At 47.4% G+C, this 57,671-nt stretch carries 53 protein-coding genes, 1 tRNA gene, 1 pseudogene, 1 riboswitch and 1 other annotated feature; of the genes and pseudogenes, 50 read left to right on the top strand and 5 right to left on the bottom strand.

Annotated features, from left to right (window positions below; genetic code table 11):
* The first annotated feature begins 347 nt into the window (after positions 1 to 347).
* Positions 348 to 575: a hypothetical protein gene (locus tag ACH97_RS07850; protein WP_020452508.1), complete on the top strand. Its 228-nt coding sequence runs from the start codon at positions 348 to 350 to the stop codon at positions 573 to 575.
* A gap of 537 nt (positions 576 to 1,112) precedes the next feature.
* On the opposite strand, the gene rnhC is transcribed toward ACH97_RS07850, so the two are convergent.
* On the bottom strand, positions 1,113 to 2,054 hold the full coding sequence (gene rnhC / locus ACH97_RS07845; RefSeq protein WP_020452507.1) for a ribonuclease HIII: 942 nt from the start codon (positions 2,052 to 2,054) through the stop codon (positions 1,113 to 1,115).
* A gap of 151 nt (positions 2,055 to 2,205) precedes the next feature.
* Here rnhC and zapA point away from each other — a divergent pair, with 151 nt between their 5' ends.
* From zapA to ACH97_RS07775, 13 genes are all read left to right on the top strand, one after another.
* Entirely contained in the window at positions 2,206 to 2,463 is a 258-nt protein-coding gene (zapA, locus tag ACH97_RS07840; RefSeq protein ID WP_020452506.1) for a cell division protein ZapA, read from the top strand.
* A gap of 8 nt (positions 2,464 to 2,471) precedes the next feature.
* On the top strand, positions 2,472 to 3,008 hold the full coding sequence (locus ACH97_RS07835; protein ID WP_023855455.1) for a CvpA family protein: 537 nt from the start codon (positions 2,472 to 2,474) through the stop codon (positions 3,006 to 3,008).
* 143 nt (positions 3,009 to 3,151) lie between these two features.
* Positions 3,152 to 4,867 carry a DNA polymerase/3'-5' exonuclease PolX gene (polX, locus tag ACH97_RS07830; protein ID WP_020452504.1) on the top strand — a complete coding sequence of 572 codons (1,716 nt, stop codon included), beginning with the start codon at positions 3,152 to 3,154 and terminating at the stop codon, positions 4,865 to 4,867.
* A gap of 16 nt (positions 4,868 to 4,883) precedes the next feature.
* Positions 4,884 to 7,241, top strand: a complete 2,358-nt coding sequence (locus tag ACH97_RS07825) for an endonuclease MutS2 (RefSeq protein WP_020452503.1) — start codon at positions 4,884 to 4,886, stop codon at positions 7,239 to 7,241.
* Between the two features lie 18 nt (positions 7,242 to 7,259).
* The gene (locus ACH97_RS07820) at positions 7,260 to 7,664 is read left to right on the top strand and encodes a DUF350 domain-containing protein (RefSeq protein ID WP_003184198.1); all 405 of its coding nucleotides are present in this window, start codon (positions 7,260 to 7,262) and stop codon (positions 7,662 to 7,664) included.
* Between the two features lie 208 nt (positions 7,665 to 7,872).
* Positions 7,873 to 9,552 carry a long-chain-fatty-acid--CoA ligase gene (locus ACH97_RS07815; RefSeq protein ID WP_020452502.1) on the top strand — a complete coding sequence of 560 codons (1,680 nt, stop codon included), beginning with the start codon at positions 7,873 to 7,875 and terminating at the stop codon, positions 9,550 to 9,552.
* A 141-nt stretch (positions 9,553 to 9,693) separates the two neighbouring features.
* Positions 9,694 to 10,296: a TetR/AcrR family transcriptional regulator gene (locus ACH97_RS07810; protein WP_020452501.1), complete on the top strand. Its 603-nt coding sequence runs from the start codon at positions 9,694 to 9,696 to the stop codon at positions 10,294 to 10,296.
* Between the two features lies 1 nt (position 10,297).
* A complete protein-coding gene (locus tag ACH97_RS07805) occupies positions 10,298 to 11,074 on the top strand; it encodes an enoyl-CoA hydratase (RefSeq protein ID WP_020452500.1) in 777 nt (258 codons plus the stop codon).
* A gap of 31 nt (positions 11,075 to 11,105) precedes the next feature.
* Positions 11,106 to 11,879: an electron transfer flavoprotein subunit beta/FixA family protein gene (locus ACH97_RS07800; protein WP_020452499.1), complete on the top strand. Its 774-nt coding sequence runs from the start codon at positions 11,106 to 11,108 to the stop codon at positions 11,877 to 11,879.
* Between the two features lie 49 nt (positions 11,880 to 11,928).
* Positions 11,929 to 12,906, top strand: coding sequence for an electron transfer flavoprotein subunit alpha/FixB family protein (locus tag ACH97_RS07795; protein ID WP_020452498.1), 978 nt, complete (start codon positions 11,929 to 11,931; stop codon positions 12,904 to 12,906).
* A 212-nt stretch (positions 12,907 to 13,118) separates the two neighbouring features.
* Positions 13,119 to 13,433: a thioredoxin gene (gene trxA / locus ACH97_RS07785; RefSeq protein ID WP_020452497.1), complete on the top strand. Its 315-nt coding sequence runs from the start codon at positions 13,119 to 13,121 to the stop codon at positions 13,431 to 13,433.
* A gap of 145 nt (positions 13,434 to 13,578) precedes the next feature.
* On the top strand, positions 13,579 to 15,351 hold the full coding sequence (uvrC, locus tag ACH97_RS07780) for an excinuclease ABC subunit UvrC (protein ID WP_023855450.1): 1,773 nt from the start codon (positions 13,579 to 13,581) through the stop codon (positions 15,349 to 15,351).
* A 64-nt stretch (positions 15,352 to 15,415) separates the two neighbouring features.
* Positions 15,416 to 15,595: riboswitch (Lysine riboswitch) on the top strand.
* A gap of 146 nt (positions 15,596 to 15,741) precedes the next feature.
* Positions 15,742 to 16,971, top strand: coding sequence for an aspartate kinase (locus ACH97_RS07775; protein ID WP_020452495.1), 1,230 nt, complete (start codon positions 15,742 to 15,744; stop codon positions 16,969 to 16,971).
* A 45-nt stretch (positions 16,972 to 17,016) separates the two neighbouring features.
* On the opposite strand, the gene ACH97_RS07770 is transcribed toward ACH97_RS07775, so the two are convergent.
* On the bottom strand, positions 17,017 to 17,460 hold the full coding sequence (locus tag ACH97_RS07770) for a YslB family protein (RefSeq protein WP_020452494.1): 444 nt from the start codon (positions 17,458 to 17,460) through the stop codon (positions 17,017 to 17,019).
* Between the two features lie 301 nt (positions 17,461 to 17,761).
* Here ACH97_RS07770 and ACH97_RS07765 point away from each other — a divergent pair, with 301 nt between their 5' ends.
* The 14 genes from ACH97_RS07765 (at position 17,762) to ACH97_RS07700 (ending at position 28,331) form a co-directional block, all read left to right on the top strand.
* The gene (locus tag ACH97_RS07765) at positions 17,762 to 18,370 is read left to right on the top strand and encodes a succinate dehydrogenase cytochrome b558 subunit (RefSeq protein ID WP_020452493.1); all 609 of its coding nucleotides are present in this window, start codon (positions 17,762 to 17,764) and stop codon (positions 18,368 to 18,370) included.
* A 33-nt stretch (positions 18,371 to 18,403) separates the two neighbouring features.
* Positions 18,404 to 20,167 carry a succinate dehydrogenase flavoprotein subunit gene (gene sdhA / locus ACH97_RS07760; protein ID WP_020452492.1) on the top strand — a complete coding sequence of 588 codons (1,764 nt, stop codon included), beginning with the start codon at positions 18,404 to 18,406 and terminating at the stop codon, positions 20,165 to 20,167.
* Positions 20,164 to 20,928 (top strand): succinate dehydrogenase iron-sulfur subunit, encoded by a 765-nt coding sequence (gene sdhB / locus ACH97_RS07755; RefSeq protein WP_020452491.1) that lies wholly within the window; start codon positions 20,164 to 20,166, stop codon positions 20,926 to 20,928. Before sdhA ends, sdhB begins: the two co-directional genes overlap by 4 nt.
* A 63-nt stretch (positions 20,929 to 20,991) precedes the next feature.
* The gene (locus ACH97_RS07750; RefSeq protein WP_020452490.1) at positions 20,992 to 21,462 is read left to right on the top strand and encodes an acyl-CoA thioesterase; all 471 of its coding nucleotides are present in this window, start codon (positions 20,992 to 20,994) and stop codon (positions 21,460 to 21,462) included.
* A gap of 17 nt (positions 21,463 to 21,479) precedes the next feature.
* Complete coding sequence (locus ACH97_RS07745; protein ID WP_020452489.1) at positions 21,480 to 22,178, top strand: SDR family NAD(P)-dependent oxidoreductase; 699 nt, start codon at positions 21,480 to 21,482, stop codon at positions 22,176 to 22,178.
* Positions 22,179 to 22,353: 175 nt separating this feature from the next.
* Complete coding sequence (gerE, locus tag ACH97_RS07740) at positions 22,354 to 22,578, top strand: spore germination transcription factor GerE (RefSeq protein ID WP_003184172.1); 225 nt, start codon at positions 22,354 to 22,356, stop codon at positions 22,576 to 22,578.
* 161 nt (positions 22,579 to 22,739) lie between these two features.
* Positions 22,740 to 23,183 (top strand): MarR family winged helix-turn-helix transcriptional regulator, encoded by a 444-nt coding sequence (locus ACH97_RS07735; protein WP_003184148.1) that lies wholly within the window; start codon positions 22,740 to 22,742, stop codon positions 23,181 to 23,183.
* A 7-nt stretch (positions 23,184 to 23,190) separates the two neighbouring features.
* On the top strand, positions 23,191 to 24,009 hold the full coding sequence (racE, locus tag ACH97_RS07730; RefSeq protein WP_155519889.1) for a glutamate racemase: 819 nt from the start codon (positions 23,191 to 23,193) through the stop codon (positions 24,007 to 24,009).
* Positions 24,010 to 24,161: 152 nt separating this feature from the next.
* Entirely contained in the window at positions 24,162 to 25,271 is a 1,110-nt protein-coding gene (locus ACH97_RS07725; protein ID WP_020452487.1) for a GerMN domain-containing protein, read from the top strand.
* Positions 25,272 to 25,396: 125 nt separating this feature from the next.
* Positions 25,397 to 26,137: a ribonuclease PH gene (gene rph / locus ACH97_RS07720; protein ID WP_020452486.1), complete on the top strand. Its 741-nt coding sequence runs from the start codon at positions 25,397 to 25,399 to the stop codon at positions 26,135 to 26,137.
* Positions 26,138 to 26,159: 22 nt separating this feature from the next.
* Positions 26,160 to 26,750, top strand: a complete 591-nt coding sequence (locus ACH97_RS07715) for an XTP/dITP diphosphatase (RefSeq protein WP_020452485.1) — start codon at positions 26,160 to 26,162, stop codon at positions 26,748 to 26,750.
* A 16-nt stretch (positions 26,751 to 26,766) separates the two neighbouring features.
* On the top strand, positions 26,767 to 27,288 hold the full coding sequence (locus ACH97_RS07710) for a YfcE family phosphodiesterase (protein ID WP_020452484.1): 522 nt from the start codon (positions 26,767 to 26,769) through the stop codon (positions 27,286 to 27,288).
* 119 nt (positions 27,289 to 27,407) lie between these two features.
* Positions 27,408 to 27,481: transfer RNA gene (locus ACH97_RS07705), tRNA-Arg, on the top strand.
* A 358-nt stretch (positions 27,482 to 27,839) separates the two neighbouring features.
* On the top strand, positions 27,840 to 28,331 hold the full coding sequence (locus tag ACH97_RS07700) for a hypothetical protein (protein ID WP_020452483.1): 492 nt from the start codon (positions 27,840 to 27,842) through the stop codon (positions 28,329 to 28,331).
* A gap of 44 nt (positions 28,332 to 28,375) precedes the next feature.
* Here ACH97_RS07700 and ACH97_RS07695 read toward each other — a convergent pair whose 3' ends face one another.
* Positions 28,376 to 28,630 carry a hypothetical protein gene (locus tag ACH97_RS07695; protein ID WP_020452482.1) on the bottom strand — a complete coding sequence of 85 codons (255 nt, stop codon included), beginning with the start codon at positions 28,628 to 28,630 and terminating at the stop codon, positions 28,376 to 28,378.
* A gap of 398 nt (positions 28,631 to 29,028) precedes the next feature.
* On the opposite strand from ACH97_RS07695, the gene gdhA reads away from it, so the two are divergent.
* The gene (gene gdhA, locus ACH97_RS07690) at positions 29,029 to 30,411 is read left to right on the top strand and encodes an NADP-specific glutamate dehydrogenase (RefSeq protein WP_020452481.1); all 1,383 of its coding nucleotides are present in this window, start codon (positions 29,029 to 29,031) and stop codon (positions 30,409 to 30,411) included.
* Positions 30,412 to 30,455: 44 nt separating this feature from the next.
* Here the strand turns inward: gdhA and ACH97_RS07685 are convergent, their stop codons facing one another.
* A complete protein-coding gene (locus tag ACH97_RS07685; RefSeq protein ID WP_228119622.1) occupies positions 30,456 to 30,683 on the bottom strand; it encodes a hypothetical protein in 228 nt (75 codons plus the stop codon).
* Positions 30,684 to 31,138: 455 nt separating this feature from the next.
* Between ACH97_RS07685 and ilvE the strand changes: the two genes are divergently transcribed.
* The 14 genes from ilvE to yihA all read left to right on the top strand — a co-directional run bounded on the left by ilvE (position 31,139) and on the right by yihA (position 49,649).
* Positions 31,139 to 32,053 carry a branched-chain-amino-acid transaminase gene (gene ilvE / locus ACH97_RS07680; protein ID WP_020452479.1) on the top strand — a complete coding sequence of 305 codons (915 nt, stop codon included), beginning with the start codon at positions 31,139 to 31,141 and terminating at the stop codon, positions 32,051 to 32,053.
* 4 nt (positions 32,054 to 32,057) lie between these two features.
* Positions 32,058 to 32,319: a binding site (T-box leader), on the top strand.
* A gap of 157 nt (positions 32,320 to 32,476) precedes the next feature.
* Positions 32,477 to 34,201: an acetolactate synthase large subunit gene (gene ilvB, locus ACH97_RS07675; RefSeq protein WP_020452478.1), complete on the top strand. Its 1,725-nt coding sequence runs from the start codon at positions 32,477 to 32,479 to the stop codon at positions 34,199 to 34,201.
* Positions 34,198 to 34,716, top strand: coding sequence for an acetolactate synthase small subunit (gene ilvN, locus ACH97_RS07670; protein WP_020452477.1), 519 nt, complete (start codon positions 34,198 to 34,200; stop codon positions 34,714 to 34,716). Before ilvB ends, ilvN begins: the two co-directional genes overlap by 4 nt.
* A 23-nt stretch (positions 34,717 to 34,739) precedes the next feature.
* Positions 34,740 to 35,768 carry a ketol-acid reductoisomerase gene (gene ilvC, locus ACH97_RS07665; RefSeq protein WP_020452476.1) on the top strand — a complete coding sequence of 343 codons (1,029 nt, stop codon included), beginning with the start codon at positions 34,740 to 34,742 and terminating at the stop codon, positions 35,766 to 35,768.
* Positions 35,755 to 37,311: a 2-isopropylmalate synthase gene (locus tag ACH97_RS07660; protein ID WP_020452475.1), complete on the top strand. Its 1,557-nt coding sequence runs from the start codon at positions 35,755 to 35,757 to the stop codon at positions 37,309 to 37,311. The genes ilvC and ACH97_RS07660 overlap by 14 nt, the downstream gene beginning before the upstream one ends.
* A gap of 27 nt (positions 37,312 to 37,338) precedes the next feature.
* Entirely contained in the window at positions 37,339 to 38,451 is a 1,113-nt protein-coding gene (gene leuB, locus ACH97_RS07655) for a 3-isopropylmalate dehydrogenase (RefSeq protein WP_023855435.1), read from the top strand.
* A 33-nt stretch (positions 38,452 to 38,484) separates the two neighbouring features.
* Entirely contained in the window at positions 38,485 to 39,903 is a 1,419-nt protein-coding gene (gene leuC, locus ACH97_RS07650; protein ID WP_020452473.1) for a 3-isopropylmalate dehydratase large subunit, read from the top strand.
* 12 nt (positions 39,904 to 39,915) lie between these two features.
* Positions 39,916 to 40,515, top strand: coding sequence for a 3-isopropylmalate dehydratase small subunit (gene leuD / locus ACH97_RS07645; RefSeq protein WP_020452472.1), 600 nt, complete (start codon positions 39,916 to 39,918; stop codon positions 40,513 to 40,515).
* Between the two features lie 129 nt (positions 40,516 to 40,644).
* Complete coding sequence (ddcA, locus tag ACH97_RS07640; RefSeq protein WP_020452471.1) at positions 40,645 to 41,652, top strand: DNA damage checkpoint antagonist DdcA; 1,008 nt, start codon at positions 40,645 to 40,647, stop codon at positions 41,650 to 41,652.
* A gap of 226 nt (positions 41,653 to 41,878) precedes the next feature.
* Positions 41,879 to 43,153 carry a trigger factor gene (tig, locus tag ACH97_RS07635; RefSeq protein WP_020452470.1) on the top strand — a complete coding sequence of 425 codons (1,275 nt, stop codon included), beginning with the start codon at positions 41,879 to 41,881 and terminating at the stop codon, positions 43,151 to 43,153.
* A gap of 268 nt (positions 43,154 to 43,421) precedes the next feature.
* Positions 43,422 to 44,687, top strand: coding sequence for an ATP-dependent protease ATP-binding subunit ClpX (clpX, locus tag ACH97_RS07630; RefSeq protein WP_003184083.1), 1,266 nt, complete (start codon positions 43,422 to 43,424; stop codon positions 44,685 to 44,687).
* Between the two features lie 181 nt (positions 44,688 to 44,868).
* The gene (lonB, locus tag ACH97_RS07625) at positions 44,869 to 46,524 is read left to right on the top strand and encodes an ATP-dependent protease LonB (RefSeq protein ID WP_020452469.1); all 1,656 of its coding nucleotides are present in this window, start codon (positions 44,869 to 44,871) and stop codon (positions 46,522 to 46,524) included.
* Between the two features lie 216 nt (positions 46,525 to 46,740).
* Positions 46,741 to 49,065, top strand: a complete 2,325-nt coding sequence (gene lon / locus ACH97_RS07620; protein WP_020452468.1) for an endopeptidase La — start codon at positions 46,741 to 46,743, stop codon at positions 49,063 to 49,065.
* Entirely contained in the window at positions 49,062 to 49,649 is a 588-nt protein-coding gene (gene yihA, locus ACH97_RS07615; RefSeq protein ID WP_020452467.1) for a ribosome biogenesis GTP-binding protein YihA/YsxC, read from the top strand. The genes lon and yihA overlap by 4 nt, the downstream gene beginning before the upstream one ends.
* A gap of 47 nt (positions 49,650 to 49,696) precedes the next feature.
* Here yihA and ACH97_RS07610 read toward each other — a convergent pair whose 3' ends face one another.
* Positions 49,697 to 50,182, bottom strand: a complete 486-nt coding sequence (locus ACH97_RS07610; protein WP_020452466.1) for a hypothetical protein — start codon at positions 50,180 to 50,182, stop codon at positions 49,697 to 49,699.
* Positions 50,183 to 50,370: 188 nt separating this feature from the next.
* Here ACH97_RS07610 and hemA point away from each other — a divergent pair, with 188 nt between their 5' ends.
* The 7 genes and pseudogenes from hemA to ACH97_RS07575 form a co-directional block, all read left to right on the top strand.
* Positions 50,371 to 51,732: a glutamyl-tRNA reductase gene (hemA, locus tag ACH97_RS07605; protein WP_020452465.1), complete on the top strand. Its 1,362-nt coding sequence runs from the start codon at positions 50,371 to 50,373 to the stop codon at positions 51,730 to 51,732.
* Between the two features lie 5 nt (positions 51,733 to 51,737).
* Positions 51,738 to 52,568: a cytochrome c biogenesis protein gene (locus ACH97_RS07600; protein ID WP_020452464.1), complete on the top strand. Its 831-nt coding sequence runs from the start codon at positions 51,738 to 51,740 to the stop codon at positions 52,566 to 52,568.
* A gap of 39 nt (positions 52,569 to 52,607) precedes the next feature.
* Positions 52,608 to 53,549, top strand: coding sequence for a hydroxymethylbilane synthase (gene hemC, locus ACH97_RS07595; protein ID WP_020452463.1), 942 nt, complete (start codon positions 52,608 to 52,610; stop codon positions 53,547 to 53,549).
* Positions 53,539 to 54,330 (top strand): uroporphyrinogen-III synthase, encoded by a 792-nt coding sequence (locus ACH97_RS07590; protein WP_020452462.1) that lies wholly within the window; start codon positions 53,539 to 53,541, stop codon positions 54,328 to 54,330. The genes hemC and ACH97_RS07590 overlap by 11 nt, the downstream gene beginning before the upstream one ends.
* A gap of 3 nt (positions 54,331 to 54,333) precedes the next feature.
* A complete protein-coding gene (gene hemB, locus ACH97_RS07585; protein WP_020452461.1) occupies positions 54,334 to 55,308 on the top strand; it encodes a porphobilinogen synthase in 975 nt (324 codons plus the stop codon).
* 25 nt (positions 55,309 to 55,333) lie between these two features.
* Positions 55,334 to 56,629: a glutamate-1-semialdehyde 2,1-aminomutase gene (hemL, locus tag ACH97_RS07580; RefSeq protein ID WP_020452460.1), complete on the top strand. Its 1,296-nt coding sequence runs from the start codon at positions 55,334 to 55,336 to the stop codon at positions 56,627 to 56,629.
* A gap of 148 nt (positions 56,630 to 56,777) precedes the next feature.
* A pseudogene (locus tag ACH97_RS07575) lies at positions 56,778 to 57,671 on the top strand (LysM peptidoglycan-binding domain-containing protein); the annotation flags it as partial.

Raw genomic sequence — 57,671 nt, 5'->3', positions numbered from 1 at the left:
ATCTGCCATTTGACAGTGATTTTTAAACAGAACTATAGGCCTTTTGTTTGCTAATATTCTGATAAATCGTAATATTCTCTAGCGAAAATGATCGAAATTCAGCTAAGATTGCTGAGTTTTGAATTGCCTGCGGGAATAGAAGCAAGAGAAAGGCACTGCTTGGCTGTTTCGCATAAATAGACAAGCCGTCCGCCTCTATAACCTTATTTTGTACCTAATTTCTTCTCTCAATAAATGTTAACCAAGTCACATTCCTCTGGCCCGCTGGAAAAAACTATTTCATATTTCTTTTTTTTAGTATAAAATCATTAATAGTTCAAAATAACCATTCAGAAAGGATTGGTACTATGACAAAAAACCCGAGCAACAGTACTCAAACATTTATCATTTTAGGCTGGATATGTACCGGTATATCACTACTGCTTTTTCCAATTTTATTTGGTGCAGGAGGAGTTATTTTTGGATATCTAGTAAGAAGTAATGGGAAAGTCCAACACGGGACAATCATGATGATCGCAGCTATCGCTTGTGGTTTATTTGGTGTTGTATTAGGAATGGCTTCTGCCGGATATTAAATTCATTCCAATCGATAATGAGAATCCGAGGCAGAACAGTATACATAAAAAAGCAGGCCGACGGGTCTGCTTTTTACTTGATTATAATGCCGGGATGCCAATAGGCCATAATCTCAGCACGCAATGTTTGCAGCCTCTTCATCTTCCTCCCTAATCTTGTCGGGCTCATAGGCCCTTTCCCGTAGGATAAGCGCATCCATATATATGTGGAAGATTTCCGTGATTCTAATATAACTAAGAACATATCATGATTAAGAAAAGCCTCATCTCATTATATTAATCAGGAGATAAAATGAATGATGGTAAGAGCATGAAGTTCATTACGTCCTGTCAAGACAATACACGATTCCGTTTCAAATATTTACTGTGAATGGATCGAAGAAAGAATTCGTAAGTTTCATTGCGAAGAGCCGGGATGAATGCGGGATATAGCCACAAGCGGAAATACTCCTTGGAACTCCGTGAATTGGTCTCTCGAGCTTCCTGCTAAAACAGCTGGGAACCCTGATAGTCAGGAGTTCCCGCTTTTTGGTGTATTCAGTTTTTCGACGCCAGGCGCACCGCTTTCTGTGTGTTCGCAAAATGGCGTTTCGTGAAATGACCGAGCGCTGCTTCGCCGTGTTTCTTGATCAGCTTTGCCGCCGCTTCATCGACGAGCGGACCCGCTCCTTTCGGGAGCGTCATCCCGGCTTCTTTCGAAAGCTTATCCATCTCCATTAAAAATGAATAGCGTGCGATGATCGAAGCCGCTGCAACTGAAAGATGGATGCCTTCCGCTTTTGTGCTGAAATATGTACGTTCTTTGATGGCGTTTTTGCCGGCCAGGTGTTTAAAATAGACGGCAGGTTCTGCGAACTGGTCAATTAAAATCGCTTCAGGCCGGGTTCCGTCCAATTTTTTGAGAAGGTTGCCGATCGCCTGGTTGTGGAGAAGGGCCTTCATTTTTCCCTGGCTCATCCCTTTTTCCTGCATTTCATTATACTTTTCATTTCTCAAGACGAGCAGGCTGTAAGGAACTGTCTTGATTAAGTCGCGCGCGATCTGAACGATTTGCGGATCTTTTAAGTTTTTTGAATCTTTAACACCGAGTTCCTTTAACAGCGGCAGCTTTACCTTGTCAGCGTATACGCACGCGACGGTGATCGGACCGAAATAATCGCCTGTCCCGACTTCATCGGAGCCGATCACAGACATGGAACCGATGCCTTCAGGCGGCTGATAGACGGACGGGATGCTTTTTTTGGATGCGGGCTTTTTGGCAGCCGGTGTTTCAGCATCCGCCGTCCAGCGCTCCGCTTCCTTTTCCGCGTTTTTTCCTTGGAACAGCACCTTCCCCGACCGGTATGCTGTAATGGTGCAGCCCTGTGGTTTGGCCTGGAAAACCGCGCCCTGTACGGAAAGGGAAGTCATGTGAGGCCCGTAGTGGCTTTGCATCCGTTCAATAACAGACGGGGGAACTTTTAAAACAGAATGTGACACGTTCTAATCTCCTTTATTAGCTGCTTAAACAGGCTAAATCATTGTTTTTATAAGTGTATCATAACAGCGGAGGGCTCGTCTTTCCATTCAATCTCTAAACATGTTATGATATAGACTAGGATTCTCGCATAATTGGAATGGAGGAGAAACGTTGTCTGATGGTCAAAAAACGAAAACAACAGTTGACATCTACGGTCAGCAATTCACAATTATCGGCGATGAGAGCAAGAGCCATATGAGGCACGTTGCCTCGATTGTGGATGATAAAATGAGAGAAATCAACGAAAAAAATCCGTATCTTGATATAAATAAACTGGCCGTTTTGACGGCTGTAAATGTGGTTCACGATTATTTGAAGCTGAAGGAAGAGCTTGAGAGATTAAAAGGACAAATTAAAGAAAAGGATTGAACATCACGATGCTAGATATCATCATTATCATTTTGCTTTTGTCCGGTTTGTTTATTGGACTCAAAAGAGGGTTTATCCGCCAGTTTATCCGTTTGGTTACGTTTATCGCAGCGATCGCTGTGGCCGCAACCTATTACGGCGACCTTGCACCTAAGCTCGGCTGGATTCCGTCTCCCGACTTTACGGGCGGCCAGTCTGCGCTGGCGTTTGTAAACGGAAGCCTTGAAGGCGCTTATTACAATATGATTGCGTTTTTGATTCTCTTTTTCCTGACGATTATCCTTTTGAGAATTGCCGCATCGTTTCTGGATGCCGTTGCAAGCATACCGGTTCTCAAACAGATCAACCAAGTACTTGGAGCCGTGCTCGGTTTTGCGGAAATCTATCTGTTCGTGTTTGTCGTTCTGTTCATCGGAACGCTTCTGCCGATCGATGTTCTGCAAAACATGATGGCCGGTTCGGTGATGGCTGACTTGATCATTCATAAAACACCGTTTTTATCAAACATGTTAAACAATCTGCTGCATCAGTACGGATCTTTGTAAAAACTTCTCTGTTTGTAGGGAAGTTTTTTTTCGGGGCTCTTGAGAACCCCGAAAACTGTCGAATAGGCCTGTTTGTTGTAGGATCAGCCAAAAATTTGTATGATTGAAGCAGGATGAACGAGGGGAAACAAGAGGTGAACAGCATGCATAAAAAAGATATCATCAAATTGCTTGAAACGATTGCGATATATATGGAACTAAAAGGGGATAACCCATTTAAGATCTCCGCTTTCAGAAAGGCTGCGGCAGCTCTTGAACAAGACGACCGGAGCCTCTCGGAAATCGATGATATGATGTCCCTGTCCGGGATCGGCAAAGGCACGTATGCCGTCATCAAGGAATATATGGACACGGGAGCGTCCGGTACGCTGGAACGATTAAAGGAAGAGGTTCCGGAAGGACTTGTCCCGCTTTTGAAGCTGCCGGGCCTCGGCGGCAAAAAAATCGCCAAGCTGTATCAGGAGCTCGGTGTCTGTGATGCGGCGTCTTTAAAAGAGGCATGCGAACAGCAAAAGGTTCAGGGGCTTGCCGGATTCGGCAAAAAAACGGAAGAAAAAATCCTGCAGGCTTTAGGTGAAGCGGGGAAACGCCCTGAACGGTACCCGATCGCGGTCGCTTTGGCTGTCGCTGACATCATCGAAGAACAACTTGAAGGGCTCCAGGGCCTCATCAAGTTTTCGCGGGCCGGAAGCCTGCGCCGTGCCAAAGAAACGGTGAAAGACCTCGATTACATTATGGCTGTCACTGATCCGGAACTTGTCCGGGAAGGACTCCTGAAGCTTTCGAACATCAAGGAGGTCATTGCCGCAGGAGATACGAAAGTGTCTCTCACATTTGCCTTTGAATACGAAATCAGTGCGGATTTCCGGCTGGTGACGGAGGAACAGTTCCCAACGACGCTCCATCATTTTACCGGATCAAAAGACCACAATATCAAAATGCGCCAGCTTGCCAAAGAAAAAGGCGAAAGAATCAGTGAATACGGCGTCGAAACCGTTGAAACTGGAGAAATTAAAACCTTCTCAAGCGAACAAGAGTTTTTCGCCCATTTCGGGCTTCCGTTTATTCCGCCCGAACTGCGGGAGACAGGAAGAGAAGTTGAGGACTACCGCGATGACATCGGACTCGTTTCCGCCGAGGATATTCAAGGAGACCTTCATATGCACTCGGCTTGGAGCGACGGTGCTTTTTCGATCAGGGAAATGGCGGAAGCCTGCATGGCAAAAGGGTACCGCTATATGGCGATCACAGACCATTCCCAGTATTTAAAAGTGGCAGGCGGTTTGACGCCTGAGCGCCTGCGCATGCAGGCGAAGGAAATTGATGAACTGAATAAGGAATTGACCGATTTTCATATTTTTAAAGGCGTGGAAATGGACATCCTGCCTGACGGAACGCTAGATTATGACGATGAGCTGCTGGCGGAAATGGACCTTGTCATTGCTTCGATCCATTCAAGCTTTTCACAGCCGCAGCATGTCATCATGAAGCGGCTTGAAACCGCACTGATGAATCAGCACGTTGACATTATCGCTCATCCGACCGGCCGTCTGATCGGAAGAAGGGCGGGTTATGAAGTCGATATTGACCAGCTGATCGAGCTTGCGAAGAAAACGAATACAGCCTTGGAACTGAACGCAAATCCAGCGCGGCTCGATCTCAGGATGGAACACTTGATGAAAGCGAATGCTGCCGGAGTGACACTCGTTATTAATACGGATGCCCACAACACAGCGATGCTTGACGATATGAAAACGGGCGTTACGGCAGCGAGAAAAGGATGGACGCCAAAGGCCAATGTATTAAATACCCGCTCCTTTGAAGAAGTCCAGGCATTTTTGTCGCGCCATCGATCTTAAGGAGGTTTAATGGACGTTGCAGCAAAAAGCGCTATCAGCACTTGAATTTCATAAAGTAAAAGAACAGCTCACAGAGCATGCGGCATCTTCTTTAGGGAAGGAAATGCTTTTGGAACTCAAACCTTCCCGTTCGCTCGAAGAAGTCAAAAAGCTGCAGGAAGAAGTCGATGAAGCAGGAACCGTCCTGCGTTTAAAAGGAAACGCCCCTTTCGGAGGCCTTACCGACATTAGAAAAGCGTTAAGAAGGGCGGAAATCGGCAGCATTTTAAGCCCGGCGGAATTGACCGAAATATCGGGTCTGCTATACGCAGCAAAACAGATGAAGCATTTTCTCGAAGGCCTGTTCGAAGACGGGGTTGAGATTCCTTGTCTTCACCAATATGCAGAAAAGCTCATTCCGCTTTCCGAATTGGAAAGAGACATCAATTCGTGCATCGATGATCATGGAGAAGTGCTAGACCATGCATCTGAGACGTTAAGGGGAATCAGGACGCAACTGCGGGCGCTTGAATCAAGAATCAGGGACCGGCTGGAATCAATGTTGCGTTCTTCATCTGCGCAAAAAATGCTGTCGGATACGATCATCACAATTCGTAACGACCGCTTCGTTATCCCTGTCAAACAGGAGTACAGATCAAGCTACGGAGGAATCGTGCACGATCAGTCGTCTTCCGGCGCGACATTGTTTATCGAGCCTCAGGCGATTGTCGATATGAACAATGCGCTTCGCCAGGCGAAAGTAAACGAAAAACAGGAGATTGAACGGATTTTGCGCGTCCTGACAGAAAAGACGGCAGAGCACACAAATGAACTCTTTCACGATGTCAAAGTGCTTCAGACGCTGGACTTTATTTTTGCAAAAGCAAAATACGCCAAAGCGACAAAAGCGGTTAAACCGGCTGTCAATGCTGACGGCTATGTCCGCCTGATTCAAGCCCGCCACCCGCTTTTGCCCCTGGATGAAGTCGTTCCGAATGATATTGAGCTCGGCGGAGAGTATACGACAATTGTCATCACGGGCCCGAACACGGGCGGTAAAACGGTGACGCTTAAAACGCTCGGGCTTTTGACCATTATGGCGCAGTCGGGATTGCACGTACCGGCGGAAGAAGGATCAGAAACCGCCATATTTGATCAAGTATTTGCCGATATCGGCGATGAACAGTCAATCGAACAAAGCTTAAGTACGTTCTCGTCACATATGGTCAACATCGTCGATATTTTGAAAGACATGACGGAAAACAGCCTTGTGCTTTTTGACGAGCTCGGCGCCGGGACAGACCCGCAGGAAGGCGCGGCCCTTGCGATCAGCATCCTTGACGAGGTGTGCCAGACTGGCGCGCGCGTCATTGCCACGACTCATTACCCTGAGCTGAAGGCATACGGCTACAATCGCGAAAATGTCATTAATGCAAGCGTCGAATTTGATATCGATACACTGTCGCCGACCTACAAGCTGTTAATCGGAGTGCCCGGCCGAAGCAATGCGTTCGAAATTTCGAAGCGACTCGGGCTCCCTGATTACCTGATCGGCCGCGCAAAAGCGGAGATGACGGCCGAGCATAATGAAGTTGATACGATGATCGCATCGCTGGAAGACAGCAAAAAGCGCGCCGAGGCGGAACTGAACGAGACAGAAGCCATCCGCGCCGAGGCTGAAGCCCTTCACCGCGACCTCCAGCAGCAGATCAGCGAATGGCAGGAGAAAAAAGAAAGGCTCTATGAAGAAGCGGAGCAAAAAGCCGCTGAAAAAGTCAAAGAAGCGATGAAAGAAGCAGACGAGATCATCCAGTCGCTCCGCATGATCAAGGAAGACCATAAAGCATTTAAAGACCATGAGCTGATCGAGGCGAAAAAACGCCTTGAAGAAGCGGTGCCTTCGTTTGAAAAAGCGAAAAAGCCGGCTCAGAAAAAAACGGACAAGCGCGAATTAAAACCGGGCGATGAAGTCAAGGTTTTAACCTTTGGTCAAAAAGGGACGCTGCTCGAAAAAACGGGTGCGGCCGAATGGAATGTTCAAATCGGCATTCTGAAAATGAAGGTTAAGGAAAAGGATCTGCAATTCCTGAAATCGGCACCTGAACCCGAAAAACAAAAAACGATCGCCGCCGTCAAAGGAAAAGATTATCACGTCTCGCTCGAACTCGACCTTAGAGGGGAGCGGTATGAAAATGCGCTTCACCGGGTTGAAAAATACTTGGATGATGCGGTGCTTGCGGGCTATCCAAGAGTCTCGATCATCCACGGAAAAGGAACCGGCGCCCTCCGAAAAGGCGTTCAGGACCTCTTGAAATCCCACCGCAATGTGAAAAACTCCCGGTTCGGCGAAGCGGGAGAGGGAGGATCAGGCGTCACCATTGTCGAATTAAAATAAAAAAGGGAGTCTAGAAGGATGAAAGAGTTTTGGGAGAACAACCTTGTGGAAATTGCCGCGTACTACAGCGTTTCCGTTTTGTGTCTTGTGATATTTTTATCTGTGTTTGAACTCGTCACCACCTATAAAAATTGGGAGGAGATTCAAAAAGGAAACATGGCGGTCGCGATGGCAACAGGCGGAAAAATTTTAGGCATCGCCAACGTGCTGCAAAAATCGATCAGCCAGCATAATTCCCTGCTGCAAATGATGGGGTGGGGGCTGTTCGGTTTTATCCTGCTTTTGATCGGCTACTTCATTTTTGAATTTCTGACGCCGCGCTTTAAAATTGACAAGGAGATTGAAAACGACAACCGCGCAGTCGGCTTCATTTCATTCGTCATTTCAGTCGGCCTGTCATTTGTCGTGGCTTCGGGTATCTAAAGGGGATCAACATGGAGAAATTAGCGAAAGTCCTGTTTTTCACAGCTGGGGTATTTGTGGTTATCGGCCTGATTTATATGATCTTTTATGCTTGAAAAAGGTGTCCTTTAAAAGGGCGCCTTTTTTAAAAAGAAAAAATATCATTACTTTCTGAATATTGTTTTGATATACTGAAATCAAGAATATATTGTTTAAAAGGGGGGAGCTTATGCCGACTGAAAAACCGTGGCTGCGTCATTATCCCGAACAAATTCCTCACGAGCTGCAATTTGAAGATCAAACACTCCATTCCATCCTGCAACAATCCGCCCAACAGTTTTCTGAAAAAACAGCGATTCATTTTCTCGGAAAAAAATGTTCGTACCGGCAAGTTTATGAGGACGCTTTAAAAATGGCAGATTACCTGCTGTCACTCGGCATTCAAAAAGGAGACAGAGTCTCGATCATGCTGCCGAACTGCCCGCAGGCGGTTATCGCGTATTACGGCGTTCTTTTCTCCGGCGGCATCGTCGTCCAGACAAATCCGCTGTATACGGAAAGGGAGCTTGAACATCTGCTTCATGACAGCGGGGCAACCATCATCATTACGCTTGACATGCTGTACCCGGCGGCATATAAAATGAAAGCGCTGTCAAATATCCGGCACATCATTGCGACAAGCATAAAAGATTACCTGCCTTTCCCTAAAAATCTGCTGTACCCAATCGTGCAAAAAAAAGAGAATCAAATGTCGGTTGAGATCAATGAAAATGAGACGACACACCTCTTCCGAACCATCATGAAACGCCCCGTTCCAAGCGGTCCGCCGGGGATTGAAATCGATCCGGCCCACGACATTGCCGTCCTGCAGTATACCGGAGGCACGACAGGCACGCCAAAAGGCGTCATGCTCAGCCACCGCAACATACTAGCCAATATGGAGATGTGCGATGCCTGGTTTTATCAATTGAATAAAGGGGAGGAGAAGGTGCTGGGGATCGTCCCGTTTTTTCACGTCTACGGAATGACGGCCGTCTTGAATTTCACGATCAGGCAGGGATATGAAATGATTCTGCTGCCGAGATTTGACGCGCGCGCAGCGCTGAAAACGATCGATAAAGAAAAGCCGACGATATTTCCGGGGGCACCGACGATATATATCGCCCTGTTGAACCATCCTGATCTTCACCAATTTGATCTGTCGTCAATTAAGAGCTGTTTGAGCGGATCTGCAGCGCTTCCTGTTGAAGTCAAACAGCAGTTTGAAAAGGTAACGGGCGGAAGGCTTGTCGAAGGTTACGGAATGTCTGAAACCTCGCCCGTCACTCACGCCAATTTTATTTGGGATTTGAATAAAGCGGGCAGTATCGGCTGTCCTTGGCCTGGTACAGACGCGGCTATCTATTCGGAAGAAACCGGCGGTTTTCTCGGACCTTATGAGCATGGAGAAATCGCCGTCAAAGGACCGCAGGTGATGAAGGGCTACTGGAACAATGATGAAGAAACCGCTCAAAGTCTAAGGGACGGCTGGTTTTTTACAGGGGACATCGGCTACATGGATAAAGACGGCTTCTTTTATATTGTCGACCGCAAAAAAGACGTGATCATTGCCGGGGGATACAACATTTACCCGCGTGAAATCGAAGAGGTGCTCTATGAGCACGAAGCCGTTCAGGAGGCGGTTGTTGCCGGCATCCCTGATGAATACAGAGGAGAAACGGTTAAGGCTTTTATAGTGCTGAAAGATCATGTTACAATAACGGAGAAGGAATTGGACGAATATGCCAGATCGCGTCTGGCTCCTTATAAAGTGCCGAAAGTATACGAGTTCAGGGACGAACTGCCGAAAACGGCAGTCGGGAAGATTTTAAGAAGAGCGCTCGTTCAAGAAGAAAAAACCGGCGTCTGAAAAAGCGAAGTCTGCCGTCGATTTTGACGGCATGCTTTTGTGGTGCGATTTGAGTTTAGCTTCTTGACAAAGCGTCCATTTTTATTTACGATAAACTCATGAATGAGTATTCATTCATTAATTTGAAAGGAACGAAGCCAATTGAAACAAAAGAGACCAAAGTATATGCAGATTATCGACGCAGCTGTCATTGTGATTGCAGAAAACGGATACCATCAGGCGCAGGTTTCGAAAATCGCCAAGCAGGCCGGAGTGGCGGACGGCACCATTTATCTTTATTTTAAAAACAAAGAAGATATTCTCATCTCGCTATTCAAAGAGAAAATGGGACAGTTTATCGAGCAGATGAACGAAGAAATGGAAGTGACAAATTCGGCGACAGAAAAGCTCACGCTGTTCATCAAAAAGCACTTTGAACTGCTCAGCAGCGATCGCCACCTCGCGATTGTCACCCAGCTTGAGCTGAGGCAGTCGAATCTTGAGCTGAGGCTGAAAATCAATGAGATTCTCAAAGGGTACTTGACGATCCTGGAAGACATCATCACCGAAGGAAAAGAAGCGGGAGAATTTAAGAGTACGCTTGATGTCCGCCTGGCGAAGCAGATGATTTTCGGTACGGTGGATGAGACGGTTACAACCTGGGTGATGAATGATCAAAAATACGATCTGCCAAAGCTGGCAGACAGCATTCATGAATTGCTGATCCATGGGTTCGGCAGCCAAAAGACGAAGGAGGAGAAATAAAATGGCAGCATTAACATACGCCGTAGACGACTATATCGCAACCATTACGATTCAGCACCCGCCGGCAAATGCGCTATCGACGCAAGTGCTTGAAGACCTTTCCGCATGTCTTGAGGAGCTTTCAGAACGTCAGGATGTCAGAAGCGTCGTGATTCACGGGGAAGGAAGATTTTTCTCGGCAGGCGCTGACATTAAAGAGTTTACATCATTGATGGACGGGTCTGATTATGCAAATTTGGCTGATAAAGGCCAGCAGATTTTCGAAAAAGTAGAATCTTTTCCAAAGCCCGTGATCGCCGCGATTCACGGAGCTGCTCTTGGAGGAGGTCTGGAGCTTGCAATGGCATGCCACATCCGGATTGCCGAGGAGAGCGCTAAGCTCGGCCTTCCCGAACTGAATCTCGGAATCATTCCCGGCTTTGCGGGAACGCAGCGCCTTCCGAAGTATGTGGGCACCGCCAAAGCGCTTGAAATGATCGGGACATCAGAGCCGATATCCGGCAAGGAAGCTTTTGAATACGGCCTTGTCACGATTTTGGCGGCGAATGAAGAAGAAGTGCTGCAAAAGGCACAAGAGCTCGCGCGAAAATTCGCTGAAAAAAGTCCGCAGACGATGGCTTATGTCATTGAACTCCTGAATTCGAGCAAAGTGTATTCGTATGAAGGCGGCCTCAAGCTGGAAGGAAAATACTTCGGCGAAGTGTTCCAATCGGAGGATGCGAAGGAAGGGATTCAGGCATTTCTTGAAAAGCGGAAGCCGCATTTTAAAGGGAAATAACAAACGTGAAAACAAAGGGGATGAATAGAACATGAACATTTATGTCTTAATGAAGCGCACGTTTGATACAGAGGAGAAAATTCAGATTGAACAAGGGGAAATCAGCACGGATGGAGCGGAATTCATCATCAACCCGTACGATGAGTACGCCATTGAAGAAGCGCTTCAGCTGAAGGAGAAGCACGGCGGTGAGATTACGGTTGTCACAGTCGGCGAGGAAGAAGCTGAAAAAGAACTCAGGACGGCTCTGGCGATGGGGTGCGACAAAGCCGTTTTGATCAACATTGAAGACGATCTGGAAGAAGCGGACCAATATACGGCGTCAGCCATCCTATACAACTATTTGAAAGACCGCGAGTATGACATGATACTCGGCGGGAATGTGGCGATCGACGGGGGATCGGGACAGGTGGCGCCTCGTTTGGCCGAGCTGCTCGGCATCCCTTGTATCACGACGATTACAAAGCTGACGGTAAACGGCGGAGATGTTGAAGCGGAACGCGACGCCGAGGGTGACCTTGAAGTGATCCAAACGTCGCTTCCAATCGTAGCGACTGCACAGCAGGGGTTGAACGAACCGCGTTATCCGTCACTTCCGGGAATCATGAAGGCGAAGAAAAAGCCTCTTGAGGAGCTTGAACTTGATGATCTGGACATCGACGAGGAAGACGTGGCCGCCAAAACAAAAACGATCGAACGGTTCCTGCCTCCGAAAAAAGAAGCCGGGAAAATCCTTGAAGGGGAGCCGGAACAGCAGGCGGCAGACCTTGTATCACTGCTGAGAAGCGAAGCAAAGGTCGTTTGAAGCCGAAGGGAGCAAAAACACGGTCATTAAAATACAGGGGGAAATGGACATGAGCAAAAAAGTTATCGTATTGGGAGAGTTCAGGGACGGTTCGTTGAGAAATGTGACATTCGAAGCGATAGCTGCAGGAAAAACGGTTGCCGAAGGGGGAGAGGTGATCGGTGTTCTCTTCGGTGAAAGCGTTTCAAGCAATGCGGCACAACTGATCCATTACGGCGCTGACAGAGTGCTTACAGCCGAAAACCCGCTCTTGAAAAACTATACGTCTGACGGCTATGTTCAAGCCTTTATGCCGATCATTGAGCGCGAAAGTCCGGACGTGATCATTTTCGGCCATACGTCAATGGGCAAAGACTTGTCGCCGAAGCTTGCAGCCCGTATGGGAACAGGGCTGATATCAGATGCCGTCAACGTCGAAGTAGCCGGCGGCAACATCGTGTTTACAAGACCGATCTACTCAGGCAAAGCGTTTGAGCGGATCATTTCCGAAGATGAAACGATTTTTGCAACGATCAGACCGAATAATATCGCCCCGCTCGACAAAGATGAGACGCGAACGGGAGCGGTCGAAAGCATCGAAGCGGATATTCGGGACATCAGAACGGTTATCAAGGACATTGTCAAAAAAACGTCCGAAGGCGTCGATTTGTCTGAAGCGAAAATCATCGTAGCCGGCGGCCGCGGCGTCAAAAGCGAGGAAGGCTTTAAACCGCTGCAGGAGCTTGCCGACGTACTGGGCGGCGCGGTCGGCGCTTCAAGGGGAGCCTGTGACGCAGACTACTGCGACTATTCGCTTCAAATCGGCCAGACCGGCAAAGTCGTAACTCCAGACTTATATATCGCCTGCGGCATTTCAGGAGCGATTCAGCACCTCGCAGGGATGTCAAACAGCAAAATCATCGTTGCCATCAACAAAGATCCGGAAGCCGACATCTTTAAAATTGCCGACTACGGGATCGTCGGCGACTTATTTGAAATCGTTCCGCTGCTCACGGAGGAATTTAAAAAGCTGAGCGTTAGTACTTGATCAAAAGCCGGCCTGAAATGGCCGGCTTTTTACATAGGCACATTTCCGCCTTTTGCAAAATAACATGGAATAAGGACATTTTTAGAAAGGCTAAAATCCCGATGTGTAAAACTGCGCAGATAGGGAAATGTATAATCAAGCATTATGTTAGCGTGAACCAAAGGGAGATGCTATACTAAAAAGCATAATTTCACAATTGGAGGAATGAAAGAATGGCTATCGTAAAAGCAACTGATCAAACATTCTCATCTGAAACAAGTGAAGGCGTAGTTCTTGCCGACTTCTGGGCTCCTTGGTGCGGACCTTGCAAAATGATCGCGCCAGTACTTGAAGAGCTTGATCAAGAAATGGGAGACAAACTGAAAATCGTGAAAATCGATGTTGACGAAAACCAAGAAACTGCCGGCAAATACGGCGTGATGAGCATCCCGACTCTCCTCATACTAAAAGACGGCGAAGTGGTTGAAACATCTGTCGGCTTTAAACCGAAAGAAGCCCTTGAAGAACTGGTCAACAAACATTTGTAAAATAGAAACCTGTGAAAAAGGCGATTCCAAAGGGATCGCTTTTTTCTTACAACGCGCCATCTTCCTTCTCCAATTGTAGCGAACGTACGGTCGGTCATGGTAAACTGAAATGAAGAAAAAACGCCGAAACAAGGAAGGATTTTTGATGAACAAAAAAATCAAAGAAAAGCTGGCCCTTCTCCCGGATCAGCCTGGCTGCTACTTGATGAAAGACAGGCAGGATACCGTCATCTACGTCGGGAAAGCTAAAATCTTAAAAAACAGGGTCCGCTCCTATTTCAGCGGGTCCCATGATGCCAAAACACAGCGTCTTGTCAGTGAAATTGAAGATTTTGAATACATTGTCACCTCCTCGAACATCGAAGCGCTCATTCTTGAAATGAATTTAATCAAAAAGTACGATCCGAAATATAACGTGATGCTGAAAGATGATAAAAGCTACCCGTTTATTAAAATCACGAACGAGCGGCATCCGAAGCTGATTGTCACGAGGAAGGTCAAAAAAGACAAAGGCCGCTATTTCGGGCCGTATCCCAATGTCCAGGCTGCGAGGGAAACAAAAAAGCTGCTGGACCGCCTCTATCCGCTCAGAAAGTGCGCCAAACTGCCGGACCGCGTCTGTTTGTACTATCATCTCGGACAATGTCTGGCGCCATGCGTATATGATGTGTCTGAGGAGACAAACCGACAGCTCACAGAAGAAATCACCCGCTTTTTAAAGGGCGGATACAATGAAGTCAAGAAAGAACTTGAAGCAAAAATGCTCGAAGCCTCGGAAAACCTGCAGTTCGAACGGGCGAAAGAATTCCGCGATCAAATGGCCCATATCGAGTCAACGATGGAAAAACAGAAAATGATGCTGAATGACATGGTTGACCGCGATGTATTTGCCTATTCGTATGACAAGGGCTGGATGTGCGTCCAGGTCTTCTTTATCAGGCAGGGCAAATTGATTGAAAGAGATGTCAGCATGTTTCCTTTATACAGGGAAGCAGACGAGGAGTTTTTGACGTTCATCGGGCAATTTTACTCAAAAAACAACCATTTCCTCCCAAGGGAAATTTTAGTTCCAGACAGCGTCGATAAGGACATGATTGAGGAGCTTTTGGACGTGAACGTGCGCCAGCCGAAAAGGGGAGCGAAGAAAGACCTGCTGCTCCTTGCCCATAAAAATGCAAAGCTCGCTTTGAAAGAGAAGTTTTCGCTCATTGAACGGGACGAAGAGCGGACGATCGGCGCGATTGAAAAGCTCGGCAAAGCACTGGGCATCTACACGCCGTACAGAATTGAAGCGTTTGATAATTCAAATATTCAAGGAACGGACCCCGTTTCGGCGATGGTCGTCTTTCTCGACGGAAAACCGCATAAAAAAGAGTACCGCAAATATAAGATTAAGACGGTTGAAGGCCCTGACGACTACGGGTCAATGCGCGAAGTCATCAGAAGAAGATATACAAGGGTGCTGAAAGAGAATCTGCCGCTGCCTGATTTAGTATTGATCGACGGCGGAAAAGGCCAGGTGTCTGCCGCCCTTGACGTTTTGGAAAATGAATTGGGGCTCGATGTCCCTGTTGCCGGTCTGGTGAAAGATGATAAACACAGAACTTCCAACCTTTTGATCGGCGACCCCCTTGAGATCGTACAGCTTGAGCGGAACAGCCAGGAATTTTACCTGCTTCAGCGCATTCAGGATGAAGTGCACAGGTTTGCGATCAGCTTCCACAGGCAGCTCAGAGGAAAAAGCGCATTTCAATCGGTGCTCGACGGCATACCGGGCGTCGGCGAACAGCGGAAAAAACTGCTGTTAAAACATTTCGGTTCCGTTAAGAAAATGAAGGAAGCGAGCGCCGAAGATATCCGCAAGCTCGGCATCCCCCTGAAGACGGCGCAGCTGATTGAAGAGGCTCTGAAAAAATAATGTTGAACTTTTAAAAAGAATCTGATAGAATTTGTACTAATTTCATAATAAGATCGTGTGATATGGTGAAGATAGAGGTGCGAACTTCAAGAGTAGGCTTGATGAGGAAGATGGATTCCGATGAAAAAAGCCGAAAGGGGAGCGTCGCCGAAGCGGGGAAAAATCCATTCGTTTTTCCTGCTGGCTTTACATTGAATAAATGTAAGGCTGTCAAGAAATCATTTCTTGGAGGGCTATCTCGTTGTTAAAATCATCGGCATTTTTGTTGGTTAAAGCAATGAGGAATTTCTCTCATTGCTTTTTTTGTACGAAAAAACGTAAAGCCCGCCGGTCAAGTTTTCCTCTTCATACATAAACAAGCACGAACGAAAACAAAAAGGGTGGTATTTGATGGGTCTCATCGTCCAAAAATTTGGCGGAACTTCAGTAGGATCAGTGGAAAAAATATTGAATGTCGCAAACCGTGTCATCGAAGAAAAACAGCGCGGTCATGATGTTGTCGTCGTCGTTTCAGCGATGGGCAAATCGACGGATTCCCTCGTCGCGCTTGCTAAGGAAATTACCGAACAGCCGAGCAGCAGGGAAATGGATATGCTGCTGACAACAGGAGAACAGGTAACAATTTCGCTGTTGACAATGGCTTTGCAGAACAAGGAGTATGATGCGGTTTCCTATACAGGCTGGCAGGCCGGCATCGAAACCGAAAATATTCACGGCAACGCAAGAATTACGAACATTGATACAGGCAAGCTGAAAGAGCGTCTGAATGAAGGGAAAATCGCCGTTGTCGCCGGATTCCAGGGGACGACAGCGGAAGGTGAAATCACAACGCTCGGCAGAGGCGGATCAGATACGACAGCCGTTGCCCTCGCAGCTGCCCTGAAAGCCGATAAATGCGACATTTACACCGATGTACCGGGGGTTTTCACAACCGATCCCCGCTATGTGAAAACAGCGCGGAAGCTGGCCGGAATCTCCTACGATGAAATGCTTGAGCTTGCCAATCTTGGAGCAGGCGTCCTGCATCCGAGAGCTGTTGAATTTGCGAAAAACTATCAGGTGCCTTTGGAAGTCCGTTCAAGCACCGAGAAAGAAGCCGGCACATTAATCGAGGAGGAATCATCAATGGAACAGAATTTAATCGTAAGAGGCATTGCATTTGAAGATCAGATCACACGCGTGACCGTATGCGGCCTGGCGAGCGGCTTGACGACGCTGTCAACGATTTTTACAACGCTCGCTAAACAGAACATCAACGTTGACATCATCATTCAATCAGTGACAAGCACAAGCCAAACGTCGATTTCTTTCTCCGTGAAAACGGAAGACTTAAAACGGACGGTCGAAGTTCTCGAAGAATACAAAGACGCGCTCGACTATGAACAGATTGAAACGGAAAACAGGCTGGCCAAAGTCTCGATCGTCGGTTCAGGCATGATCTCCAACCCGGGAGTAGCAGCGGAAATGTTCGCTGTGCTGGCGGAAAAAAACATCCAGGTCAAAATGGTCAGCACATCCGAAATCAAAGTTTCGACTGTCGTTAGCGAAGGCGATATGGTGAAAGCCGTTGAAGCGCTGCATGATGCTTTTGAACTGTCAAAGCAGACAGCAGTCATTTAAAAAGAAAAAGGCGGGACTTTTGCAGTCTCCGCCTTTTTTGCATAGTTATGCCGGGTCTTTCAAATCCCATTTTACAGTTAAAACAACTTTTCCGGCTCTTTTTTTCACTTGTTCATACGATTCGGCAATTTGTTCGTTCATCAGCTGGATTTGCTCGGCGATAAATCCGGCTTCGAGCTGAAAGCAGGGTTCCTTTTGATATTTGAGGCGGTTTGAGACCAGCGGGCCTTCGAGCTCAAACTCAAGCTCCTGTTTTTTTGAATGGGCGATCGTAAGCGTTCCCCAGCCTGCATCCAGAAAGAAAGCGGGAAGATCCTCCCTGGATTCAAGCGGGAACTTGCGGGCGAGCTTTTTTCCCGCCCAGTACATCATATCTGCGTAGTCTTGTCCCAGCATATCGGGAAGCAGCACTTCCCTGATCAACTCATAGCCATATGCGGAGACTTCCAGCTCTTTTAATTGCGCTAAGTTTGCTTCATATTTGTTCATATCCAATGTCTCCCCTCTTTTCTCCGTTTATTATAGCTTAAATGGGGTGAAAGATTACAGCGGGGACATGCAATTAGGAAGAAAAAAATCTGATATATTTATATTTTGATAAAATAAAATTTTCTAAAATATGATTAAATTTTAGAAAATTTCAATTTATGTACGCGTTTTCTTGACGCCTATTTCTCATAGGAGTAAAATGAAATTGTCATAAAAACTTAACAAAGTGCGATATTTGAAACAGGACGGGGGATAGGAGACCTTTCATTTTTACTGCACTTTTCAACTAGGGGGTAAAGCAATGGCCGGGAACAGAGAGTTTGTTTATCGAAGACTGCATTCTTTGCTTGGGGTCATACCGGTAGGCATATTTTTAATCCAGCATTTGGTTGTCAACCATTTTGCGGCAAGCGGAGCAGAGGCGTTTAATAACGCCGCTCATTTTATGGAAAACCTGCCGTTCAGGTACGTCTTGGAAATCTTCGTGATTTTCCTTCCGCTGATTTATCATGCTGTTTATGGAGTATACATAGCTTTTACAGCGAAAAACAATGCGAACAGATTCGGCTTTTTTAGAAACTGGATGTTCGTTCTGCAGCGGATTACAGGAATCGTTACCTTGATTTTTGTCAGCTGGCACGTGTGGCAAACACGGATTGCCGCCCAAATGGGGGCAGAAGTGAACTTTGACATGATGGCTGATATTTTGAGCTCCCCGATCATGCTCGGCTTTTACATTGTAGGTGTCCTCTCAACAATCTTCCACTTTTCAAACGGTTTATGGTCGTTTGCTGTCACTTGGGGAATCACCGTTTCTCCTCGCTCACAGCGAATCGCCACGTTTGTGACAATGGGAGTCTTTGTTGTGTTGTCCTATGTAGGGCTGAGAGCGATTTTGGCATTTGTGTAAAAGAACTAGATTACTAGAGGGAGTGGGGCAGGCATGAGCAATTCAAGCATCATCGTTGTCGGCGGAGGACTTGCGGGTCTGATGGCGACCATTAAAGCTGCGGAAGCAGGAACAAATGTAAAACTATTTTCGATCGTTCCCGTTAAGCGCTCACATTCCGTATGTGCGCAGGGCGGAATCAACGGAGCGGTCAATACAAAAGGTGAAGGCGACTCCCCTTGGGAGCATTTTGACGATACCGTTTACGGAGGCGACTTTCTGGCCAACCAGCCGCCGGTCAAAGCGATGTGTGATGCGGCGCCGTCGATTATTCATTTGCTTGACCGCATGGGCGTCATGTTTAACAGAACACCTGAAGGGCTGCTTGACTTCCGGCGCTTCGGGGGAACTCAGCATCACAGAACGGCATATGCGGGGGCGACGACCGGACAGCAGCTCTTGTACGCGCTGGATGAGCAGGTTCGCCGCTTTGAAGTCGAAGGGCTTGTTTCGAAATATGAAGGCTGGGAGTTTCTCGGAGCCGTTCTTGATGATGACAATGCGTGCCGGGGCATCGTCGCCCAAAATCTGACGACGATGGAAATCGAGTCGTTCCGTTCAGACGCAGTCATCATGGCGACCGGGGGACCGGGCATCATCTTTGGAAAATCGACGAACTCGATGATCAATACCGGATCAGCCGCTTCGATCGTTTACCAGCAGGGCGCTTACTATGCGAACGGAGAATTCATCCAGATTCACCCGACCGCCATTCCGGGAGACGACAAGCTCCGTCTGATGAGCGAATCGGCGCGCGGTGAAGGCGGACGAGTCTGGACGTATAAAGACGGCAAGCCTTGGTATTTCCTCGAAGAGAAATATCCGGCATACGGAAACCTTGTGCCGCGGGATATTGCGACGCGTGAAATATTTGATGTATGCGTCAGACAAAAGCTCGGCATCAACGGCGAAAACATGGTATATCTCGATCTTTCCCACAAAGATCCGAAGGAATTGGACATCAAGTTGGGCGGAATCATTGAAATCTATGAAAAATTCATGGGTGACGATCCGCGCAAGCTGCCGATGAAGATTTTCCCTGCAGTCCACTACTCAATGGGCGGACTCTGGGTCGACTACAATCAGATGACCAACATTCCAGGACTGTTTGCCGCAGGAGAATGCGATTATTCAATGCACGGCGGAAACCGCCTGGGCGCGAACTCGCTCTTGTCAGCCATTTACGGCGGCATGGTGGCAGGTCCGAAAGCCGTTGAATATATTCAAGGTCTTGAAACATCCGCAGAAGATCTGTCTTCTTCCGTTTTCGACAGCTGCGTCAAAAAGGAAGAAGAAAAGTGGGCTGACATTATGAAAATGGACGGCAATGAAAATGCATATGTCCTTCATAAAGAGCTCGGCGAATGGATGACAGATAACGTGACGGTTGTGCGCCACAATGACAAGCTGCTGAAAACGGATGAAAAAATCCAAGAGCTTGCCGAGCGCTACCAAAACATCAATATCAACGATACGGCAAAATGGAGCAACCAGGGCGCCGTATTCACACGCCAGCTGCACAACATGCTGCAATTGGCACGGGTGATCACGCTCGGTGCATACAACCGGAATGAGAGCCGCGGCGCCCATTATAAACCGGATTTCCCTGAACGTAATGACGAGGAATGGCTGAAAACAACAATGGCGAAACATGCAGGCGATTTTGAAGCCCCGAAATTCCATTATGAGGATGTCGATGTTTCATTAATCGCACCGCGTAAACGGGATTACTCGAAGAAAAAGGTGGCGAAATCATGAGTGAAAATAAGACAATCAAGTTTATCATCACTCGTCAGGATACATCGGATTCTAGTCCTTACCAGGAAGAGTTTGAAATTCCATACCGTCCGAATATGAACGTCATTTCCGCTTTGATGGAAATCAGAAGGAACCCGGTTAATACGAAAGGGGAAAAAACGTCGCCGATTGCTTGGGATATGAACTGTCTCGAGGAAGTGTGCGGCGCTTGCTCGATGGTGATCAACGGCAAGCCGAGACAGTCCTGTACAGCCCTGATCGACCAGCTTGAGCAGCCGATCCGCCTTGAACCGATGAAAACATTCCCGGTTGTCCGCGACCTTCAAGTGGACCGGAGCCGCATGTTTGATTCATTGAAGAAAGTCAAAGCATGGGTACCGATCGACGGCACATATGACCTCGGACCGGGACCGAGAATGCCGGAAAGAAGACGGCAGTGGGCGTATGAGCTGTCAAAATGCATGACTTGCGGCGTATGTCTTGAAGCTTGTCCAAACGTGAACGATAAAACAAACTTTATGGGACCTGCACCGCTCTCGCAAGTCCGCTTATTCAATAGCCATCCGACAGGCGCGATGAACAAATCGGAACGACTTGAAGCGATTATGGGAGACGGCGGACTGGCCGAATGCGGAAATTCGCAAAACTGCGTGCAGTCATGTCCGAAAGGCATCCCGCTCACAACCTCAATCGCTGCATTAAACAGGGATACGACCGTTCAGGCGTTTAAAAACTTCTTCGGAAGCGACAACACGGAATAACACGAAAAAACGCACCTCTTCAAGCCGAAGAGGTGTTTTTATGACCAAAGGGGATGAAAAACAATGAAGCTGCCGGGATATATTGAAGAACCGTTTGACACATGGTGTCAGTCATTTTCTTTTTTTGATGAAGTATCCGTCCGTTTTTCAGAAACGGACATGTTCGGTCATATGAACAATGTCACACCGTTTGTCTATTTCGAGGAAGCGAGGATTTCCTATTTCAAGCACCTGGGCGTCATGGACCGCCTTTCAGACGGGAAGAGCGCGGCCATTCCCGTCGTGGCGAGCCAGCAATGCGATTATTTTCAGCAGGTCATGCTTCATGAACATTTGAAAATCGGCGTCAAAACAGCATCTGTCGGCAACGCTTCCCTCACCCTCCACTATGCGGCGAAAAATGGGGAAGGCGGCCTTTGCTTTACAGGGGTGGCGGTTATGGTGCAAATTGCGAAAGATACGGGTAAACCGGTGAAATGGACAGATGAACAAAAAGCAAAACTGCTTGGCAATCACTCATTTCCTGAGAAATAATTGAGAGGTAGAGGAAAATGAAAAAAGCGATGATCATCGGCGCGAGTTCCGGAATTGGCAAGGCGCTTGCCAAGCAGCTGTCAGCCGCAGGAGTTGAGGTCGGTCTTGCTGCAAGAAGGTATGAACTGCTAGCCGAATTGCGCGACGACCTCCCTGGACCTTCATACATTAAAAAGATCGATACAGCCGACAGCGAACGCTCGCCTATACTGTTGAAAGAACTGCTTGATGAGATGAATTGGGCAGATGCAGTCTTCATCTGTTCAGGTGTTGGATATTTGGAAAGCGAAATGGATTGGAGCAAAGAAAAGGAAACGATCGATGTCAATATGACAGGATTTGTGTCCTGCTCGAACGTGTTGATGGAGCATTTTATCAAAAATGGGAAAGGGCATTTAGTCGGCATTTCATCCATTGCCGCGCTGAGAGGAAACGGAGGGGCCGTCACCTACGCCGCTTCAAAAGCATTCGTTTCTAATTACTTAAAAGGGCTCCGTCAAAAAGTGAAAAAACTTGGGTATGATGGAATCGTGGTCACCGAAATTCAGCCGGGCTTTGTGGACACGGCTCTTGCAAAAGGTGATCATCTGTTTTGGACGGCTTCGCCCGAAAAAGCGGCTGCACAAATCATCAGTGCTGTGCAGAAAAAGAAAACGCACGCATATATTACGAAAAGATGGCGGCTGATCGCCTGGATTTTAAAATGTCTTCCTTAGAAGTTCAGCCCTGAAACGATGCCTGTGTCATGATCTGAAAAATAGGTGTTTGAGGGAACCCTTTTCTCCGTCAGAAACGTCACCGACCTTGCGTATGTTTCATATGATATCACGACTATATCGAAACCCATTCGTTTCAGATCAGCTCTCACCTTAGCAAGGAGGGTTACAATACTTGAAGGAGAAAGAGTTTCAATCAAAGCCGCTGCTAACAAAAAGAGAAAGAGAAGTGTTCGAATTGCTCGTTCAAGACAAGACAACAAAGGAAATCGCAAGCGAGCTCTTTATAAGTGAAAAGACTGTACGTAATCACATTTCCAATGCGATGCAAAAATTGGGAGTGAAAGGCCGTTCGCAAGCTGTTGTTGAACTTCTTCGAATGGGTGAGCTAGAGCTCTAAATTGAGCCGGTGTTCCTTCTTGTAACAAGAAGGGAACCGGTTATTTGTTTTGAGGTGCAATTTGTATATTCATGTTGAAGTCTTGCAATTTGTGTAGAAAAGAAGGAAAATAGACTCAAGTGTTTTGAAAACAAAACAACGAGTCGAGCGAGGTAGAGAAAATGAATTCGAATGCTTCTTTGAATCACATAGCGGATATTGAAAAATCACTCCGCCATATTGCGGGCATCATCAAACAAAAAGGAAGAGAAATTCTCACCCAATATACGATTACCCCTCCCCAGTTTGTCGGTCTTCAATGGCTGTATGAATACGGGGATATGACGATCGGCGAGTTATCACAAAAGATGTACCTGGCGTGCAGCACCACGACGGATTTAATTGATCGAATGGAGAAAAACAACCTCGTTGAACGGGTGAAAGATCCGTCCGACAGGCGCGTAGTCCGCATTCATCTTCTCTCGGAAGGAGAGCGGATCATCCAGGAGGTCATTCAAAAAAGGCAGGACTATTTGGAAGACATGTTAGAGGCGTTTTCCGAGGAAGAAACAGCCGCATTTGAAAAATTATTAATTAAACTTCAGCAGGAAATGAACAGAAAATGAGGCGATTTTGTTGGATCAACCGATAGGAGTCATCGATTCGGGAGTCGGCGGTTTAACCGTTGCAAAAGAAATCATGAGGCAGCTGCCGAAAGAAAAAATTATATATCTTGGAGATACGAAAAGGTGTCCGTACGGACCCCGGGACAGAAAAGAAGTCCTGTCATATACATGGGAAATGACAAATTATTTGTTATCCCGCCACCATATTAAAATGCTCGTGATCGCCTGCAATACAGCGACGGCCATCGCACTTGAAGAAATCAGCAGAGAAGTAGCGATCCCGGTCATCGGCGTTGTGCAGCCCGGAGCCAGAACCGCGATTAAAGTGACGGAGAACCAGCGGATCGGCGTGATCGGAACAGAAAACACGATCAAAAGCGGCGCATATGAAGAAGCGCTTCTTTCGCTGAACGGAGATTTAACGGTAGAAAATCTGGCTTGCCCGATGTTTGTCCCGTTTGTGGAAAACGGTAAATTTTTGGATGAGACGGCTGATGAAATCGTCAGGTCGTCACTGCACCCGCTCAGGGATTCATCAATCGATACACTGATTCTCGGATGCACGCATTATCCGATTTTAAAAGAGCCGATTCAGCGCTATATGGGAGAGCGCGTCAACATCATTTCCTCCGGAGATGAAACGGCCAGGGAAGTCAGTACGATCTTGTCATACAACGGTTTATTAAGCAAAACGGGTGAACCGCCGGAACACTTGTTTTTAACAACCGGGGAGCGCGCCCGCTTCACAAAAATTGCAAATGATTGGTTTGGATACGAAGTGAAAAATGTGGAAAGCATTTCTCTTCAGGAAACCGCTATAAAATAAAGCTGCCGCACAAGCAAACGGCAGCTTTTTTCATGAGCCTTTTCTTTAAAAGAAAAGGTTTTTTGTATTCAGAGGGATTTTTTTAAAAAGCGGTCTAATTCAAAAACGGGCTCGTATACATAATAGTACAAACTGCCTTAGGAGGGAAAAGTATGCTGAAAAAAGGAATGAAAGGAATCGCGGTTTCGGTTACGGCCTCCGCGCTGCTTCTTTCCGGGTGCGGAATATTTCAGTCAGATCAAGCCTCAGAGGAGATAGATCCGCCGCAGGACATCACATATGTAAAAGAGGAGAAGGAGCAAGACAAAACAGACAAAACCAAAGATAAAACAGAAGACAAAGGCAGCAAAACGACAGGCGACGATAAAGCGGCTCAAACAAGCGATACGGTCATGAGAGAGCTTTATCTCATTGATAAGAACGGCTATGTGACAGCGCAGACGCTGCCGCTGCCAAAGCAGGAAGGTACGGCTAAACAAGCGCTTGAATACCTCGTTGAAGGCGGCCCTGTTTCAAACATCATGCCAAACGGATTCAGAGCCGTGCTGCCGGCGGATACAGCGGTCAATGTTGATATTAAAGAAGACGGAACAGCGATCGCTGACTTCTCAAATGAATTTAAAAACTATAAAGCTGAAGACGAGCAAAAAATCGTACAGGCGATTACATGGACGTTAACACAGTTTAACTCGATTGATAAAGTGAAGATCCGCATGAACGGCCATGATTTGAAAGAAATGCCTGTTAACGGCACGCCGATTTCAGAAGAACTCAGCCGCGAGGACGGCATCAACCTCGATACGGCCGGTGTGACCGATATAACAGCGACACAGCCGGTCACCGTCTATTATTTGGCTGAATCGGACAAAGGCACATACTATGTTCCTGTAACGAAACGGACGTCTGCAAAAGAAAAAGACCAGGTGACGGCGGCGATTAAAGAGCTGACGGAAGGACCGGGCAATAAAAGCGGCCTGCTTTCCGATTTCCAGGGCGATGTCAAGCTTGAAAACGAGCCGAAGATTGAAGACGGCCATGTGACTCTCGACTTTAACGAAGCGATCTACGGGAGCGCCGACGGCGAGAAGAAAGTGATATCGGATGAAGTGTTAAATAGTATTGTGCTGACATTAACCGAACTGCCTGATGTGAAAAGTGTGTCGGTTACTGTGAACGGAAAATCCGAGCTCGTCAATGAAAAAGGAGAAAAGCTTTCCAAGCCGGTTTCAAGACCGAGCAAGGTGAACACAGGTAGTTTTTAAGCAGAGATTTTTGATATACTATAAAAAAAGAGGTAAGCGATTAAAGCTGCCTCTTTCTTTATTCAGCTTTTTGGAAGAGCGGAATGATTGTGAAAGGTTTATGTACATACAATCGGAGGTAAAAAATGAGATACGATGGAAGAGAAAACAATGAACTGCGCCCTGTCACAATGGACCTCGACTTCATTACGCATCCCGAGGGATCGGTCCTGATCACAGTCGGCGGGACAAAGGTGATATGCAACGCGTCTGTGGAAGACCGCGTACCGCCCTTTTTGAGAGGAGAAGGGAAGGGCTGGATCACCGCGGAATACAGCATGCTGCCGCGGGCCACGAACCAAAGGACGATCAGGGAATCGTCAAAAGGGAAAATCTCCGGGCGGACGATGGAAATTCAACGGCTGATCGGACGAGCTTTGCGGGCGGTCGTTGATTTGGAAAAGCTCGGTGAGCGGACGATCTGGATCGACTGCGACGTCATTCAGGCTGACGGAGGCACGAGAACCGCGTCGATCACCGGAGCATTTACGGCCATGGCGCTTGCCGTCGGAAGACTTGTCGAAAAAGGCACGCTGAAGGCGATGCCGATCACTGACTTTTTGGCTGCCACTTCAGTGGGAATCGATAAGGAAAAAGGATTAATCCTTGATTTGAACTACCAGGAAGATTCTGCGGCAGAGGTGGATATGAACGTCGTCATGACAGGTGAAGGCCGCTTTGTCGAACTTCAGGGAACAGGAGAGGAAGCGACATTCTCAAGAAGTGAATTGGACGGGCTTTTAGAACTGGCTGAAAAAGGGATCGCCGAACTCATCGAAAAGCAGAAAGAAGTGCTCGGCGACGTTGCATCAGCCATTCAACAATAACATGAGAAAGGCTTGATACACGATGAAAGAAGTCATCATAGCCACGAAAAACGAAGGAAAAGTCAGGGAATTCAAAGCGATGCTCGAACCGAGAGGCTACGATGTCAAATCTCTACTGGACATCGGCTATACGCCCGAAATCGAAGAAACCGGGCAGACGTTTGAAGAAAACGCGGTGATTAAAGCGGAAACGATTTCGAAAGAAACCGGTAAAATCGTAATTGCCGATGACTCAGGCCTGTCTGTCGACTACCTCGGCGGCAGCCCCGGCGTATACTCGGCCCGCTATGCAGGAGAAGAGAAAAACGATCTCGCCAACCTGAAAAAGCTATTGAAAGAGCTTGAAGGGGTGGAAAAAGAAGACCGCTCCGCGAGGTTCAGATGCGCGCTCGCATTATGCATTCCAGGACAGGAAACGAAAACGGTCGAAGGTTCTGTGGAAGGATACATTACCGAAGAACCGCGCGGCACAAACGGCTTCGGCTACGACCCGGTTTTTCTCGTCAAAGACAAAGATCAAACGATGGCCGAGCTCTCAAGCGGCGAAAAGAACAAAATCAGCCACAGAGCGGAAGCACTGAAAAAACTGTCCGCTCTATTGGACCAAGCGTAAAGGAGGAGGGCCGATCATGAAGGTTCTGATTGTCAGCGACAGCCACGGCCTTGAAGACGAACTGGAAATGATCGCTGAGCGGCACGGGAAGGAAACAGATCTCATGATCCATTGCGGGGATTCCGAATTGGATCCTTCCCATCCCGCGCTTTCCTCTTACTTAACGGTAAAAGGAAACTGCGATTTTTACGGGGAGTTTAAAGACGAAATTGTCGTTCCCGTCGGATCAAAAAAGCTTTTTTTCACACACGGGCATTTATACGGCATTAAACAGTCGCTTTTAAATGTATACTACCGCGCTGAAGAACTCGGCGCCGACATCATCTGTTTCGGCCATTCCCACATCGCGGGAAGCGAACTGATGGACGGAAAACTGCTGATCAACCCCGGCAGCATCCGCCTTCCGCGGGTGCGGAAAGAAAAAACTTATGCTATACTGAACATTGACAAAGACAATGCAACGGTCCGCTTTTACGACTTGGACGGCCGGGAAGTCGAAAGCCTGACGAACCATATCCAACTGCCAGCACATTCATGAGGAAGAATTTTTTTCTTCCTCGTGAAGAAAAAAATTCTAAAAAGTTGTTGACTTTATGTCCCGATCCGCATATAATAAATCTTGTCGCTGATAGTTAAAGCGAAACAAAACAACATCATGTCCCAGTAGCTCAGCAGGATAGAGCAACGGCCTTCTAAGCCGTCGGTCGGGAGTTCGAATCTCTCCTGGGACGTCTCTGGAAAAAGCCTCAAACTTCTTGGTATACAAGGGTTTGAGGCTTTTTTATTTGATGGGAACTTCTGCTCTATTTTTGGTTTGAAAATGTGTTTTGGGAGCGGATTTAAAACTCCATTATTTATTGGATATCCTATTAAAATATACACTCCATTTTTTCATTTATAACAACTTCTGAGGTACCTAATCCTCTTTCTATACTTCTTCCAAGAACATCTCCATTTGTATCTTGAGGTGAGAGTAGTTCTCTGAATGGCCTTTTTCTTCAAGCAACAACATCCTAAAAATTCCCTTTCATCATTTCGAACAAAATGAAAAAGATAAAGGGTGTGATCAATTTTAAGGAGGATGTTGTCATGACAAAACAACAGCAAAACCAGCAGCAAAAACAAAAGCAACAAAAACAAAAGCATGAGCAGCTGCTCGGAGTGAACATCACGGATACCGAACTTGCTCAGGAATTCGGAAATATCCAGCAGCAGCTTGCCCAGCTGGAGCAAACTGTTAATCAAATGGGGTCACAGCAGCAGGGCCAAAGCGGCCAGCAGAGCTCTCAATTGAGCCAGGGAATCAATCAGCTGAAGCAGCAAATTCAGCAGTTCAGCTCCCAATCTCAGCAGCAGATGCAGCAGACGGATCAGCAAATTCAGCAAAGCATTCAGCAGGCTGTTCAGCAGCTGAATCAGGCTCTTCAAGGGATCCAGACAAACCAGGCCATGAACCAAATGAGCCAGGCACTTCAGCAGGCGCAGCAGTCATTTAACCAGCAAGGACAGCAAGGTCAACAGAGTCAGCAAAACCAACAAAACCAGCAGCACAATCAAAATTTCCAGCAGCCCCTCCAATAAAAAAGCTTAAAAGAGCCGTTTAGCACGGCTCTTTTTTATATCGGTCATTCCTCGTTTTGATCCTTTTCGTCATGAGTTGGATGCGCCCCGGGGTACTGTCGCGGCATTCCTTGGTGGAGGTTGCGGAATTCATATGTGAAATTGCTGTAGTACTGCTGACCTTCCTTCCATGGCGTGTTTTTGTTTTCAACAGGCTTGTCTTTGCCCTGGGCAGCTCCATATGCTCCTTCAGGAAATTCTTCTGCCGTTAAAAAGTTTCTTTGTGTTTCAACGTTTGACAGTTCTTTTTTGTCGTCCATCAGATCACCCCTGTTTTAGTTTTATTGTTGCCATGAAAAAGAAGAGCTATGTGTTTTCGTTTTGTGCAGTACGATTCATTTTAAGAACGGGAGAAGATGCTCATTTTCTGCCGAGAGTACAACGGGCAAATGCGCCGATCGCAACGAAAAGCACAGAAAAAACCTTTCGGATGTTATGGTATTTTATGGTTTATTGGTTCTTTTCTCCTCAGCATTTAAGAACGGTTCTTCTATCTTAATACCCGTCTATTCTCGCTTTTTGTTATACATCTCAATTCAGCAATGGTTTAATCTGTTTTTCAGATTGATGTAAATGGGGCATTGGTTGTAAAATTTACCATGTAGAAAATCTTACAACGTTCGTTCTGCTTTTATTTTAGAAAGGGAGCTGAAGAAAGATGCATACGCTAGAAAAAATGGAGCAAACAAATGTTCAGATGGCGAGAGATTATGTGACAAAAGCATACGAGACAGTGCGGCAGCGAAATCTTCACGAAAGCGAATTTCTTCAAGCTGTAAAAGAAATTTTCGATTCCCTCGTCCCTGTATTGGCAAGACATCCAAAGTATATCGAACACCGCATTCTTGAAAGGATTGCAGAGCCTGAACGGATGATCACCTTCAGGGTGCCGTGGGTCGATGATGAAGGCAATATCCAGGTTAACAGGGGATACCGGGTTCAATTTAACAGCGCAATCGGTCCGTATAAAGGCGGCATCCGTTTTCATCCTTCTGTAAATGCGAGCATTATTAAATTTTTGGGCTTCGAACAAATTTTTAAAAATTCTTTGACCGGCCAGCCAATCGGCGGCGGAAAAGGCGGGGCTGATTTTGATCCGAAGGGCAAGTCTGACAGGGAGATCATGAGTTTTACGCAAAGCTTCATGAATGAACTGTACAGACATATCGGACCGGACACGGATATCCCTGCCGGTGATATTGGTGTCGGAGCTAGGGAAGTCGGGTTTATGTTCGGACAGTATAAAAAGATTCGGGGCCGCTATGATGCAGGTGTGTTAACAGGCAAAGGCCTTGAATACGGGGGCAGTTTGACGAGGAAAGAAGCGACAGGGTACGGTCTGGTTTATTTCGTAGAAGAAATGCTGAAGGATCAGGGGCTGCGTTTTGAAAACAGCACCGTTGTCGTCTCCGGTTCAGGCAATGTCGCGCTGTATGCGATGGAAAAAGCCGCTCAATTCGGCGGAAAAGTAGTGGCCTGCAGTGATTCTGACGGCTATGTCTATGACGAAAAAGGCATCAGCCTTGAGACGGTGAAGCGGCTTAAAGAAAGCGGGAACGGAAGGATTCGCGAGTATGTCAGCGAGCATCCGGAAGCACACTATTTCGAAGGATGCTCCGGCATTTGGTCTATTCCGTGCGATATCGCGCTTCCGTGCGCGACCCAGAACGAAATTGACGAAGAGGCTGCCGGAGTGCTCATTTCAAATGGGGTCAAAGCCGTCGGAGAAGGGGCGAATATGCCGTCTGAAGAGGGCGCCGTCAAACGCTTTTTGGATGCGGGGGTTCTTTTCGGGCCGGCTAAGGCTGCAAATGCCGGCGGTGTGGCCGTTTCAGCGCTCGAAATGGCGCAGAACAGCGCACGGCTCCACTGGACGGCGGAAGAAACGGATGAGAAGCTCAGAATGATCATGACCGATATTTACAAGAGAAGCGTTGAAGCGGCTTCAGAATACGGACGTCCCGGCAATCTGCTTGACGGCTGCAATATAGCCGGATTTATTAAAGTGGCGGATGCGATGATCGCTCAGGGAGTCGTTTAACCGTAAAAAGAGAGAGCAAAATGCTCTCTCTTTTTTGTGCTTTGTTAATCTTCTCTGAATCCACCGGTAAAGCCGTGCACAGCGGGAACGGAAATTCCCGGATAGCTGATGCCGAATCCGAGAGTCGGAGTGGTGAACACTCCGCCGTACGGATAATAGGTATAGGGCCCGTGTGCTGAAGGATTATAGACATAAGTAGTCGGATAGCCGAAGTATCCCGGGTATTGGCGCACGCGGGGATCAGAGTATGGAGGAAAGGTGCGGTACATCATATTCACCCGTTTCTTTTTGGATTAACAGCAGTTTATGTAAAAAATCGTAAAATGGAGTCTGTACACAAATGTGGTAAAAAATCTAACCTTCCGGGATGAAATTTTAAAAAGTTGTCAGTCATAAAATCTAACAAAACTGTATAAAACACCAGTTTTTTTATGTAATCTTTATAGATTGCATAAAAAATTTCAAATTGTTTTTCAATTTTGCATTTCCTTTTATATCAATCATGTAAGCGTATACAAGTAGATTGATTAATCGAAATTGTCTAATAATTTTAAAAAATACGGTTGACACTGCATGTAAAGGGGCGTAATATGAGTTCAAACAAAAGAACAAATCACTTGAAAACTTTTCATCTTTCCCGGGAATGACAGCGGGAAAACGGGTTCCCGCATCATCGATTTTTAACCGTTTAAAGCGTTCATTTACAACAGAAAGGTGTGCTAGAGGGATGGGGGACCAGAAAGACCAGTGGATCTACCTAAACGACAAACTCGTTAAAAAAGAAGACGCTAAAATATCAGTCTATGATCACGGATTTTTATACGGGGACGGCGTGTTTGAAGGGATCAGGGTATACGACGGCAACATCTTCAGAATGAAAGAGCACATGGACCGCCTCTACGATTCTGCGAGATCGATCATGCTGGAGATTCCATATCAGCAGGAAGAACTGACACAGCACGTTCTCAAAACAGTCGAAAAAAACGGGCTTAAAGACGCTTACATCCGCTTGGTCGTTTCAAGAGGAGCAGGTGACCTCGGACTCGATCCAAACAATTGTTCACACCCGAGTGTCATTATAATTGTCGAACCATTGGCAATATTCCCGAAACACTTATATGAAACGGGAATTGACATCGTTACGGTTCCAACAAGAAGAAACAGACCTGATGTGCTGAGCCCTAAAGTGAAATCGCTGAACTATTTAAACAATATTCTTGTCCGGATCGAGGCGCACATGGCGGGCGTGACAGAAGCGCTCATGCTCAATGATCAAGGCTATGTCGCCGAAGGTTCTGCGGATAACGTATTTATTTATAAAAGCGGAAAGCTTTTGACGCCTCCGGGCTATATCGGAGCGCTTGAAGGAATCACCCGGAATGCCATCATCGAAATAGCGCAGGAGCTCGGCTATGAAGTGAAGGAAGAGCCGTTTACCCGCCATGACGTATACACAGCCGACGAAGTGTTTTTAACCGGAACGGCTGCAGAAGTCATCGCGGTCGTTAAAGTTGACGGCCGCAAGATCGGGGACGGCAAACCGGGAGTCCACACAAACCGGATGCTTGAAAAGTTCCGCGAGCGCGTCGTCCGTGAAGGGATAAAAGTCAGCCTCGAAGATCAAAGCTTAAGTGTCAGTTGAATAAAGACAAACGTTGAAGAGGATAAGTAACAGCGGAAACGCCGCCTGCAGAGAGCCGGGATTGCTGGAAACCGGTGACGGCCTCCGCTTGTGAACTCCCCTCTGAGTGTCAGCCTGAACGACTTCCAAGTTTAGTAAGGCTGGCCGGGTGAACGTCACGAAGGTTCACTCGTTATTAAACCGGATAAGCGATTATCCATAAGGCGGCTTTCGAAAGCCGCGAACAAGGGTGGTACCGCGGAAAGAAAAGCCTTTTCGCCCCTTTGGCCTGCAAGGTGTGCAGCGTCAACAGTGGGCGGGAAGGCTTTTTTTAGCTGCAAAAGCAGATTGGAAACATGCTTTGCGGCATATATACATGAATTATTTTTAAAAAAACCACGTGAATGAACAGTGATGATGATCACTTGATAAGGAGGAAGAAAAATGGGGACGAATGTACAGTTGGATGCTGAAAATGCCCAATGTACACAAACAATGGCAGGGGCGTCAATGCTGATTGAGGCTTTAAAAAAGGAAAATGTCGAAGTGATCTACGGGTATCCCGGCGGTGCGGTCCTGTCGATTTATGACAAACTCTACGGATCGGGGATGTTTCATGTACTGACGCGCCATGAACAAGGCGCTATCCACGCAGCCGAAGGATATGCGAGGATTTCGGGGAAACCGGGTGTCGTCATCGCCACATCCGGTCCGGGAGCGACCAACCTTGTAACGGGTCTGGCCGACGCGATGATCGATTCATTGCCTCTCGTCGTATTCACCGGTCAGGTTGCGACCTCGGTTATCGGATCTGACGCATTTCAAGAAGCTGATGTCATCGGAATTACGATGCCGATTACAAAGCACAGCTACCAGGTTCGCCATGCAGAAGATCTGCCGAGAATTATTAAAGAAGCATTTCATATCGCAACAACAGGAAGACCGGGCCCCGTTTTAATCGATATTCCTAAAGACATCGCCGTTGTAGAAGGAGAATTCCGCTACGACCATGAGATTCACCTTCCTGGCTATCAGCCGACGAAGGAACCGAATTATCTGCAGATCAGAAAGCTTGTGGAAGCGGTCAGTGCAGCGAAAAAGCCGGTAATTTTAGCGGGCGCGGGCGTCTTGCACGGGAAAGCGTCAGAAGAATTAAAAAATTATGTCGAACAGCAGCAAATTCCGGTGGCGCATACGCTGTTAGGCTTGGGAGGATTTCCAGCCGACCATCCGCTTTTCCTCGGGATGGCCGGAATGCACGGAACGTATGCGGCCAACATGGCTCTGTATGAAAGCGATCTGTTAATCAGCATCGGTGCGAGATTCGATGATCGGGTCACAGGGAACTTGAAGCATTTTGCAAAATATGCGAAAGTCGCTCACATTGACATCGATCCGGCTGAAATTGGCAAAATCGTTCATACGCACATTCCGGTTGTCGGCGACAGCAAGCTTGTACTGACAGAGCTGATCAAGCAAAACGGCAAACCGAGCGATTCCGATGAATGGAAAAAGCAGCTTGCTGACTGGAAAAACGAATATCCGCTCTGGTATGAAGAGAATGAAGCAGAAGGATTCAAACCGCAGAAGCTGATCGAATATATCCACCGCTATACAAAAGGCGAAGCTATTTTAACGACGGACGTCGGACAGCATCAAATGTGGGCCGCGCAATTTTATCAGTTCCAAAAAGCCGACAGGTGGGTCACTTCCGGCGGGCTCGGCACGATGGGCTTCGGACTTCCGGCGGCAATCGGGGCACAGCTTGCGGATAAGGATGCGACAGTTGTATCGATACTCGGCGACGGAGGATTCCAGATGACACTGCAGGAGCTGTCCGTCATTCGCGATCTGAACCTTCCGATCAAAGTCGTGGTCTTAAACAACCGCTGCCTCGGAATGGTCCGGCAATGGCAGGAGATCTTTTACGATGAGCGCTATTCACACTCCAAGTTCGCATCACAGCCTGATTTTATCAAGCTGTCTGAAGCATACGGCATCAAAGGTGTCCGAATCACATCTGAAAAAGAAGCGGAAGAAAAGCTGGAAGCGGCGCTAACGTCGAATGAACCGGTGGTCATCGATGTTCAGGTTGCACAAGCTGAAAAAGTATTTCCAATGGTTGCGCCTGGAAAAGGGCTGCACGAAATGGTGGGGGTGAAACCTTGAAAAGAATCATCACGCTGACGGTTTTGAATCAAAGCGGCGTCTTAAACAGAATTACAGGGTTGTTTACAAAACGGCATTACAACATTGAAAGCATTACCGTCGGCCACACCGAAACAGCGGGGATTTCCAGGATCACGTTTGTCGTGCATGTGGCAGATGAAAAAGAAACGGAACAGCTGACAAAACAATTAAACAAACAGATTGATGTACTGAAAGTCACGGATATTACAAATCAATCGATCGTCCAAAGAGAGCTGGCATTAATCAGGGTGGTTTCCCCTCCGTCGAGCAGGGCGGAAATAAACGGCGTCATTGAACCGTTTCGGGCGACTGTCGTCGATGTCGCAAAAGACAGCGTCGTGATTCAAGTGACGGGGGAATCAAGCAAGATCGAAGCCCTGATCGAACTGTTGAAACCATACGGGATTAAAGAGGTTGCCAGAACAGGCACCACGGCCTTTGCGAGGGGAACCCAGCAAAAGCCGTCCTCTATTAAAACAATATCTATTGTATAAAACATAAAAAGGGAGAGATTGAAATGGTAAAAGTATATTATAACGGTGATATCAAAGAAAACGTATTGGCAGGCAAAAAAGTAGCGGTAATCGGATACGGCTCTCAAGGCCATGCGCACGCACTGAACCTGAAAGAAAGCGGAGTGGACGTCATTGTCGGCGTCAGAAAAGGGAAATCCTTTGCTAAAGCAGAGGAAGACGGCCATCAAGTTTTCACGGTAAGAGAAGCGGCAGAACAGGCCGACATCGTTATGGTGCTTCTTCCGGATGAACAGCAGCAAAAAGTGTATGAAGCGGAAATTAAAGACGGACTTCAAGCGGGCAATTCACTCGTATTCGCCCACGGATTCAACGTTCATTTCCATCAGATCGTGCCTCCGGCAGATGTTGACGTATTCCTTGTCGCTCCTAAAGGACCGGGACATCTTGTCAGAAGAACGTTTGAACAAGGTGCAGGGGTTCCGGCGCTGTTTGCGATCTATCAGGATGTCACAGGGGAAGCGAAAGACAAAGCCCTTGCTTATGCTAAAGCGATCGGCGGAGCAAGAGCCGGTGTTCTTGAAACAACATTTAAAGAAGAAACTGAAACCGATCTTTTCGGTGAACAGGCGGTGCTGTGCGGAGGATTGACTTCCCTTGTCAAAGCAGGATTCGAAACGCTGACAGAAGCGGGCTATCAGCCTGAACTCGCATACTTCGAGTGTCTGCACGAGCTGAAGCTCATCGTCGACTTGATGTATGAAGAAGGTTTAGCAGGCATGAGATATTCGATTTCAGACACAGCGCAGTGGGGAGATTTCGTATCAGGCCCGCGCGTCGTCGATGAGAAGGTAAAAGCATCAATGAAAGAAGTATTGAAAGACATCCAAAACGGTACATTCGCGAAAGAATGGATCGTCGAAAACCAAGTCAACCGTCCGCGTTTCAACGCCATCAATACAAGCGAAAACGAACACGAAATCGAAGTGGTCGGAAGAAAGCTTCGCGAAATGATGCCGTTTGTCAAGCAGGGCAAGAAGAAGGAAGCGGTGGTAGCCGGTGCGAAAAATTAACTTTTTTGATACGACACTCCGTGACGGTGAGCAGTCGCCGGGCGTTAATTTAAACACGCAGGAGAAGCTGGCGATCGCCCAGCAGCTTGAAAAACTCGGGGTCAACATTATGGAAGCGGGTTTCCCCGCTTCATCCCCCGGGGATTTCAACGCAGTAAAAGAAATCGCAAGGACGATTAAAAACTGTTCGGTAACGGGGCTTGCCCGCTCTGTCAAAGGAGATATCGATTCGGCGTGGGAAGCGCTCAAAGACGGGGCTGAACCAAGGCTTCACATTTTTATCGCCACTTCTGACATCCATTTAAAATATAAGCTGAAAAAAACGCGCGAACAGGTTCTGGAACAGGCGGTCGCAATGGTGAAATACGCCAAAGAACGCTTCCCGATCGTCCAGTGGTCTGCCGAAGATGCGTGCCGGACCGACCTTCCGTTTTTAGCCGAGATCGTCAGCGAAGTGATCGCCGCGGGAGCGGACGTCGTCAATCTTCCGGATACGGTCGGTTATTTAGTGCCCGCCGAGTACGGAAATATCTTCCGCTATATTAAAGAAAATGCCCGCAATGCTGACAAAGTCACGCTTTCAGCCCATTGCCACGATGATTTAGGCATGGCTGTCGCCAACTCTTTGGCTGCGATTGAAAACGGAGCGGATCAAGTCGAATCGGTCATCAACGGCATAGGCGAAAGAGCGGGGAACGCCTCTCTGGAAGAAATCGCCGTCGCCCTCTATCTCCGAAAAGATTTCTACCAGGCGGAATCAACGATTCAGCTGAATGAGATTAAGCGGACAAGTGATTTAGTGAGCAAACTGACCGGCATGGCCGTGCCGCGGAACAAAGCGGTCGTCGGCGATAATGCCTTTGCCCACGAATCAGGCATTCACCAGGACGGCTTCTTAAAAGAAAAAACAACATATGAAATTATTTCTCCGGAGCTTGTCGGCGTAAAAACGGATGCGCTTGTCCTCGGAAAGCATTCAGGGCGCCACGCATTTAAAGATAAGCTGCAAAACCTCGGATTCCAGTTTGGAGAAGAAGAAGTCAATAAATTTTTTAACATCTTTAAAGAACTTACCGGCAAGAAAAAGGAATTTACGGATGAAGATCTCATCTCGCTGATTCTCGAGGAGAAAACGGCAGACCGCAAAATCGGCTATGAATTTATTTCGCTGCAGGTTCATTACGGCACCTCGCAGGTTCCGACAGCAACGGTTTCCCTTAAAGATCAGGAAACGGATCAGATCATCCAGGAAGCGGCGACCGGAGCGGGAAGTGTTGAAGCGGTGTACAACACGCTGAAGCGCTGTATGGATAAAGAAGTCCAGCTCCTTGATTACCGGATTCAATCCAATCGCAAGGGACAGGATGCATTCGCGCAAGTATACGTCAGGGTGATGATCGACGGAAAAGAATCCGGAGGACGCGGAGTCGCCCAGGATGTTCTCGAAGCATCTGCCAAAGCTTACTTGAACGCAGTGAACCGCTATCTCGTATTGAAGACGAATACGGAAGGATTGTCAAAACAGGCGGCTGTAGGATCATAACAGTAATAAGGAAGGAGTTTGTTGAATTTGAAAAAACGAATCGCACTTTTGCCCGGTGACGGAATTGGTCCCGAAGTATTGGACGCGGCTGTTGATGTGCTGAAAAGCGTTGCTGAACATTATCAGCATGAATTCGAATTTGAATACGGCCTGATCGGCGGAGCGGCAATTGATGAGGCGGGAGCGCCGCTTCCCGAGGAAACTGTCGCCGCTTGCAAAGCTGCGGACGCCATTTTGCTCGGAGCAGTAGGCGGGCCGAAATGGGATCAAAATCCTTCTGAGCTGAGGCCTGAAAAAGGGCTGCTCGCCATCCGCAAGCAGCTCGATCTTTTTGCCAATCTGCGGCCTGTTAAAGTATTTGAAAGCCTTGCGGGGGCTTCTCCGTTAAAAGCTGAATATATCGAAGGTGTTGACTTTGTCATCGTTCGCGAGCTGACGGGCGGCCTGTATTTCGGAAAGCCTAGCGAGCAGTACGTCAATCAGAACGGCGAGGAAGAAGCCGTTGACACGCTGTTTTATAAAAAGTCGGAAATGGAAAGGGTCATCAGGGAGGCCTTCCAAATGGCGCAGAGACGAAAAGGCAAAGTGACCTCTGTTGATAAAGCGAACGTCCTTGAGTCAAGCAAACTATGGCGCAAGACGGCGGAAGAAGTAGCGAAAGAGTTTCCTGACGTCAAGCTTGAGCACATGCTCGTCGACAATGCAGCGATGCAGCTCATTTATGCGCCTGGACAGTTTGACATTATCGTGACTGAAAACATGTTCGGCGATATTTTAAGCGATGAAGCATCGATGCTGACCGGGTCGCTCGGCATGCTGCCGTCGGCAAGCTTATCAAGCTCCGGACTTCATCTATATGAACCTGTCCACGGCTCGGCCCCTGATATCGCGGGACAGAACATTGCCAATCCGCTTGCGGCGATCTTGTCCGCGGCTATGATGCTCAGGACGTCATTCGGTCTTGAAGCTGAAGCGAAAGCTGTTGAACACGCAGTTGATCAAGTTCTCCGGGCAGGTAAGCGGACGAAGGACCTGGCAAAAGGATCGGAACATTCCACGACTCAATCGATTACAGGGGAAGTAAAAGCTGCGCTGGCAGACGACAATGCCATTTCAAACATCATGACCGCTTACGTTTAAGGAAAATGGATATTGGTAGAGGGAGGAAGAAAGATGATGCCTCGAACGATCATCGAAAAAATTTGGGATCAACACGTGATTAAAAAAGGTGAAGGGAAGCCTGACCTTCTCTATATCGATCTGCATCTGATACACGAGGTAACGTCACCCCAGGCCTTTGAAGGCCTAAGGCAAAAGAATAGAAAAGTCAGACGGCCTCAAAATACGTTTGCCACAATGGACCACAACATTCCGACTGTCAATCGGTTTGAGATTAAAGATGATGTCGCCAAACGGCAGGTCAGTGCGCTCGAACGGAATTGCGAAGAATTCGGCATCCGCCTCGCAGACTTGTCAAGCGTCGACCAGGGGATCGTCCATGTCATCGGGCCTGAACTGGGGCTGACGCTGCCGGGCAAAACGATCGTTTGCGGAGACAGTCATACATCTACACACGGAGCGTTTGGTGCGCTCGCTTTCGGAATCGGAACGAGCGAGGTGGAGCACGTCTTGTCAACGCAGACGCTTTGGCAGCAAAAACCGAAGACGCTGGAAATCCGCGTTGACGGCAAACTGCAAAAAGGAGTGACGGCTAAAGACGTCATTCTGGCGGTCATCGGAAAATACGGGGTTAAATTCGGTGCGGGTTATGTCATTGAATATACCGGCGAAGTATTCCGAAACATGTCGATGGACGAACGGATGACGGTGTGCAACATGTCAATCGAAGCTGGGGCAAGAGCAGGATTGATTGCACCGGATGAAACAACATTTGAATATGTCAAAACGAAAAAATATGCGCCAAAAGGCGAAGAGTTTGAGAAAGCTGTAGAAGAGTGGAAGAATCTGAGAACCGATCCGGGGGCGGTCTACGACCGGACGATCGTGATGGACGGAAGCGCGATTTCACCGATGGTGACGTGGGGCATCAACCCTGGCATGGTGCTGCCGGTTGATGAAGCGATTCCGGGCCCTGAGGCCTTCTCTCAGGAAGACGATAAAAAAGAAGCGCAGCGCGCATATGAATATATGGGTCTTGAACCATATAAAAAAATCGAGGACATTACAATCGAGCACGTCTTTATCGGTTCATGCACCAACTCGCGCATGACAGATCTTCGCCAGGCTGCTGAAATGATAAAAGGCCAAAAAGTCGCCGACGGCGTCAGAGCGATCGTCGTTCCCGGCTCGCAAAGCGTCAAAATTCAAGCTGAAAATGAAGGGCTTCACCAGATTTTCATCGAAGCGGGTTTTGAATGGAGAGAATCGGGATGCAGCATGTGTTTGAGCATGAACAACGATGTTGTCCCTGAAGGAGAGCGCTGTGCTTCCACTTCCAACCGCAATTTTGAAGGCAGACAGGGCAAAGGGGCCAGGACGCATCTCGTCAGCCCGGCGATGGCCGCGATGGCCGCGATTCACGGACGCTTTGTCGATGTCAGAAAATATTACCAAGAGACAACAGCTGTATAGAGGAGTGACAAGATGGAGCCATTAAAGACCCATACCGGAATAGCAGCGGTGCTAAACAGAATCAACGTAGACACGGACCAGATCATTCCGAAGCAATTTTTAAAGAGGATTGAAAGAACGGGATACGGCCGCTTTGCTTTCTTTGACTGGAGGTATTTGGATAACGGCGATCCAAACCCTGATTTTGAGCTGAACCGGCCGGAATACAAAGGCGCTTCGATTTTAATCGCCGGCGAAAACTTCGGCTGCGGCTCTTCAAGGGAACACGCCCCATGGGCGCTAGACGACTACGGATTTAAAATCATTATCGCGCCGTCTTTTGCCGATATCTTTCACCAAAACTGTTTCAAAAACGGCATGCTGCCGATCCGCCTTCCTTATGAGACGTGGAAAGAGCTTGCTGAACAGTATGAACATCAGTCTTTGCCGATGACTGTCGATCTTGAAAAACAGACGATAACAGACCACGCCGGGCAGCAGATTGCCTTTGAGGTCGATCCGCATTGGAAAGAGATGCTGCTGAACGGTTACGATGAAATTTCTTTAACATTGCTCCTTGAAGAAGAAATCGAACAATTTGAGAAACAGAGAAGTTCTTGGTTGCAAGCATAAAAAAGCTGTCCGATGTAGATCGGAGGCTTTTTTTGCTGAAGGCAGCATACTGCCGCCGGTTCTTTCTTGTGTTTAGCGGGCCGGGTTGTTACACTTGTTAAAAAATAAGTGCCTGAAAGGAACTTAGAAATGAAGCATGACAAGAAAAACTCGAAGATCATCCCGTTCCCGAACGTTAAGGAGCGTTTAGTGCACAAAGGGATGGCCGCGCTTAAAGAAAAGAATTACCATGAAGCGCTCAGGCTGTTTTCTGAAGCGAAGCGCTATGATGACGAGGAATCGGATATTTATCTGGGAATGGCCATCTGCCTGCTGGAAATCGGCGAGCTTGAAGAAGCGAAAGGCATCTGTGAAAAAATGCTGAAAGAAGGCCACGGCCATTATTTTACCGTTTTACAAGTCTATATGACGATTTTAATCCAGCTCAGACAATACGAAAAAGTAAAAGAAACGATTGAAGCTGTACTCGAAGAAAATAAGCTGCCTCCTGAAAGCGCGGAACAGTTTTATAAACTGCTTGATTTCAGCCGCAAGATGACGGAAGACCCCGGACCTGAGGATATCACCGAAGACCTTCCCGAGACGGAGGAGGTTGATCAGGAAAGGCTTTTGAATGACACGGAAGAGCAGGTTAAACTTCTTCACGGACTGAAGGACCGCAATCTGACAAGCTATATCGGCTTGTTGAAAACAATTTTGCAAAATCCGAGCGCGCATCCTGTCGTAAAAACGATGATTCTCCAGCTTTTGGCCGAGTCAGACCATGAAAAGCCGACACTTGTCGCAAAATTTGGCGATTCGATGACAATTAATCCGACAGAGACAGTCAAACCGGATGATATGCCGATATTAAAGCATGTTCTGAGCGTGCTGGATGACACGCTGGGGAATGAAAATCCCACGCTGTACCAAGCGGTCGAAGAGCTGTGGAGAAGGCATATTTACGTCCTCTATCCGTTTCAGCCGAAATGCTCAAACCGCGAGCTCTGGGCTGCTGCGCTGCATAAAGTCGGATACGAAATGCACGGGATCGACATCGATAAAGAGGAGCTTCATATTCTCTATGAATTCAATGACAGACAGCTTGACGAGGCCTGCGCGCTCATCAAAGACATAGAAGAAATTTCTTATTTGTAAATGTTGAAAGCAGCGGGCATTGTGTTATAATATAGTGGTTGCATTTGTGAAAAACGGAAGTTGATCCGTTTGCCGCTTAAAGTTCATTATTTATCTTTGTATACATAATGATGGCTGTCAGAAACACATGAGCTGCACACAGTCGGCAGCTTGCGATGGACGTAGCCGTTTGTTTGTTTTAAAATGGAAAACCGACACAACCTGAATAGATTTTGGAGGGAAACACATGTCAGTAAAATGGGAAAAGCAAGAAGGAAACGAAGGCGTTTTAACGGTTGAGGTAGATGCCGATACCTTTAATAAAGCCCTTGATGATGCATTTAAAAAAGTCGTAAAGCAAGTATCCATTCCTGGATTCCGCAAAGGGAAAGTACCGCGCGGTTTGTTTGAACAGCGTTTTGGTGTTGAGGCGCTTTATCAGGATGCGCTGGACATCCTGCTTCCTGTCGAGTATCCGAAAGCGGTAGAGGAAGCGGGCATTGAGCCTGTTGATCGCCCGGAAATCGATGTGGAAAAAATCGAAAAAGGCGAAAACCTGATCTTCACTGCGAAGGTAACGGTTAAGCCTGAAGTGAAACTTGGCGAATACAAAGGCCTTGGCATTGAAAAAGACGATACTGCCGTAACGGATGAAGACGTTCAAAATGAACTGAAGTCTCTTCAAGAGCGCCAGGCTGAACTCGTTGTAAAAGAAGACGGCAAAGTGGAAGAAGGGGACACTGTTGTTCTTGACTTCGAAGGATTCGTAGACGGCGAAGCGTTCGAAGGCGGAAAAGCGGAAAACTATTCCCTTGAAGTCGGTTCAGGCTCTTTCATTCCAGGTTTTGAAGATCAGCTTGTCGGACTTGAAGCCGGTGCTGAAAAAGACGTAGAAGTAACATTCCCTGAGGAATACCATGCGGAAGAGCTTGCGGGCAAACCTGCCGTATTCAAAGTGAAAATCCACGAAATCAAAGCGAAGGAGCTTCCTGAGCTTAATGACGAGTTTGCGAAAGATGTCGATGAGGAAGTTGAAACGCTTGCCGAGCTGACTGAAAAAACGAAAAAACGTCTCGAGGAAGCAAAAGAAAACGAAGCGGACGCTAAACTTCGCGAAGAGCTTGTCGTAAAAGCAGCTGAAAACGCTGAAGCTGACATTCCTCAAGCGATGATCGACACAGAGCTTGACCGCATGATGAAAGAATTCGAACAGCGTCTGCAAATGCAAGGCATGAACCTTGAGCTTTACTTCCAATTCTCAGGACAGGATGAAAACGCGCTGAAAGAGCAAATGAAAGAGGATGCTGAAAAACGCGTGAAATCCAACCTGACACTGGAAGCGATCGCCAAAGCTGAAAACCTTCAAGTCACTGACGAAGAAGTCGAAGAAGAGCTTTCTAAAATGGCTGAAGCGTACAACATGCCTGTTGAAAACATCAAACAAGCAATCGGTTCTACAGAAGGAATGAAAGAGGACTTAAAAGTTCGCAAAGCAATTGATTTTCTTGTAGAAAACCGTTAATATGTTTCATAATCATACTTTATATAAAACAGGGCGCGAATGTTTCGTGCCTTGTTTTATACAATTTTGACTTATCACCTTTTCTTTGGGAAAGGATAGATAATGTCGTTTTGATCAACATACATATTGAATATGCCGAACGGCAAACACAACGTTATCGCCTTTTTGGAAAGTGTGGTAAAATGCAATACATAATGGAACGAATGTTTTCAAGCGATGTTTCTTTTAACGAAGAAACAGGAATGACAAGGATATAAGGGGTGAAAGAATGTTTAAATTCAACGAGGAAAAAGGACAATTAAAATGCTCGTTTTGCGGAAAAACACAAGATCAGGTACGCAAGCTTGTCGCCGGACCAGGCGTATATATATGTGACGAGTGCATCGAACTTTGCACTGAAATTGTAGAAGAGGAACTCGGCTCTGAAGAAGAAGTGGAGTTCAAAGATGTCCCAAAACCAAAGGAAATCCGCGAGATTCTTGATGAATACGTCATCGGCCAGGACCAGGCAAAAAAATCCCTTGCCGTGGCCGTCTACAATCATTACAAGCGGATCAATTCGAACAGCAAAGTCGATGATGTCGAGCTGTCAAAAAGTAATATTTCCATGATCGGACCGACTGGAAGCGGAAAAACGCTTCTTGCTCAAACACTAGCCCGCATCCTGAATGTGCCGTTTGCCATTGCAGATGCCACTTCGCTTACTGAAGCAGGCTATGTTGGTGAAGATGTGGAGAACATTTTGCTTAAGCTGATTCAGGCTGCTGACTACGATGTTGAAAAAGCGGAAAAAGGCATTATCTACATCGATGAAATCGATAAAGTGGCCAGAAAGTCCGAGAACCCTTCAATTACACGCGATGTATCAGGTGAAGGCGTTCAGCAGGCTCTGCTTAAAATTCTTGAAGGTACGGTTGCAAGCGTTCCTCCACAAGGCGGAAGAAAGCATCCTCATCAAGAGTTCATCCAGATTGACACAACGAACATCCTGTTCATTTGCGGCGGAGCTTTTGACGGAATCGAGCAAATCATCAAGCGCCGTCTCGGTCAAAAGGTCATCGGCTTCGGCTCTGACAACAAGCATGAAGATCTTGAAAAAGAAGCGCTTCTTTCCAAAGTGCTTCCGGAAGACTTGCTTCGCTTCGGTCTGATCCCTGAATTCATCGGCCGTCTCCCGATCATCGCAAGCCTTGAACCACTCGATGAAAAAGCGCTGGTTGAAATTTTAACAAAACCGAAAAACGCACTTGTTAAACAATATAGAAAAATGCTTGAGCTGGATGATGTGGAGCTTGTATTTGAAGACGAAGCGCTCACAGAAATCGCTAAAAAAGCAATTGAACGTAAAACAGGAGCACGCGGACTTCGTTCCATTATCGAAGGAATCATGCTCGACGTGATGTTCGATCTGCCGTCACGCGAGGATATTGAAAAATGCGTGATTACAGGCAAAACCGTCACTGACGGCGAACCGCCGCGTCTCATTATGAAAGACGGCACGGTCGTCAATAAAGACAAAAAAACTTCAGCATAATGCAGAGAACCTCCTAGCCAAAGGAGGTTCTTTTTTTGCATTTGGAAACCGTCGCCATACAGAAAAAAGTGACGGTTCGAAAAGCAAAATTATCCCTTTCTGTACGTTTATTCCCTCCGTGATCAGGAAATACTATCTGACATACTTAAAGATACGAAACCATTTCAGGAGGGACCATCAGTTGAGCTGGACGAGCATTGCACTTTTTGTACAACTATTTTTCGGGATCATCATCGGATTATATTTTTGGAATCTGCTCAAGAATCAAAGAACCCAAAAGGTTACGATAGACAGAGAGTCCAAAAAAGAGATGGAGCAGCTCCGGAAAATGAGATCAATCCATTTATCAGAACCGTTATCAGAAAAGGTAAGGCCGACAGCTTTTAAAGACATCGTCGGCCAAGAGGACGGCATTAAAGCGCTGAAAGCCGCCCTTTGCGGACCAAATCCGCAGCATGTCATTATTTACGGCCCTCCAGGTGTAGGGAAAACCGCAGCTGCAAGGCTTGTCCTCGAAGAAGCGAAAAAGAACAAGCGCTCACCGTTCCAGGAACATTCCGTCTTTGTCGAGCTTGACGCGACAACAGCCCGCTTCGACGAGCGGGGAATCGCCGACCCGTTGATCGGATCGGTCCACGATCCGATTTATCAGGGTGCCGGAGCGATGGGGCAGGCCGGAATTCCTCAGCCAAAGCAGGGAGCCGTTACGCATGCGCACGGCGGGGTATTATTCATCGACGAAATCGGAGAGCTTCATCCGATTCAAATGAATAAAATGCTGAAGGTGCTTGAAGATCGGAAAGTGTTTTTGGAAAGCGCCTATTACAGTGAAGAAAACACGCAAATCCCCAAACACATCCACGACATTTTTCAAAACGGGCTGCCGGCGGATTTCAGACTGATCGGCGCGACGACGAGGATGCCTGACGAAATCCCGCCAGCGATTCGGTCGAGATGTCTGGAAGTGTTCTTCCGCGACCTTGAAAAGCAAGAATTAAAAACGGTCGCCAAAAAAGCGGCTGATAAGATTGAGAAGAAAGTCGCAGAGGAAGGACTTGACCTGTTGACGCGGTATGCGAGAAACGGCCGCGAAGTCGTCAATATGATGCAAATCGCCGCCGGAATGGCTTTGACTGAAGAGCGCGACGAGGTGACGGTTGAAGATATCGAATGGGTGATCCATTCGAGCCAGCTGACACCGAAATACGAACAAAAAATCGCCTCCAAACCGCAGGTCGGCATCGTCAACGGACTTGCCGTCCACGGCCCTAATAGCGGTTCGCTGCTCGAAATTGAAGTCACAGTCAACAAGGCTGCTGATAAGGGATCGATTAATATCACAGGCATCGCAGAAGAAGAGAATATCGGCAACCAGTCAAAATCGATCCGACGGAAAAGCATGGCGAAAGGGTCGGTCGAAAATGTCATGACTGTATTGCGGACAATGGGAGTAAAAGCTTCGGATTATGATATTCACGTGAATTTCCCCGGCGGTATCCCGGTTGACGGACCATCTGCAGGAATTGCCATGGCGGCGGGCATTTTCTCCGCCATTCATAAGGTTCCGATAGACCATACTGTCGCCATGACGGGGGAAATCAGCCTGAACGGCCGGGTAAAGCCGATCGGCGGCGTGATTCCGAAAATCAAAGCGGCCAAGCATGCGGGGGCAAAAACTGTTATTATTCCGCACGAAAATGTCCAGTCGATTTTAAAGCGGATAGAAGGCGTACATATCATTCCCGTCAAAACCTTGCAGGAAGTGCTGGACCTTGCATTGGTCAACCCTCCTTCAGAAATGCCTGACGGCGCTCAGATGAAAAGAGAATCCGTATAAATCCCCATCATTTCAGATGGGGATTTTTTTCGGGCCGGTTTTCTCCGACAGGCGCCGGCATGTTTTCTTAGCGGAGGACATCTTTTCCTTTTTCAGAACTGAAAGAAAGGGTATACTACAGGAGACCCTTTTTATTTCGCCGGGCTTACAATTGTACAGGGATAAAAAAAGTATATTATAATGGTTCATACTAAAGTTACGGAGGTGTCAGTCAAAATGGCAGATGAAACGAAACGAAACATCCCGCTCCTCCCTTTAAGAGGTTTACTCGTCTATCCGACGATGGTTTTGCACCTTGACGTCGGGCGTGAAAAGTCGGTTCAGGCGCTTGAACAGGCGATGATGAATGACCATATGATTTTTTTGGCAACACAAAAGGACATATCCATAGACGAACCGGATGAAGACGAGATTTTTACATTCGGAACCTATACAAAAATCAAGCAGATGCTCAAGCTGCCGAACGGAACGATCCGCGTTTTGGTGGAGGGGCTGCAGCGCGCCCGCATTCTTGAGTACCATGATTTAGATGAATATACGTCTGTAAAAATCGAACGAATCGATGAAGAGACTGAAAAAGATGTTGAAGATGAAGCACTTATGCGCACATTGCTTGACCACTTCGATCAATACATAAAGATTTCGAAAAAAATATCGGCTGAAACATTTGCCGCTGTGACAGATATTGAAGAGCCGGGAAGAATGGCCGATATCGTCGCCTCCCACCTGCCGCTTAAGTTGAAAGACAAGCAGGAAGTGCTGGAAACGATCGATGTCAAAGCCAGATTAAACAAAGTGATCGACCTGATTCACAACGAAAAAGAAGTCCTTGAGATTGAAAAGAAGATCGGGCAGCGCGTCAAGCGTTCAATGGAAAGAACGCAAAAGGAGTATTACCTGCGCGAGCAGATGAAAGCCATCCAAAAAGAGCTTGGCGATAAAGAAGGAAAAACGGGCGAGGTCCAAAAGCTGACTGAGAAAATCGAACAGGCCGGCATGCCTGACAATGTGAAAGAAACCGCGTTTAAAGAGCTAAACCGGTACGAAAAAATTCCGTCAAGCTCAGCTGAAAGTTCTGTCATCCGCAATTATATTGAATGGCTTATTTCCCTCCCATGGAATGATGCAACAGAAGACAGGCTTGATTTAAATCTCGCCAGTCAAATTCTTGATGAAGAACATCACGGACTTGAAAAAGTGAAAGAACGGGTTCTCGAATATTTGGCAGTCCAAAAGCTGACCCGCTCGTTAAAAGGACCGATCTTATGCTTGGCCGGACCTCCGGGTGTCGGAAAAACCTCGCTGGCCAAATCGATCGCCAAATCGCTCGGACGCAAATTTGTCCGCATTTCCCTTGGCGGCGTGAGGGATGAATCCGAAATCCGCGGCCACCGCCGCACATATGTAGGCGCCATGCCGGGCCGCATTATTCAGGGGATGAAAAAAGCAGGCAAGAACAATCCCGTGTTCCTTTTGGACGAGATTGACAAAATGGCTTCGGATTTCAGGGGAGATCCTGCTTCAGCGATGCTGGAAGTGCTCGATCCTGAACAAAACCATACGTTCAGCGACCATTATATTGAAGAGACGTTTGATTTATCAAAGGTTTTGTTTATTGCGACCGCGAACAACCTGGCCACAATCCCGGGTCCGCTCAGAGACCGTATGGAGATCATCACGATCGCGGGCTATACGGAAGTGGAAAAGGTCGAAATCGTCAAAGACCATCTGCTTCCAAAACAGCTGAAAGAACACGGTCTGAAAAAATCCAATCTGCAAATACGGGAGCAGGCTGTCCTTGATGTTATTCGCTATTATACGAGGGAAGCCGGCGTCAGAAGTCTTGAACGCCAAATCGCAGCGATATGCAGAAAAGCGGCGAAGCTGATCGTATCAGGGGAAAGAAAAAGAATTACGGTCACGGACAAAAACCTTGAAGACTATTTAGGAAAAAGAATGTTCAGGTACGGACAGGCTGAGCTCGACGATCAGATCGGCGTTGTCACAGGTCTTGCCTACACGACGGTCGGCGGAGATACGCTGTCCATCGAAGTGTCTCTTTCCCCCGGGAAAGGCAAGCTCATTTTAACCGGAAAGCTCGGCGATGTCATGAGAGAGTCGGCACAAGCCGCATTCAGCTATGTCCGTTCAAAAGCGGAAGAGTTAAACATCAACCCTGATTTTCATGAAAAACACGATATTCACATTCACGTGCCGGAAGGGGCCGTTCCGAAGGACGGGCCATCCGCGGGAATCACAATGGCGACAGCTCTTGTTTCGGCGCTGACGGGCCGACCTGTTTCACGAAATGTCGGCATGACCGGCGAAATCACGTTAAGAGGCCGCGTCCTTCCGATCGGCGGCTTGAAGGAAAAGGCGCTCGGCGCACACCGTGCCGGCTTAAAGACTGTCATTATGCCGAAAGATAATGAAAAAGACATTGAGGACATTCCAAACAGCGTGCGGGAAGGCTTAACCTTCATTCCTGTCGCTCACCTGGACGAAGTTCTAAAGCATGCGCTAGTAGGAGAAGAGAAATGAAAGTAACGAAATCAGAGATTGTCATCAGTGCGGTGAAACCCGAGCAGTACCCTGAAGGGGGGCTGCCGGAAATCGCCCTTGCCGGGAGATCTAATGTCGGAAAATCGTCATTTATCAATACAATGATCAACCGTAAAAACTTAGCGAGGACATCATCAAAGCCGGGCAAAACACAGACATTAAACTTTTATATCATTAACGATGTCCTTCACTTTGTCGATGTGCCCGGTTACGGATTTGCGAAAGTCTCCAAAACGGAGCGCGAGGCTTGGGGCCGTATGATAGAGATGTATTTGACATCCCGCGAAGAACTGAAAGCGGTCGTCCAAATCGTCGACCTCAGGCATGCTCCTTCACAGGATGATGTCATCATGTACGACTTTTTAAAGCATTATGAAATTCCTGTGATCGTGATTGCGACAAAAGCGGATAAAATCCCTAAAGGTAAATGGGAAAAGCATGCCAAAGTCGTCAAAGAGACGCTCAATATAGAAAAAGAAGACCAGCTCATCTTGTTTTCCTCCGAGACGAAAAAGGGTAAACAAGAAGCGTGGTCGGCGATCGAGCAAATGATCGCGAGATAAAAGAAAAAGCACTTGCGGGATTGATGCAAGTGCTTTTCTTGAATAAACTATTTTCTTTTTAAGAATAATAAAAGCAGACTAACCGCGATAAAAGCGGCCGGCCAATAAGCTTCTACATATGCCGTCTCGATATTCGCCGTCTTCAGCCAGGCGGCAATCTGCCGGAAAAAATAAAGATAGAGGGCGACTGCGATCATCAGCAGACTCTCATATTGATATTCTTTCGTCTTAAACGATTTGACAAGAAGCGCCGCACCGAGGATCAGCACGATGACCGCAAAATCATCTGCGCGGCTGAAATAGTCCTCTTTAAATGTGAAATAAACGCCGATCGCTGTCATGAAGAGCCCTGCAAAGGAATGGGCGGAATCGGCTTCCTTCTGCCCCTGATAAAAAAGAGCCAGCCCGATGAGCCCCGCAAGTACAGACCATTCTTCCTGTCCGTCAAACAGGCTGATCCGGCCCGACCGCAGAAAGGCGTAGACAGCCACGGCTATCAACAGCAATGGAAGCAAAACAGATTTCTTTTTCAAAGTATCACCTTCTTGATGTAGTGAAAGAAATAGAAACACATTTTCTACTATATCACATCAATTTTTTAAAATCTGTTCACATTTTGGGAAGAGAAAATAGTGAATATATGTTATAATCGTTTTGAATAATAAATTCTATATTATAATCATTCTAATTTAGATAGATGTTGGGGGTGCAAGCAAGAGTTATGCATATACTTGTCGTGGGATTGGATTACAAATCAGCCCCTGTTGATATACGTGAAAAGTTAACCTTTCAGCCGGATGAGCTGGGGCAGGCGATGTCGCAATTGAAAGAAGAAAAAAGCATACTTGAGAATATCATCGTGTCGACATGCAACCGGACAGAGCTGTATGCAGTCGTTGATCAGCTGCACACCGGACGTTATTATATGAAAATGTTTTTGGCGAACTGGTTCGGACTAAGCAAAGAGGACATTTCGCCTTACTTGAAGTTTTATGAAAACGACGGAGCCGTTGAACATTTGTTCCGCGTATCGTGCGGATTGGATTCGATGGTTATTGGAGAAACGCAGATTTTAGGCCAAGTGCGTACAAGTTTTAAGCTGGCTCAGGAAGAGAAGACAATTGGTACCGTTTTCAACTATTTGTTTAAGCAGGCTGTCACCGTCGCGAAGCGCTGCCATGCCGAAACGGACATTGCTTCAAATGCTGTATCCGTCAGCTATGCAGCCGTCGAGCTTGCCAGGAAAATCTTCGGCGACCTTTCCGATAAACACGTGCTGATTCTCGGCGCGGGCAAAATGGGAGAGCTTGCGGTTCAAAACCTGCACGGCCACGGAATCGGACAGGTTACCGTGATCAACAGAACATTTTCAAAAGCGAAGGAGCTTGCCGGCCGTTTTTCAGGCGCGGCGAAAAGCTTAAATGAGCTGCAATGCGCTTTAATGGAAGCCGACATTCTCATCAGTTCAACGGGCGCAAGCGGCTATGTCGTCACAAAAGAGATGATCGAACATGTCAATAAGCTTCGCAAAGGATGTCCGCTTTTTATGGTGGATATTGCCGTGCCGCGGGATCTTGACCCGGCTCTCAGCGATGTGGAAGGCGTCTTTCTGTACGATATTGACGATCTTGAAGGGATCGTGGAAGAAAATCTGAAGGAGCGTCAGGCCGTTGCTGAAGAAGTGGAGCTGATTATTGAAGCTGAGATCGTCGCTTTTAAACAATGGCTGAATACGCTCGGCGTCGTGCCGGTCATCTCTGCTCTCAGGGAAAAAGCTTTGACAATCCAGGCGGAAACGATGCAGAGCATCGAACGGAAGCTCCCTCACTTGAGCACAAGAGAGAAAAAACTTTTAAACAAGCATACGAAAAGCATTATCAACCAGCTCTTGCGCGACCCGATTTTAAAAGTGAAGGAGTTTGCGTCAGAAGCTGATGCCGAAGAAAAGCTTGCGCTGTTTACGCAGATTTTTGATATTGAAGAAGCGGCTTTTCCTGACGGAGAGAATCAAGACGAACGCCAGCCGGTTCATGCGTTTAAGCGGCAAAACCAGCAGGGTTTGACTTCTATCGCGAGCGAGTGACAGACATGACAGACACATTGTTAGCAAGGCTTAACGAAGTTACAATCGTGTTGTACGCGCTCACCGTCCTCTTTTATTTTATAGACTTTTTACAGCACAACCGGAAGGCGGGAAAAGCGGCCTTCTGGTTGCTTTCTATTGTCTGGATTCTGCAGACGGTATACCTTTTTTATTTCATGCAGTACACAGATCAGTTTCCTGTTTTGAATAATGCACAGGGGCTTTATTTTTACGCGTGGGTGCTTGTCACGCTGTCTCTCGTTTTGACGAAGCTTTTGAAAGTGGAATTTCTCGTTTTTTTCACCAATCTCATCGGCTTTTCAATGGCGGCGATCCACACGTTTACACCGACGGCCCAGCAGTCGGCGGAGCTTTCGGGAAGGCTCGTGTCCGAGCTCTTGATCATCCACATTACAATGGCGATTCTTTCGTATGGAGCGTTTTCATTGTCGTTTGTCTTTTCCGTGCTGTATCTTTTTCAGTACCGTTTATTGAAAAAGAAAAAGTGGGGGAAATGGCTCTTACGAATCGAAGATTTGCCAAAACTTGATCATATGGCTTATGTCCTTAATCTCATCGGCGTTCCCATGCTTTTGCTGAGTCTGATTCTGGGGATTATCTGGTCGTATGTATCGCTTGAAACCCTGTACTGGGCGGATCCGAAAGTGCTCGGATCGATCGTGCTGCTTTTTTTATACGGATACTATTTATTTATCAGGATTGTCAAAGAGCTGCAGGGAAGGATTGCGGCCATGTGGAATACCGCGTCTTTTCTTGTTCTTTTAATCAATTTCTTTTTGCTCGGCAGCTTTTCGCAATTTCATTGGTTTAGTTAGTTAAAACGGTTGCCCGTGACGGATTGGGAGGAAGAAAACATGAGAAACATCATTGTAGGCTCAAGAAGAAGCAAATTGGCGATGACCCAGACAAAATGGGTGATCAAAAAGCTGGAGGAATTAAATCCGGATTTCACGTTTGAAATAAAGGAAATCGTTACAAAAGGCGACCGGATCTTGGATGTTACCCTGTCAAAGGTCGGCGGGAAAGGCCTGTTCGTCAAAGAAATCGAACAGGCGATGCTTTCCGGGGAAATTGATATGGCCGTTCACAGCATGAAGGACATGCCGTCGGCGCTTCCCGAAGGGCTGGTGGTCGGCTGCATTCCAAAACGGGAAGATGCCAGGGACGTTCTCATTTCAAAAAGCCGTCAAAAGCTGGCCGACCTGAAACAAGGTGCGGTTATCGGCACGAGCAGCCTCAGAAGAAGCGCGCAGCTTTTGCAAATGCGCCCCGACCTTGAGATCAAGTGGATCAGGGGAAATATCGATACAAGGCTGAAAAAACTTGAAACTGAAGATTACGACGCGATTATTTTAGCAGCGGCAGGCCTGTCAAGAATGGGCTGGAAGGACGATGTCGTCACCGAATTTCTTGATCCAGAGAGCTGCCTTCCCGCCGTTGGGCAAGGCGCGTTGGCGATCGAGTGCAGAGGCTCGGATGAGGAGCTGCTGTCCCTCTTTTCGCGCCTGAACGACCGCTACACACAGCTGACCGTCACGGCCGAGCGCGCTTTTCTTCATGCGATGGAAGGCGGCTGCCAAGTGCCAATCGCCGGATTTGCGACGATGGACGAAGACGGCGTCATCGAACTGACCGGTCTTGTGGCATCGCCTGACGGAAAAACCGCATACAGAGAAACAGTAAAAGGAAAAGATCCGGAGGCTGTCGGCAGAGAATGCGCGGCGGTCATGTCGGAAAAAGGAGCAAAGGCACTGATTGACCGTGTGAAACAGGAGCTGGAAGACAATGAAGCATGATCTTCCTTTACAGGGAAAGAAAGTGCTCGTCACCCGCAATAAAGCCCAAGCCCAATCTTTCAGGGAAAAGGTGGAGGCTTTGGGCGGAGAAGCTGTTTTAACGTCATTGATTTCGTTTCGGCCCGCCCTCCCGCGAGAACAGGCCCAGCGCTTTCGAGCAGATCTTGAAAGCGCGGACTGGCTTGTTTTTACAAGCGTGAACGGGGCAAAATTCTTTTTTTCTTATTTGAAGAACGCCGGGTTCAGCGTTCCTTTCGCATCAAAGGCCAAGGTTGCCGCTGTCGGTGAAAAAACGGCCAGGTATTTGCGCGACAGGGGTCTTTCTGTCGATCTGATGCCTGAGTTATACGTGGCTGAACATTTGGCGGAGGCACTGAAGCGAAATGCCGGCCGTCATGATAAAGTTGCCGTTTTAAAAGGGAATTTATCTCGGGACGTCATCAAGAAAACCCTCACTCCGCTCGGAATTCAAGTTTCGGAATGGATTTTGTATGAAACCGTTCGTGATGAAAAGGGAATTCTGGAGCTTAAGAAAGCAGCAAAACACGCGTCTTTTGATTTTGTGACATTTACCAGCTCCTCGACGGTACATACATTCATGTCCATTTTGAAAGAGGAGAGCAGAACGTGGGCCGAAAAGAACGGTACGGCTTTTATTACGATCGGGCCTATGACAAAGAAGGCGCTGTCGGACTACGGAATTCCTTCATATATGCCGGACGTCTATACAATCGACGGAATGCTGCGTGAAATATGCCGCATTTCAAGAAAGGGAGAATGACAAATGGAAGCATCATTTCAAAGACACCGCCGCCTGCGGACGACAGCAGGTATGCGAAAATTGGTAAGAGAAACCGAGTTAAGAGCATCTGACTTCATTTATCCGATATTTGTAACCGAGGAAGAGAATGTTAAAAGCGAAGTTCCGTCCATGCCGGGCGTATACCAGCTGTCTTTGGACCGGCTGAAAGAGGAAATGGAGGAAGTCGCAGGCCTCGGCATTCAATCTGTGATCGTCTTCGGCGTGCCTGAACACAAAGATGATGTGGGAAGCGGAGCCTATCACAACCACGGCATCGTTCAAAAAGCGATTGCGCAAATTAAACAAGACTTTCCTGAGCTTGTCGTTATCGCAGATACATGCCTATGCGAGTACACGGACCACGGTCACTGCGGCCTTGTGGAAAACGGTGAAATACTAAATGACGAATCGCTCGTTCTTTTGGCAAAAACCGCTGTCAGCCAAGCCCGTGCAGGCGCTGACATTATTGCGCCTTCAAACATGATGGACGGTTTCGTTGCCGCCATCAGGGATGCGCTTGATCAGGAAGGATTTACAAATGTGCCGATCATGTCGTACGCTGTAAAATATGCGAGCGCGTTTTACGGCCCGTTCCGCGATGCCGCGGGAAGCAGTCCGCAGTTCGGCGACCGCAAGACGTACCAAATGGATTATGCCAACCGCAGGGAGGCTCTCCGGGAGGCAAAATCCGATGTGGAAGAAGGCGCCGATTTCCTGATCGTCAAGCCGACGCTTTCATATCTTGATATCGTCAGAGAAGTGAAAAACGAATTTAACCTGCCTGTTGTCGGATACAATGTAAGCGGGGAGTATGCGATGGTCAAAGCCGCGGCCCAAAACGGCTGGATTGAAGAAAAAGCTCTTGTTCTCGAAATGCTGACAAGCATGAAGCGGGCGGGCGCCGATTTGATCATTACGTACTTTGCAAAAGATGCGGCAAAATGGATTTCGGAATAAGAATTTGAACTGGGGGTTTTAGAGGATGCGGAGCTATGAGAAGTCTAAAGCGGCATTCGAAGAGGCGCAACGAGTCATGCCTGGCGGGGTGAACAGCCCGGTCAGAGCCTTTAAATCAGTGAACATGGACCCGATTTTTATGGAGCGGGGAAAAGGATCAAAAATCTATGATATTGACGGAAACGAATACATCGATTATGTCTTGTCATGGGGACCGCTTATTTTAGGACACAGCAATGAAAAAGTGGTGAAAGAAATTCAAAACACGGCAGAACACGGGACAAGCTTCGGTGCACCGACAGAACTGGAAACCGAGCTTGCCGAGCTTGTCATCGACCGTGTTCCTTCCATAGAAATCGTTCGGATGGTAAGCTCCGGTACGGAGGCGACGATGAGCGCCTTGCGGCTGGCGCGCGGTTACACAGGCCGTAACAAAATCGTGAAATTTGAAGGCTGCTACCATGGACACGGTGATTCCCTGCTGATTAAAGCGGGCTCTGGAGTAGCAACGCTCGGCCTCCCTGACAGTCCCGGAGTTCCGGAAAGCATTGCAAAAAACACGATTACCGTTCCTTACAATGATCTGGAAAGCATGAAGCTTGTCTTTCAGGAATTCGGAGAGGACATTGCCGGCGTTATCGTTGAACCTGTCGCGGGCAATATGGGTGTCGTACCTCCGGTTAAAGGGTTCCTCGAAGGGCTTCGCGAGCTGACTGAGACGCATGGCGCTCTGCTGATTTTTGATGAAGTAATGACAGGCTTCAGGGTGGGCTACAACTGTGCGCAAGGCTATTTCGGAGTGACGCCTGATTTGACTTGCCTCGGAAAAGTGATCGGCGGCGGTCTTCCTGTCGGCGCTTATGGAGGAAAGGCGGAAATCATGGAGAAAATTGCGCCGAGCGGTCCGATCTATCAGGCCGGCACGCTGTCCGGCAACCCGCTTGCCATGACAGCCGGACTCGAAACATTGAAACAGCTGACTCCTGAATCCTACCAGGAATTCTCCCGCAAAGCAGACCGTTTGGAAAAAGGAATTTCTGAAGCTGCCGGGAAAAATGGCATTCCGTGTACATTTAATCGAGCGGGGTCTATGATCGGCTTTTTCTTCACAAATGAACCGGTCATCAATTATGATACAGCGAAACAGTCTGATCTCGGACTGTTTGCCGAATATTATAAAGGGATGGCCGATGAAGGCGTGTTTCTCCCGCCTTCACAGTTTGAAGGGCTGTTCTTGTCAACCGCTCATACGGATGACGACATTGAGCATACGATTCAAGCTGCTGAACGCGTATTCGAAAGAATCAGCCGCTCCAGATAAAGAAAAGGGCTGCCGGACATTGCCGGCGGCTCTTTTTTGCATGGTGCCGGTAACGGCTTATGATTTTTCTGTTCATATTCTGCCTGCTTTTCTCATACATCTTTACTGACATCTAATTTTAAAAATTAGGTGAAGGGAGGATATCAGTTTGCCGCAAAACAATCGTTTGCAATTTTCTGTAGAAGAGTCAATCTGTTTTCAAAAAGGACAGGAAGTATCCGAATTATTATCGATTTCATTGGATCCTGACATTACCGTTCAGGAAGTAAATGATTATGTATCCATACGAGGGTCATTAGAGCTGACAGGCGAATACAACATAGATCAAACCCGGGAATATGCAGAGCTGCCTGCGACAAGCCGATTTGTGGAAGATGTAAAGCTGAAAGGGGACGGCAGCGCAGAGCTGACGCATTGTTTCCCAGTGGATATCACCATCCCGAAAGACAAGGTCAATCATTTAAACGACGTATTTGTTTTTATTGACGCTTTCGATTATCAGCTGACAGATGCGAGGATGCTGACGATTCAAGCTGATTTGGCGATTGAAGGCCTCTTGAATGTAAGCGGTGAAGCCGGAGAAGAAGAACCGCGTACTATGCCTGCGGCAGTCCAGCCGGAAGAGGAGCTTGAGCCTGCCTTCAGATCACCTTCAGACGACGAAGAACAGGGTAAAGAGGAAGAATTTTTGATTCAGCTTGACAGGTCTTATGAAGAGCAGGACGAAGAACAGCCGTATGAAGAAGCAGAAGAAACTGATACCGATGCGGAAGCGGTTCCGATTTACCAGTCGTTTCTCGGAGACGATACAGAGGAAACAAAGCCGTTTTTTACAGCGTCTTTGTCTGCGGCAGAGCGGACGAAGCGTGAAATGGAAAATCCAAAAGACGCCGCTCTTGAACATCCGGAAGAAGAATATGAGCTGAAAAGGGAGAAAGTAGAAGCAAAACCGGAAGAATATGAGCTGAAAAGGGAGAAAGTAGAAGCAAAACCGGAAGAATATGAGCTGAAAAGGGAGAAAGTAGAAGCAAAGCCGGAAGAA

It is taken from the genome of Bacillus paralicheniformis, from assembly GCF_001042485.2.
Taxonomy (GTDB): Bacteria; Bacillota; Bacilli; order Bacillales; family Bacillaceae; genus Bacillus; species Bacillus paralicheniformis.
Note: the sequence above shows the minus strand (reverse complement) of the source record. Positions and strands in the feature narration are given on the sequence as shown.

Excerpts from the sequence above, each read along its gene's own strand:
- ACH97_RS07850 (WP_020452508.1), top strand. The coding sequence starts at position 348 with ATGACAAAAAACCCGAGCAACAGTACTCAAACATTTATCATTTTAGGC.
- ACH97_RS07835 (WP_023855455.1), top strand. The coding sequence starts at position 2,472 with ATGCTAGATATCATCATTATCATTTTGCTTTTGTCCGGTTTGTTTATT.
- polX (WP_020452504.1), top strand. The coding sequence starts at position 3,152 with ATGCATAAAAAAGATATCATCAAATTGCTTGAAACGATTGCGATATAT.
- ACH97_RS07820 (WP_003184198.1), top strand. The coding sequence starts at position 7,260 with ATGAAAGAGTTTTGGGAGAACAACCTTGTGGAAATTGCCGCGTACTAC.
- ACH97_RS07815 (WP_020452502.1), top strand. The coding sequence starts at position 7,873 with ATGCCGACTGAAAAACCGTGGCTGCGTCATTATCCCGAACAAATTCCT.
- ACH97_RS07805 (WP_020452500.1), top strand. The coding sequence starts at position 10,298 with ATGGCAGCATTAACATACGCCGTAGACGACTATATCGCAACCATTACG.
- ACH97_RS07800 (WP_020452499.1), top strand. The coding sequence starts at position 11,106 with ATGAACATTTATGTCTTAATGAAGCGCACGTTTGATACAGAGGAGAAA.
- ACH97_RS07795 (WP_020452498.1), top strand. The coding sequence starts at position 11,929 with ATGAGCAAAAAAGTTATCGTATTGGGAGAGTTCAGGGACGGTTCGTTG.
- trxA (WP_020452497.1), top strand. The coding sequence starts at position 13,119 with ATGGCTATCGTAAAAGCAACTGATCAAACATTCTCATCTGAAACAAGT.
- uvrC (WP_023855450.1), top strand. The coding sequence starts at position 13,579 with ATGAACAAAAAAATCAAAGAAAAGCTGGCCCTTCTCCCGGATCAGCCT.
- ACH97_RS07775 (WP_020452495.1), top strand. The coding sequence starts at position 15,742 with ATGGGTCTCATCGTCCAAAAATTTGGCGGAACTTCAGTAGGATCAGTG.
- ACH97_RS07770 (WP_020452494.1), bottom strand. The coding sequence starts at position 17,460 with ATGAACAAATATGAAGCAAACTTAGCGCAATTAAAAGAGCTGGAAGTC.
- ACH97_RS07765 (WP_020452493.1), top strand. The coding sequence starts at position 17,762 with ATGGCCGGGAACAGAGAGTTTGTTTATCGAAGACTGCATTCTTTGCTT.
- sdhA (WP_020452492.1), top strand. The coding sequence starts at position 18,404 with ATGAGCAATTCAAGCATCATCGTTGTCGGCGGAGGACTTGCGGGTCTG.
- sdhB (WP_020452491.1), top strand. The coding sequence starts at position 20,164 with ATGAGTGAAAATAAGACAATCAAGTTTATCATCACTCGTCAGGATACA.
- ACH97_RS07750 (WP_020452490.1), top strand. The coding sequence starts at position 20,992 with ATGAAGCTGCCGGGATATATTGAAGAACCGTTTGACACATGGTGTCAG.
- ACH97_RS07745 (WP_020452489.1), top strand. The coding sequence starts at position 21,480 with ATGAAAAAAGCGATGATCATCGGCGCGAGTTCCGGAATTGGCAAGGCG.
- ACH97_RS07735 (WP_003184148.1), top strand. The coding sequence starts at position 22,740 with ATGAATTCGAATGCTTCTTTGAATCACATAGCGGATATTGAAAAATCA.
- ACH97_RS07725 (WP_020452487.1), top strand. The coding sequence starts at position 24,162 with ATGCTGAAAAAAGGAATGAAAGGAATCGCGGTTTCGGTTACGGCCTCC.
- rph (WP_020452486.1), top strand. The coding sequence starts at position 25,397 with ATGAGATACGATGGAAGAGAAAACAATGAACTGCGCCCTGTCACAATG.
- ACH97_RS07715 (WP_020452485.1), top strand. The coding sequence starts at position 26,160 with ATGAAAGAAGTCATCATAGCCACGAAAAACGAAGGAAAAGTCAGGGAA.
- ACH97_RS07710 (WP_020452484.1), top strand. The coding sequence starts at position 26,767 with ATGAAGGTTCTGATTGTCAGCGACAGCCACGGCCTTGAAGACGAACTG.
- ACH97_RS07700 (WP_020452483.1), top strand. The coding sequence starts at position 27,840 with ATGACAAAACAACAGCAAAACCAGCAGCAAAAACAAAAGCAACAAAAA.
- ACH97_RS07695 (WP_020452482.1), bottom strand. The coding sequence starts at position 28,630 with ATGGACGACAAAAAAGAACTGTCAAACGTTGAAACACAAAGAAACTTT.
- gdhA (WP_020452481.1), top strand. The coding sequence starts at position 29,029 with ATGCATACGCTAGAAAAAATGGAGCAAACAAATGTTCAGATGGCGAGA.
- ACH97_RS07685 (WP_228119622.1), bottom strand. The coding sequence starts at position 30,683 with ATGATGTACCGCACCTTTCCTCCATACTCTGATCCCCGCGTGCGCCAA.
- ilvE (WP_020452479.1), top strand. The coding sequence starts at position 31,139 with ATGGGGGACCAGAAAGACCAGTGGATCTACCTAAACGACAAACTCGTT.
- ilvB (WP_020452478.1), top strand. The coding sequence starts at position 32,477 with ATGGGGACGAATGTACAGTTGGATGCTGAAAATGCCCAATGTACACAA.
- ilvC (WP_020452476.1), top strand. The coding sequence starts at position 34,740 with ATGGTAAAAGTATATTATAACGGTGATATCAAAGAAAACGTATTGGCA.
- leuC (WP_020452473.1), top strand. The coding sequence starts at position 38,485 with ATGATGCCTCGAACGATCATCGAAAAAATTTGGGATCAACACGTGATT.
- leuD (WP_020452472.1), top strand. The coding sequence starts at position 39,916 with ATGGAGCCATTAAAGACCCATACCGGAATAGCAGCGGTGCTAAACAGA.
- ddcA (WP_020452471.1), top strand. The coding sequence starts at position 40,645 with ATGAAGCATGACAAGAAAAACTCGAAGATCATCCCGTTCCCGAACGTT.
- tig (WP_020452470.1), top strand. The coding sequence starts at position 41,879 with ATGTCAGTAAAATGGGAAAAGCAAGAAGGAAACGAAGGCGTTTTAACG.
- clpX (WP_003184083.1), top strand. The coding sequence starts at position 43,422 with ATGTTTAAATTCAACGAGGAAAAAGGACAATTAAAATGCTCGTTTTGC.
- lon (WP_020452468.1), top strand. The coding sequence starts at position 46,741 with ATGGCAGATGAAACGAAACGAAACATCCCGCTCCTCCCTTTAAGAGGT.
- yihA (WP_020452467.1), top strand. The coding sequence starts at position 49,062 with ATGAAAGTAACGAAATCAGAGATTGTCATCAGTGCGGTGAAACCCGAG.
- hemA (WP_020452465.1), top strand. The coding sequence starts at position 50,371 with ATGCATATACTTGTCGTGGGATTGGATTACAAATCAGCCCCTGTTGAT.
- ACH97_RS07600 (WP_020452464.1), top strand. The coding sequence starts at position 51,738 with ATGACAGACACATTGTTAGCAAGGCTTAACGAAGTTACAATCGTGTTG.
- hemC (WP_020452463.1), top strand. The coding sequence starts at position 52,608 with ATGAGAAACATCATTGTAGGCTCAAGAAGAAGCAAATTGGCGATGACC.
- ACH97_RS07590 (WP_020452462.1), top strand. The coding sequence starts at position 53,539 with ATGAAGCATGATCTTCCTTTACAGGGAAAGAAAGTGCTCGTCACCCGC.
- hemB (WP_020452461.1), top strand. The coding sequence starts at position 54,334 with ATGGAAGCATCATTTCAAAGACACCGCCGCCTGCGGACGACAGCAGGT.
- hemL (WP_020452460.1), top strand. The coding sequence starts at position 55,334 with ATGCGGAGCTATGAGAAGTCTAAAGCGGCATTCGAAGAGGCGCAACGA.